The organism is Methyloligella halotolerans (genome assembly GCF_001708935.1).
GTDB lineage: Bacteria > Pseudomonadota > Alphaproteobacteria > Rhizobiales > Methyloligellaceae > Methyloligella > Methyloligella halotolerans.
In genome coordinates this window covers 1-56,401 of record NZ_MASI01000008.1, presented here as the reverse complement: position 1 = coordinate 56,401, position 56,401 = coordinate 1, and the positions used below count along the sequence as shown (strand labels likewise).

The window sequence follows — 56,401 nt, the reverse complement described above, 5'->3', positions numbered from 1 at the left end:
CCCGACGACCGGTTGGCGATATAGCGGACCGGATCGATGGGCTCATGGGTCGGGCCAGCGGTGATCAGCACGTGCCTGCCGGAGAGCGGGCCCTTCGAAGCTTCAGCGAAAACATTCTCGACGGCAGCCAGGATATGCGGCGTATCGGCGATGCGACCGAAGCCGTACTCGCCGCAAGCCATGTCGCCCTCCTGAGGACCGACGAAGCGGCAGCCATCTTCTTTGAGCTGGACGACGTTCCGCTGGGTGCCCTTATGCTCCCACATGCGGACATTCATGGCCGGCGCCACGAGCACCGGTGCCGTGGTGGCGAGCAGGACCGTGGTCGCCAGATCGTTGGCCTGACCTTGGGCCATCTTGGCTATGAGATCGGCGGTTGCGGGCACGACGAGCACCAGATCGGCCTCGCGGGCCAGGCTGATATGGCCGATCTCCGCCTCGTCGTTCAGATCGAACAGCTCGGTGAAGACCTTGTTGGCGGTGAGCGTCGCGAGAGAAAGCGGCGTGACGAACTCGGCGCCGGCCTTGGTCAGGATCGCGCGCGTCTCCGCGCCCCACTCGCGCAAACGGCGAACGAGGTCGAGGGTGCGATATGCGGCAATGCCGCCACCCACGATCAGAAGAACGCGTTTTCCTTGCAAGCTCTGCTCCATGGCTCGTTTCATACCATAGATGGGGTGCATTTCGCGTTACTGCGAGGGAGCCCTAAAACACCATCGCTGCGGCGATGACGGCGAGCGAAATCGCGCCGACCCATAGGGCAAGGCGGCCCATGCGGCCTTTGCGGGCTTGGGCATCGGCCATGCGCTCCACGGTATAGCTGTCGAGGCGGAGCCCCTCCTCCGCCATAGAGGAGAAGGCGTCGGCCGCGGCTTCGGCCTGGCCCAGTAGCCGGGGGATATGGCCGGCGAAGCGGCCGAGGCTCACGGCGCCTTCGGCGGCTTGCTCGATACGCCCTTCGGCGCCGAAATGGCTCTCCATCCATTCGCGCACGACAGGCTCGGAGACGGTCCAGATATTGAGCTCGGGGTCGAGCTGGCGGGCGACGCCTTCCACGACCACCATGGTCTTCTGGAGCAGCAGCAACTCGGGCCGGGTCTCCATGTCGAAGACTTCCGTATATTGCAGGAGCTGGCCCAGGAGCGCGGCCATGGAGATCTCGGTGGCGTTCTTGTCCATGATCGGCTCGCCGATGGCCCGTAGGGCTTGGGCGAACAGCTCGACGGAATGGCGGCGGGGCACGTAGCCCGCCTCGAAATGGACCTCGGAGACGCGCTGGTAATTCCGCGTGATGAAGCCGTAGAGGATCTCTGCGAGAAAGCGGCGCTCCTTGAGCCCCAAGCGTCCCATGATGCCGAAGTCGACGGCAACGATCCGGCCCTGATCGTCCACGAAGAGATTGCCGGGATGCATATCGGCGTGGAAGAAGCCGTCGCGCATGGCGTGAAGCAGGAAGATCTGGAGGAGCCGCTGGCCGATCTCTTTCGGATCGAAACCCGCCTTCTCGAGCGCTGCCTTGTCGGCGATGGGGATGCCGTCGATCCATTCCAGGGTCATGACGCGGCGGGCGCTGCGGGTCCAATCGACCTTGGGCACCCGGAAGCCATGATCGTCCTTGGAATTCTCCGCCACTTCGGAGATGGCGGCGGCCTCCATGCGGAGATCCATCTCGATGGTGACGGACTGGGCCAAGGTCTCGACCACGGCGACGGGGCGCAGGCGCCGGCTGGGGCCGTGCCAGGCTTCGATTGTCTGAGCTGCGAAGAGGAAACTTTCCAGGTCGCGGGTGAAGCGGCGCTCGATGCCGGGCCTCAGCACCTTTACGGCCACGGGCGTCTCGCTGCCGTCAGGCTTTCGCACCTTCGCCTTATGCACCTGGGCGATGGAGGCAGCAGCGACCGGCGTGCCCAACTCGGTATAGAGGTCTTCGACGGGTTGCCCGAGTTCCTGCTGGATCGTCCGCTTGGCCTCGGCCATGGGAAAGGGCGGAAGCTTGTCCTGTAGCGGCGCGAGATCGCGGGCGAGGTCGGGACCGACGATGTCGTCGCGGGTCGCGAGGAACTGGCCGAGCTTGATGTAGGAGGGGCCGAGCGAGGTCAGCGCGCGGGTCAGCCGCTCCTGATTGCTCTCCTGGCCTGGCTTCTTCTCCTTGCGCGCAAACATCTTGAGCGGCGCGGGGATATTGGCATCGGCCGGCACGACGCGGGCGCCATTCCAGAGAATGGTCCAGCCGGCACGCATGAGCCGGAATGAGTTGGTGATCGGATCCATCATCGGACTCAGATCCGCCAGCCGGAATGGATCGCGGCGATGCCGCCGGTGAGGTTCCGGTAGCGAACCTGCTCGAAGCCGGCCTCGCGGATCATCTCCGCGTAGGGCTCCTGGGTCGGAAATTTGCGGATACTCTCCACCAGATAGCGATAGGAGGCGGAATCCCCCGCCACGACCTGCCCCAGGGCCGGGATCGCCTTGAAGGAGAACAGGTCGTAGAGAGTGTCCAACATGGGCACTTCGACGGCCGAGAACTCCAGGCAAAGGAAGCGACCGCCAGGTTTCAGAACCCGGAAGGCTTCCTTCAGGGCGCGGTCGATATGGGTCACGTTCCGCATGCCGAAGGCGATGGTGTAGGCGTCGAAGCGGCCGTTTTCGTAGGGCAGCGCCTCGGCGTTGCCCTGCACGAATTCGACCCGGTCGAGCCCGGCATGGCGTTCGCGACCCGCCTCCAGCATCTCGGCGCTGATGTCGCAGATAATTGCCGTCGCGTTGGGGCCCGATGCCTTCAGGAAACGCTCGGCGATATCGCCCGTGCCGCCCGCCACATCGAGCAACGCGAAGGGCGTGGCGCTCCGAGGCGGGTTGAGCTGGGCGATCATGTCGTCCTTCCACAGCCGATGCATGCCGCCGGACATGAGGTCGTTCATAACGTCGTAGTTCTTGGCGACCTTTGCAAAGACGCCGTTCACGCGGTCCTGACGTGCGTTCTCGTCGACCTCTTCGAAGCCGAAACTGTATTTTTCGGATGCCGCCATGCTTACGCCCGGTTGGAATACTCTCGGCAGGCTCTATGGCCCGGGGAATGGCTGCGGACAATAGCCTAAGGGGTATGAACAGGCTATTGTTGCGGTGCAGCGACGATCGCCGTGTCGCTGCATGCCCGTCTCGGCATTCCGATACCGCGTTTCCGCAGTCGGGGTACAGCGCCCCGGACCTTCTATGCCCGAACTTCCCGAAGTCGAAACCGTGCGCTTGGGGCTCGCCCCTTTCATGGTCGGCAACACCATCGAAAGCGTGGAGCAACGCCGTGCGGATCTGCGCTTTCCGCTGCCGGCGAACTTCGCCGCGCGGCTTACGGGGCGGCGCATCGAGGCCATGGACCGGCGGGCTAAGTATATTCTTGCACGGCTGGACGATGGCGAGGTGCTGGTCATGCATCTCGGCATGACAGGGCGCTTCACGGTGGATGAGGCGAACGGCACTGCCGTGAAGCCCGGCGTGTTTGCCCATCCCGGGACAGATGCGCCCCGTCACGAGCATATCGTCTTCCATCTTAAGGACGGGGCGGCCATCCGCTACGCGGACGCGCGGCGCTTCGGCTACATGGCGCTGGTGCCGGAGGCCGGTATGGCGGACCACCCTCTCTTCAAGGGGCTGGGGCTTGAGCCGCTCGGCGACGACTTCACGCCCGAGGCCCTGGCGAGCGTTCTGGCAGGCGCCAAGACGCCGCTGAAAGCTGCCCTGCTCGATCAGCGCCGGATCGCTGGGCTCGGCAATATCTATGTGTGCGAAGCGCTCTATGGGGCGCGGCTTTCTCCGCTTCGGCTTGCTGGCACCATCGTGACCAAGGCCGGCAAGCCGACGGAACGCTGCACCCGGCTGGCCGATGCGATCGGCCGCGTCCTGACCGATGCGATCGCGGCCGGAGGCTCCTCTTTGCGGGATTACGCCCATGCGGACGGATCGCTCGGCCGCTTCCAGCATTCCTTCAAGGTGTATGGGCGCGAAGGAAAGCCCTGCCCTGATGCAGACTGTCAGGGCGTCGTGAAGCGCATCGTTCAGAGTGGACGCTCCACCTTCTATTGCCCGAGTTGCCAACGCTAACCCACCAACCAAGAGGCGGGACCAGATGAACGGAATCGAGACCGAGAAGACTTACGAGACCCTGCTGGTGGCCCAGGAGGGCGGCGTGGCCGTCATCACCTTGAACCGGCCCGACGCCATGAACGCCCTGAACGCGAAGCTGGTGGGCGAGCTGAACACCGTGCTCGACAAATGCGACGCGGATCCTGCGATCGGCTGCGTGGTGCTGACGGGCGGCGAAAAGGCATTTGCTGCTGGCGCCGACATCAAGGAGATGAAGGACAAGAGCTTCGCCGATGCCTTCAATTCCGACTTCATCGCGCCATACGACGCCATCGCCGCCCATAAGAAGCCGCTGATCGCGGCCGTCTCCGGCTTCGCGCTTGGCGGCGGCATGGAGCTCGCCATGATCTGCGACATGATCATCGCCGCCGACAGCGCCCAATTCGGACAGCCGGAGATCCAGCTCGGGATCATGCCGGGCGCGGCGGGACCCAGCGCCTGACCCGTGCGGTGGGCAAGGCGAAAGCGATGGATATGTGTCTCACCGGACGGCGCATGGACGCCGAAGAGGCGGAACGCTCGGGTCTGGTAGCCCGCGTCTTTCCCGAAACGTCGCTGATGGAGGAGACCCTTAAGATCGCCGCCAAGATCGCGAGCTTCTCCCAGCCCGCGGCGGCCATGATCAAGCAGTCGATCAACACGAGCATGGCGACGCCCCTGCCCGAAGGCATACGCCAGGAGCGGCATCTGTTCTATTCGACCTTCGCCACGGAGGACCAGAAGGAGGGCATGGCCGCCTTCACGGAGAAGCGGAAGCCCGACTTCAAGCATCGCTGAAAGAGCGCGGGGACGCCCCGGATGGCTGAGCCAAGCCTTCGCCTGGCCGATATGGAGGCGGCACGAGAGGCGGCTGACCGGCTTTTCGCCGCGACCGCCAGCAGGCTGAAACAGCTCCTTTCGGATCAGGCGGAGATCCTTCATATCGGCGCGACGGCCATACCGGGCTGCCTCACCAAGGGCGATCTCGACATTGTCGTGCGGGTGGCGCCTGACGATTTTGCGGCCGCCGATCAGGCTTTGAGCGCCCACTATGCGCGCAATTCCGGCTCGGTCAGGACCGGCGGCTTCTCAGCATTCGAGCAGCCGGGCAGCAGCCCGCCCCTCGGTATCCAGCTCACGGCACTCGGCGGCGAGTATGACGTCTTCCATCTCTTTGCGGAGCGGATGAGGGAGGATCCGGATCTGGTCGTTCGCTACAATGCCTTGAAGCGTCGGTTCGACGGCCAGCCCATGGAGGCCTACAGGGAGGCGAAGTCCTACTTTATCCGGGCGGTTCTTGGGTGGGGCGGAGGGAGCATCCCTCGCTTCACGGCCCACGGTGGCCTCAGCCCGGTTGACGGGTTGCGCCGCGCCCGTTATAGAGCGCGGTCAATTCTCCTTTCAGGATTTTGTTGCGCGGAGAGCCGCCGAATGGATCGGCGTGACACGCGCTTTGGGAACGACATATGGCGAATACGAAATCGGCAAAGAAGGCCGTCCGGCAGCTGCACAAGCGGACCGCCGTGAACACCGCCCGCAAGAGCCGCATGCGGAGCTTCATCCGCAAGGTCGAAGAGGCGATCGCCTCGGGCAAGAAGGACGAGGCTCAGGCAGCCCTCCGGGCAGCCCAGCCGATCATCGCCCGGAACGGCCAGCTGAGCGTGCTGCACGAGCGGACCGCCTCGCGGAAGATCTCCCGCCTGTCCAAGCGCGTCGGCGCGATGGAATCGGCGTAGACCGCTTCGTCTAATCCTCAAGATCGCTAGCGATCCAATAAGCGCGTAAGGAATGCTCCTTGCGCGCTTTTTGCGCGTGGCCCGTCGGTCCCTTCCGGCAGGCCCTTGGCGGCCAGCTCTGTGCGCGCCGAACGGGCAATTACAGGGCGGGATTGCTCGCCTTCAGGGCATGCCGGCGCCGGACTCGGCGGGGCCCTTTCTTGCAACATAAAAATTTTACGCCGAGGCCAAAAAAGTCACTCTGTTGCGGAGGTGACACGAAATTTTTGGGTGAGTTCGGGGATTTTCGAGGCGCCCTTTCATGTCGATTTCGTGAATATTTCAATTGTTTGACGGCGCGAGCCGGTCCGAAAACCGAAGCTGGAGCGCCGTGCGGTAACCCTTTTTTAGCAAAATTTTTTAGCCGCGATTCAGGGCGCCGAGGAGGTTGAATCCCGCTACCGGCAGGGTCCGGCCGGATCGAATCAAGCTTGCAGCACAGTGAGTTGGCGGCGAGGATTGAGGGCGGCCGGGAAGGGTGCCGAGGGACGGCAGGCCGCGGGGCGGTTGCTTGATCGGCCGAAACCGCCCGTGTATAGTTCACTCATCCGAACGGGGTAGCCCCCTCCATCACAATACAGTTTTCAAGCCTGGCTAGTGTCGGGACGGGAAAGTTTTGTCTAATGCGATGATGGTGCGGGGAAAGTTTGAAGTTTTTAGTCGTAGGCGACGTAGAGTGCGGCGTTTGTAGCAGAAGAACTACTAGGTATAGTGGCTTTCGAGCTGATTTGTACTTGGGTTGACCGCTCGATACCTAGGTTTTTCAAAGAGGGGATCTGCTGCTTGAGCGCAGAAATGGGCGATAGCGAAGTCGATAACGTGGACGTGGAGACGGCCTGGAAGGCGCTCTCGTCCAGTGGCGGCGCGCAGCTCGTCGATGTGCGGACGAGAGCTGAGTGGACGTATGTCGGGATTCCGGATCTCGGAGGCCTCGGTAAGCGTCCTGTTCTCGTCGAATGGCAGACGTTTCCCGACCAAACGGTCGATCCGCGTTTCGCCGAACGTCTGGCCGGAGAGCTGAAAGCTCTCGGCGTTTCGCCAGACGACGACCTTTTCTTCATCTGCCGTTCGGGCAGCCGGAGCCTGGCAGCTGCCGAGGCAATGGCGACGATGGGGTTTCGTGCTTGTCACAATGTCGCCGGCGGTTTTGAGGGGCCGCTGGACGACGATAGGCATCGGGGCGCCATCGGTGGCTGGAAGGCGGCAGGTCTCCCCTGGCTTCAAAGCTAGGCAAACGACCAGCCGTATGGACAAGAGGCTGTCCGTGTCAGGGGGGTGCTGCTCTGTCTGGAGTAAGCGGTGCGTGCCTGCGCGGGGTAGACGAACGGGTGGCACAAAAAGTGACAGAGAAAAACGACAACGCGGCTCGCGCCGCGTGGGAGAGGGTCAAGTCACGTCTGCAAGCTGAGTTGGGTGAGGACGTCTATTCGAGCTGGTTTCGAGGCGTCGAGCTTGACAGGGTCGAGGAAGGTACAGCCCATTTGACGGTGGCCACGCGCTTTTTGAAAAGCTGGCTCCGGTCCCACTACTACGATTTCGTGATCCAGCTCAGCCGCCAGGAGTGGAGCGATCTGGAGCGGCTGGATTTCCAGGTGCGGCAGCCGCATTTCAAACACGCGGCGGCGGCCCGGAAAGCCGCAGAGGCGGCGCCGGCACCGCGGGTCGCGGTGGCCGAGGCGGCGGAGGTCACGCTGCCCTTGCGCACGGGCTATGGCGGGTTCGACGGCTCGCCGCTGGACCCGAAGCTCACCTTCGATACGTTCGTGGTCGGAGCATCGAACCAGCTTGCCAATGCGGCGGCGAACCAGGTGTCCGGAAACGGCGCCGGGTCCCAGTTCAATCCGCTCTTCCTGCATGGCAATGTCGGGCTGGGTAAGACCCATCTGCTGCACGCGATCGCCTGGCAGTTCACCAAGGCGAAGCCCGAGGGCGAGGTGCTCTACCTTACGGCGGAGCGGTTCATGTCTGGCTTCGTCCAGGCGCTGCGGGCCAAGGATGCGCTGGCCTTCAAGGAAAGCCTGCGCCGGATCGATCTCCTGATCATCGACGACATGGAGTTCCTCCAGGGGCCCACCATCCAGCAGGAGTTCTGCCATACGCTGAATTCGCTGATCGATGGCGGACGCCAGGTGGTGGTCGCAGCCGATCGGGCGCCGAACCATCTCGACCGTCTCGATATGCGGATGCGGTCGCGGCTCGGTGGCGGCCTTGTGGCGGAGATCGCGCCCATGGACCGGGACCTGCGGCACAAGATCCTGAGCAAGCGGGCGAGCGATGCCTGCAAGGACACCCCTGGGCTCGAGATTTCCGATACGGTGCTGAGCTATCTTGCCGACCGGCTCACCGAAAGCGGCCGGGAACTCGAAGGCGCAGTACATCGCCTGCGGGCGGCCTATCAGCTGACGGATCAGCCGGTGACCCTCGAGATCGCCGAGCAGATCGTACGGGAGCTGATGCGCGGCACGGAGCCCAAGCGGGTGCGGATCGACGACATCCAGCGGACGGTTTCCAAGCATTACGGGGTGAACCGGGGGGACCTGCTTTCCGGGCGCCGCAACCGCTCCATCGTCCGTCCGCGCCAGATCGGCATGTATCTCTGCAAGCAGCTCACGTCGCGCTCGCTACCGGAGATCGGGCGCCGGTTCGGCAATCGGGACCACACCACGGTGCTGCACGCGATCCGCAAGATTGAGCAGCTGATGTCGGACGACACCCAAATGCGCGAGGAAATCGAGCTTTTGCAGCGTCTCCTGCGGGATTAACGCGCTTCACGGAGGCCATGGCGGGGTTTCGGCGAGGAGCCGGAATCCCGCCCTTTCGCTTGCAAATCGGCGCCTCTCGCGGCAAGTTCTGGACGCGCGTTCTACGAATTTTTTCACGCACGCCTCGCCCGTAGGGACGGAAGCCTAACGGCTAACCGATAGCGGCTTCGACGCCGCCGGCGGGAGACCGGGCGAGAACGCGGCAGGCATTTCGACAAGCATTCAGGAGTCGAGCGGGATCATGGAGCTGACCATTGAAAAAGCGGGGCTGGTGAAGGCCCTGGCCCATGTGGCGAGCGTGGTCGAAAGGCGGAACACGATCCCGATCCTCTCCAACGTCCGGATCGAGACGAAGGCCGGGGAGATGGGGCTGACGGCGACGGATCTCGACATGGAGATCGTCGAGACCGTGCCGTGCCAGACCAAGACGGAAGGCACCACCACGGTGCCGGCCCATATGTTCCACGACGTGGTGCGGAAGCTTCCCGACGGGACGGATATCGTGCTGTCCCTCGACGGCGAGGCGGCCCGCTTGAATATCTCCTGCGGACCTGCGCGGTTTTCGCTGCAGACCCTGTCGGCGGAGGATTTCCCGGCGCTGAGCGTGGAGGACCTTTCGCATTCCTTCTCGGTTCCGGCGAAGGATCTGCGGAAGCTGATCGAGAAGACGCGCTTTGCGATCTCCACGGAAGAGACGCGCTACTATCTGAACGGCATCTATCTTCATGCGGTGGAGAACGAGGGCGCCGGCACCCTGCGGGCCGTAGCGACTGACGGCCATCGGCTGGCGCAGATGGAGCTGCCCTTGCCTTCCGGCGCCAGCGGGATGCCCGGGGTGATCGTGCCACGCAAGGCGGTGGCGGATCTGCACCGGCTGACCGAGGATGCCGACGGTGAGGTCAAGATCGAGCTGTCCTCCTCCAAGATCCGGGCGACCACCAAGACCTCTGTCCTGACCTCCAAGCTGATCGACGGGACGTTCCCCGATTACGAGCGGGTGATCCCGCAAGGCAACGACAAGGAGATGGAGGTCGACAATATCGCGTTCGCCAAGGCGGTTGACCGCGTCTCGACGCTCTCCAGCGACAAGGGCCGGGCGGTGAAGCTCGCCATCGCGCCCAACAAGCTGGTGCTTTCGGTGAACAATCCCGATAGCGGCAGCGCGACGGAAGAGCTGCCCATCGATTACGACTCCGACAGCCTGGAGATCGGCTTCAACGCGCGCTATCTGCTCGATATCGCAGAGCAGCTGGAGAGCGGCACGGCGGAATATATCTTCGCCGATCCGGGTTCGCCGACGGTGGTGAGGGACGGCGACGACCCCTCTCTGCTCTATGTGCTGATGCCGATGCGGGTATGACCGCGAGACCGATAGCGAACGAGCATCCCCCCACAAGCGGGTCTCCGAACGGCGGCTCCGACCATAATCGCGCGCAACGGCTGTTCGTCGAGCAGCTGACCCTGACGGATTTCAGGAATTTCGCATCCGCCCGCCTCAATCTGGATGGGCGGCCCGTCGTGCTGGTGGGCGATAACGGCGCCGGCAAGACGAGCCTGCTGGAAGCGGTTTCGCTTTTGGGCGCCGGCCAGGGCCTGCGCAGCCGTCCCTATAAGGAGCTTGCCCGCCATGGAGGGCGCGGCGGCTGGGCCATCGCCGGAAAGGTGGCAAGCGGCGGCGAGACGGTGCCACTGGGCACGGGCTTCGGCCTTGCGGGTGACGAGGACCGCGCCTCGCGCAACGTACGGATCGCCGGTAAGGAGTCATCCTCCAACGCGCTCGCCAATCACGTGAAGGTGGTCTGGCTGATCCCGGCCATGGACGGACTCTTCACCGGCCCAGCTTCCGAGCGCCGACGCTTTCTCGACCGCCTGATGCTGGCCGTGGACCCGAAGATGCGCACGCCCCGGGCCCGGTTCGAACGGGCCATGCGGCAGCGGAACCGCCTATTCCAGCTGCATGAAGGCTCGCCATCCCTGTTTGCAGGGCTCGAGGAGCAGATGGCGGAGACGGGCACGGCGATCGCCGCCGCCCGTCTGGATGCGGTCTCGCGGCTCGCGGCTCTGATCGAGGCGTCGAAGGAAAGTCTGATGCAGGGGCTCTTCCCCTGGGCATCGCTGGCCCTCGCCGGCACCTTGGAGGCCGATCTGATGGACGGCTCGGCCGTCGAGGTGGAGGACGCCTACAGGGAGCGCCTGGCCGTCACCCGAGAGCGGGATCGCGCGGCACAGCGGACCCTTGAAGGGCCCCATAGGAGCGATTTAGTGGTCTCTCACGGGCCTTCGGAGCGGCCGGCGGAGATTTGCTCATCCGGAGAGCAGAAGGCCCTGCTGCTGGGCCTGATCCTGTCTCAGGCGGCCCTCATCACCGAACTCGACGGCGCCGCGCCGTTGATCCTTCTGGACGAGGTAGCGGCCCATCTCGACGCAACCCGCCGGGAAGCGCTTTTTTCGGAGATTTTCAGGCTTGGAGCCCAGGCTTGGATGACCGGAACGGAAGCCTCCGTTTTCGCTTCGATGACACCGAAAGCGCAGATTTTTGGCGTGAACTGCGGTACAATATCGGACTGAACAACCAGGGATTCGACGACCCCGCCCTGGCACGCTTCCAATCCTCACAACGAACCCAGGTTCCGAATGGATAAATCCACCGACGAGACCCCCCCGATTCCCGAATACGGCGCCCAATCGATCAAGGTGCTGAAGGGGCTGGATGCCGTGCGCAAACGGCCGGGCATGTATATCGGCGACACCGATGACGGCTCGGGCCTGCACCACATGGTCTACGAGGTGGTCGACAACGCCATCGACGAGGCGTTGGCGGGATATTGCGACGAAATCCACGTCACCCTGAACCCGGAAGGGTCGGTGACCGTGGAGGATAACGGGCGCGGCATCCCGACGGAGATGCATGGCGAGGGCACCTCGGCGGCCGAGGTCATCATGACCCAGCTTCACGCGGGCGGTAAGTTCGACCAGAATTCCTACAAGGTGTCCGGCGGTCTCCACGGGGTGGGCGTCTCCGTGGTGAACGCCCTGTCGTCGGAGCTGGAGCTCACCATCTGGCGGGACGGCAAGGAGCACTTCATGCGCTTCGCCCATGGCGACGCACAGCAGCCCCTTGAAGCGGTTGGCCCGTCGGAGGGCAAGACAGGCACGCGGATCACCTTCACCCCGTCCCAAGACACCTTCACCATGGTGGATTTCGATTACGCCACCTTGGAGCATCGCCTGCGGGAGCTCGCCTTCCTGAACTCCGGGGTGCGGATCGTGCTGTCCGATCATCGGGGCGTGGAGCCGAAGACGGAAGAGATGAACTACGAGGGCGGCCTGGCTGCCTTCGTGAAGTTCCTCGACCGCACGAAGCATCCACTTCTCTCGGAGCCGCTGATGGTCTCCAAAGAGCAGGACATGATGTCGGTGGAAGCCTCGCTCTGGTGGAACGACAGCTATCACGAGAACGTGCTGTGCTTCACCAACAACATCCCGCAGCGGGATGGCGGCACCCATCTGGCCGGCTTCCGCGCCGCGTTGACCCGGACCGTGAACACCTACGCGGCCGAGTCCGGCATCGCGAAGAAGGAGAAGGTTTCGCTGACCGGCGACGATGCCCGCGAGGGGCTGACCTGCGTGCTGTCGGTGAAGGTGCCGGATCCGAAATTCTCAAGCCAGACCAAAGACAAGCTCGTCTCCTCGGAGGTCCGCCCCGTGGTGGAGAGCGTGGTCGCCGACGCTCTGTCGCAATGGTTCGAGGAGAACCCGAGCGAGGCGAAGGTGATCGTGCAGAAGATCGTGGAAGCGGCAGCGGCGCGCGAAGCGGCTCGCAAGGCCCGCGACCTCACCCGGCGCAAGGGCGCGCTCGACATCGCTTCGCTTCCGGGCAAGCTGGCGGATTGCCAGGAGCGCGACCCCGCAAAGTCGGAGCTGTTCCTGGTGGAGGGCGACTCCGCCGGCGGCAGCGCCAAGCAGGCGCGCGACCGGGCGTTCCAGGCCGTGCTTCCCCTGCGGGGCAAGATCCTCAACGTGGAGCGCGCGCGCTTCGACCGGATGCTTTCCAGCCAGGAGATCGGAACCCTGATCACGGCGCTCGGCACCGGCATCGGGCGGGACGACTTCAACGTCGAGAAGCTGCGCTACCACAAGATCATCATCATGACGGACGCCGACGTGGACGGCGCCCATATCCGCACCCTGCTGCTGACCTTCTTCTACCGGCAGATGCGGGAGCTCGTTGAGAACGGGCATCTCTATATCGCCCAGCCGCCGCTCTATAAGGTGAAGCGCGGCCAGTCGGAGCACTATCTCAAGGACGAGGCGGCGCTCACCGACTATCTGATCAATCAGGGTCTGGACGAGACGGTGCTGGTGACAGGCGAAGGCGCGGAACACGCCGGCGCCGATCTGCGCGATATCGTCGAGAAGGCGCGCAGCGTCACCAATCTGCTCGCCGGGCTGCATAGCCGCTATCCCCGCTTCATCATCGAGCAGGCGGCGATCGCCGGGGCGCTGTCGCCAGGCGTGCTGAAGGATCAGGCCCAAGCCCAAGATGCGGCAGCCTATGTCGCCAAGCGGCTGGATACGCTGGCCGAGGAGACCGAGCGCGGCTGGGAGGGTGAGGCGCTGCCGGAAGGCGGCTTGCGGTTCTGGCGCGAACTGCGCGGCGTGATGGAGTCCCATCTCATCGACGGGCCGTTCATCGCCTCGGCCGATGCGCGCCGGCTCGATCAATACGCGCCGCATCTCCAGGAGATCTACAGCCGGCCGGGCACGCTGCGCCGGAAGGATTCGAGCCTGGCCGTGCACGGACCGAGCGAGCTTCTGGATTCCGTGATGACCACGGGCCGGAAAGGTCTGTCCTTGCAGCGCTACAAGGGTCTGGGCGAGATGAACCCGGAGCAGCTCTGGGAGACGACCCTCGATCTCGATAGCCGCACCATGCTTCAGGTGAAGCTCGGAGAGCTGGACGAGGCGGACGAGATCTTCTCCCGGCTCATGGGCGACGTCGTGGAGCCGCGGCGCGAGTTCATCCAGGAGAACGCACTCCAGGTGGCGAACCTGGATATCTAGGGCTATCCGTCTATCGAGCCCCCGCTGCGATTTTTCGTGGAGACGTTGGCTACTGGATCCCTGCATTCGCAGGGATGACGGCCCAGTTTTCGACGAGCGCCCTGCCTTAAAAACCCGTCTCGGGCACCAAGGTCGTGCCGTCCACCATGCGCGAAAAGCGGAAGGGGTACGGGTCCACGATGGGCTCCTCGCCGAGCGCGATATCGCCGATCAAGTGACCGGCGGCGGGGCCCGTGCCAAAGCCGTGACCGCTGGAGCCGGCCGCGAGGTAGAAGCCGGGGATGGCATCCACGTCGGAGATGACGGGAATCGCGTCGGGCGAAGCATCGATCAACCCGGCCCAGCTTTCAGCCATCTCGATGCCGGAGAGCTCCGGATAGGCGTCGCGCAAATTTTGAATCGCCAGACGGAGGGGTTCGGGATCCGGGTCGGGGTCGGTGACCCGAACGCTTTCCGTCTCGAAGGGCGACGGCCGGTCGAGAGGCCAATCCTTGGGCCGGGCCCAGGCTTCGAAGAAGGCGCGGCCGAAGCGGATCTTCATCTTGCTGCCCTCCTTCAGGAAGGCGGGCCAGAAGGCTGCCATATGGCGGAAGGCTTCGGGGGTCAGGTCGAACCGCAACGGGCTGCGCTTCGCCAGGGTGTAGCCGCCATCGGTACGGCGGCGGATGCAGAACGGCGCGGTGCCGATCATGCCCTGGGTAACCTCCGGGGCTTCCTTGGTGCGCATGGCCGTGGCCCGCACGCCGAGGATCGGGACCTTCAGTCCGTGGCGGCGGCAGAACAAGGCTGCCCATGCCCCGCCGGCACAGATCACCTTTTCCGTCTTCACGGTGCCCTTCTCGGTGACAAGGCCGGCCACCCGGCCCCGCTCCAGCTGAAGGCCGCGGGCGGCGCAGCGCTGCAGGATGACAGCGCCTTTCTCCCGCGCCAACTCGGCAATCGCCGGTGCTGCAAGCGCCGGCTCGGCGCGGCCATCATTCTCCGTATAGAGCCCGCCGATCCATGGAATCGTGCAGCCCGGTGTCAGCTCACGGGCGGAGTCCGCGTCAAGCATCCGGCTCTCGATCTGATATTTACGGGCGGTCTGCTGCCATTTGCGCCACCGCTCCATGTCGTCTTCGGTCTCGGTGACGTAGAGGACGCCTGCGGGGCGGAAGCCGAGATCCTTGGGGCTCTCTTCCTGAAGCTCGCCCCACAGACGCAAGGATTCCCGGGAAAGCGCCATCTCCGCCTCGGCCCGCCCCTGCTGGCGGACCCAACCCCAGTTGCGGCTCGATTGCTCGCCGGCGACATGCCCCTTCTCCACCAGCACGACCGAGAGCCCCCGACGCGCAAGGTAGTAGGCGGCGGAGCAGCCGATGATGCCGCCGCCAATGATGGCGATATCGGCGCGCTCGGGCAGCTGGTCTTCGGTGACGATGCGGGAAACGGGCGGTGACATGAGTTCAGCTTCGTTTGGAGGATTGCGGTTTCGATTCGGCTCCCAATGGCTCCCGACCTTAACCCGATAGCAACGCGCCAAACCTATGGTTAAGGCGAATTTGCGGGCGGTTTGAAGCAGCCATTGGCGGGGCGTGATTTATGAGCAACGGGCGCAAGCGACGGCCCGCAGGTAGAGCTGCGAGCGACGGACGCATCGAACCCTCCTTCGAGGGGCGGCGCAAGAGCCCAAAACGGGGTACCTCGCCGCGGCGCAAGGGCAGCGGCGGGCGCCGTCGCAAACAGCAGAAAACGCCGGTGCTGGGCCGGGTTTTCCGCTTCACCATGCTCGCGGGCGTGGTGGCCGCGATCGCCTTCGGCCTCTACGCCATCCACCTCACCTCCAAGTTGCCCGACCCGGTCCTGCTCACCCTTGACGACCGGCCGCCGAATGTTCAGGTGCTCGCCTCCGACGGGACGAGAATGGCCGAGCGTGGCCTTCGCCGCGGCCATGTCCGTGTCGAGGATCTGCCGCCCCATCTGATCGAAGCCGTGATCGCCACGGAAGACAGGCGCTTCTACAGCCATTTCGGGGTGGACCCGCTCGGTCTGATGCGCGCGGCCGTGGTGGACATCATGGCGGGCGCCTTCGTCGAGGGCGGCTCGACCATTACCCAGCAGCTCGCAAAGAACCTATTCTTGAAGCCGGACCGGACCATCGAACGCAAGATCGAGGAGATGGTCTACGCGATCTGGCTGGAGCGCCGGTTCGACAAGAACCAGATCATGGAGCTCTATCTGAACCGGGTCTATTTCGGTGGCGGCGCCTATGGCGTGGAAGCGGCCTCGCGACGCTATTTCGGCAAGTCCGCGACGGATCTCGACCTGCCCGAATCGGCCATGCTCGCCGGGCTCCTAAAGGCTCCGTCCACGTATTCCCCGACGCGCAGCCGGAAGCTGGCGAACTCTCGTCTGGAGGTCGTTCTCGACAACATGGTCGCGGCCGGCTTCATCACGGAAGGCGAAGCCAAGCGCGCCGCGAGCCAGCCGCTCGGCCTGCGCGCCCAGGGCGACCAGACGGGCTATCCCTATATCGTCGATTGGGTTGCTGAGCTGCTGCCGGAGTTCGTGGGCGAAAAGCACGGCGATCTGATCGTCACCACGAGCATCGAGCCGGCGGTCCAGAAATCGGCTCAGCAGACCCTGCAGAAGCGGCTGGATGCCGAAGGCGGCGAAGGCGGAGCTCATGAAGGCGCCGTTGTCGTGCTCGGAACCGATGGCGCGGTCAAGGCGCTGGTCGGCGGCCGCTCCTATCAGACGAGCCCCTATAACCGTGCCGTGAAGGCGAAACGCCAGCCGGGCTCTTCATTCAAGCCCTTCGTCTATCTCGCGGCCATGGAGGCGGGCTATACGCCGGATTCCGTCGCCATCGACTCGCCGGTCTCCCTGGCTGGCTGGAACCCCAAGAACTACCACTCCAAGTATTATGGGGAGGTCACGCTGCGGACCGGGCTCGAGAAGTCCCTCAACTCGGTCGCGGTGAAGCTGATCCGGCAAGTCGGCCCGGCGCGGGTCATTCAGACCGCGCAGCGGATGGGCATCGAATCCAAGCTCGGCAACGAAATGTCCCTGGCGCTCGGCACCTCGGAAGTAAGCCTTCTCGAGCTCACGTCGGCCTATGCCCCCTTCGCCAATGGCGGTATGCGGGCCCAGACCCATGTGATCGAGGAGATCCGTGACGCCGACGGACAGGTGCTCTATCGCTGGCAGGCTTCACCCGCAGCACCGGCCATCGGACGGCGTCAGCTCGGCGCCATGAACGATATGATGAATGCGGTCGTGGTGAGCGGCACGGGCCGCAGGGCGGGCATTCCCCAGCATGTGGCCGGCGGCAAGACCGGCACCACCCAGGGCTCGAAGGATGCCTGGTTCGTGGGCTACACGGCCCATTACGTGGCGGGGGTCTGGATCGGCAACGACGACAACACGCCCATGAAGAAGGTCACCGGCGGGACGATCCCGGCCGAGGTCTGGCACGATGTGATGCTGGCGGCCCATGCGGACAAACATCCCTACAGCCTGCCCGGCACCTATTCGCCCGGAATCACCGCCTCGACGAGCCCGATCGAGATGGGCAAGCGCGCCGCGGACCAAGGCTCGGCCTGGCTGAAGCGGATGCTCGGAATGTTCGGCGGTTAGAGCCGCCTATTCGATGCTGCCTTTGGGGGATTGGCCTGCGCCGCCGGCGATCATGTCGTCCGCGCCGTAGCGATGCAGGCTCGCGCCATGCTCGCGGAGCCATTTCTGTGCCCGCTCGTAATCCGGCATGGTCTTCTCCACCAGCTTCCAGAAGCGCGGCCCGTGGTTCATATGGGCGAGATGGGCGACCTCGTGGACCACGAGATATTCCAGCACGAAGCCCGGCGCCAGGATGAGGCGCCATGAGAAGGAGAGTGCGCCGGAGGTCGAGCAGGAGCCCCAACGAGTGGTCTGATCGCGCACGAAGATGCGCTTGGGCTCAAGACCCATGCGTTCGGCCTGATAGCCCACCTCATCCTTGAGATCATGCTGGGCCTGGCGCTTCAGCCAGTCCAGGAGGCGGCGCGGAGCGTGCTCTGGCTCGCCCGAAACGCAAAGCTTCGGGAGATTCTCCGCACTTTGGGCGGCGGCTTCGGGCCAGGCCGGCAGATCGATGCTGTCCTCGGCATCGATCCAGGCCACGCCGCGACGGCGCACGGGGCCGGCGAAACGGATCTGATGCGCGTAGCCGCGCAAGGGCACGACCGCACCGTCGGTGAAGGGAACCGGCTCCGAAAGGCCCGCCAGACGCTCCTTCAACCAGTCCAGATGGCGGGACAGAAATTCGTCGGCGTCGGCGAAGGAGGAATAGGCAGGGACGGTGAGCACAGCGCCGCGCTTGGCTTCGGAAACCTGCAAGCTGAACCGGCGCGCGCGGGGGCTGCGCCGCATCAGGATCGGAACGCCCAACCCCTTGATATTCAGCTCGATTGTTTCCTTTCGGCCAGGCTTCAGCCGCTTGAGCATAGGCAGACTCCCTACACAAACCGCCTCGAATCGGGCGGCTATCCCCCTAGAATACCACAGCCCGATGACGGCTTATTCGGATTGTCGGCTCAGCCGATCAGATTGCCGAAAGCGCGCGAAAATCGGTTCTCGCCGCGATTATGCATGGCGATAAAATCGGTAATTCGCGGCACGATTTCGTCACGATAGCGGGAGCCGTTGAAGACGCCGTAATGTCCCACCCCCAGCTGGAGGTAATGCTCGCGCATGTTCTCCGGCAGCTTGGAGGCGAGCTTGTGGGCCGCCGAGGTCTGCCCGATGCCGGCGATATCGTCCTTTTCGCCCTCAACGGTCATCAGGGCCACGCGCTCGATCTTGCTGGGATCGACAGCGACGCCGTCATGGGTCATCTGCCCCTGAGGCAGGGTGTGGCGGAGGAAGACCTCGTCGATGGTCTGCAGATAGAACTCCGCCGTCAGATCCATCACCGCAAGGAACTCGTCGTAGAAGTCACGATGCTTCTCGGCCGAATCCCCGTCGCCCTGGACGAGATGCTGGAAGAGGTCCTGATGGGCGGTGATATGGCGGTCCAGATTCATGCCCATGAAGCCGGAAAGCTGCAGAAATCCGGGATAAACTAAGCGCATCATGCCCGGATGAGGCCAGGGAACCTGGGTGATCACGTTACGGCGGAACCACTCGAGCCCCCGGTCGAGCGCGAAGCAGTTGACCGCGGTGGGGCTCTCGCGCGCATCGATCGGTCCGGCCATCAGGATCATCGAATGGGGCACGGCGCGTTCGCGCGACTGCTCCATAAGGGAGATGGCGGCGAAGACCGGAACGACGGGCTGGCAGACCGCCATCAGATGGACGTCGCCAGCGAAAAAGCGGCAAAATTCAATGATGTAGTCGATATAGTCGTCGAGATCGAACGCGCCCGCCGCGAGGGGGACGTTGCGCGCATCCTGCCACTCGGTGACGTAGACGTCGTGATCGGCCAGCATGGCCTTGACGGTGCCCCGCAGGAGGGTCGGGAAATGCCCGGCCATCGGCGCGACGATCAGCACCTTCGGATCGCGCCGGCGCATGCCTGACAGATCCCGCTCGAAATGGACGAGATTGCAGAACGGCTTGGAAATCAGGGTGCGCTCACGCACGGGAACCTGCTTGCCATCGACGGTCACCTCGTCGAGGCCCCAGGCCGGCTTGCGGTATCGGCGGGTCGTACGCTCAAACAGCTCCAGGCTGGCCGCCGCCGTGCGGCCGAGGGGGGTATGAGAGGCCGGGTTCAGCGGATGCTTGAACAGCAATCGGAACCCGTCGGCCAGGGCACGTGCCGGGCTCAACGCCGCATGATTGAGTTCGTAGAGATGATAGAGCATCGTGACCTCAGGATTTATGCCGCACCGCACAATGGAAATGGGGTGGCTACGCTGCATTGCAACATTAAATCGTGGCGGCGGAGGGGTTTGCCAGCGCGGCTAAAGGTAGCGTTTCAGTCCTTCGGCCATCTTGTCGGGGGCGGTTCCGTAGCTGAAATGGTCGACATAGCTTCCGTCCGGCCCCATCAGATAGACGATGGCGCTGTGGTCGACGTTGTAATTCTCGTCGTCAGGCTTTTCCTTATGGACCTGATAGGTCACTCGATATTCCTTCGCCACCTTGGCGATCTCCTTATCCGATCCCGTCAGCCCGACGAACCGGTCTCCGAAGTTCGACAGATATTCCTTTAGGGCCTCGGGGGTATCGCGCGCCGGGTCGACGGTGACGAAGACCGGGACGACCTCTTCCGCCTTATCGCCCAGGTCGTCCAGCGCTTCAGCAATGACCTGGAGCTCCGCCGGGCAGATGTCCGGGCAGTGGGTGAAGCCGAAAAAGACCAACATGTGCTTGCCACGGAAATCCTTCTCCGTGACCTGCTTCCCATCCTGATTGGTCAGGGTGAACGGGCCGCCGATCAATGCGGTACCGGAGGTCTCGGTGCGCGGACCGCTCGGTTGGGTGGCGATGAGGACGCCCAGGCCGATGACGGCTCCGAGGCAGAAAGCGATGACGACGACGGTGATGAGGCGGCGCATGGCGAACCATATAGTTTGGCGTTTCGCGGGGAGATAGGGGACTGCGACATCGGCGCGGCCCCGAACTCGGAGCGCCCTTTTAGCAGGGAGAAACGGTTACGCTAAGGGGGGCTTAGGCTTGCGGCGCGGCGCGGGCCGAATTATGCCCAAGTCACCATGACCGTCACGGAAGATCAAATTCCCACAGAGCCACGCCCCAGCGTGCCCGAATGGCTGCAGCGGGGACAGACGCGCCTGCGTCTCCAGACGATGGTGCGGCTGCGCTGGCTCGCGGTCATGGGGCAGAGCTTCACGGTGATCGGGAGCTACTGGGTCCTCGGACTGGACCTGCCCATCGTGCCTGCGCTCATCGCCATCGCGGCGTCCGCCTGGCTCAACGTCATGCTCCGGCTGCGCTATCCGGCAAGCCAGCGGCTGCCGAGCTTCTTCGCCCTGCTCATGCTGGGGTTCGATATCCTGCAGCTGGCGGTCCTGCTCTACCTGACCGGCGGCATGGAGAATCCGTTCGCCTTCCTGCTGGTGGCGCCGGTGACCGTCTCGGCAGCCACCCAGCCCCCCCGGGTAACGCTCAGCCTCGGCCTTCTCGCCGTGGTCCTGGCGACGGTGCTGATCTGGGTGCACTATCCGCTGCCGTGGTTCGCCGGTTCGGTGCTGGCGCTGCCCTTCTTCTATGTGTTGGGGATCTGGGCGACGGTGGTCTCCGGCCTGCTGTTCATCGGCTTCTATTCCTGGCGGACCGCCGAGGAAGGGCGGCGTATGGCCGAGGCGCTCGCCGCCGCGGAGATGGTGCTGGCGCGCGAGCAGCGGCTTTCGGCCCTGGACGGGCTGGCCGCCGCCGCAGCCCACGGCCTCGGAACGCCGCTGGCGACGATCTCCGTGGTCACCAAGGAGTTGCTGCGGGACGCATCAGCGGAAAATCCCCATTACGAGGATCTGCAGCTGCTGCGCGACCAGGCCGAGCGCTGCCGGGAGATCCTGGGGCAGTTGGCTGCCAAGGCCGAACAGAACGATCTCATCGTCTCGCGGATGACGGTGAGCCACCTGATGGAAGATGTGGTTGAGCCGCACCGCCTGGTCTCCGTGCCGATCGACGTGACGACCGGGCCAGCCGCCGGTCTAGACCCCGGCAGCCGCGCCATGCAGGAGCCGGTTATGCAGCGCAATCCCGGCGTGCTTTATGGACTCGGCAATCTCATCGAGAACGCTATCGATTTCGCCGCGAACCGTGTCGAGGCGACGGCGACCTGGAACGAAAACGAGGTGCGTATCGTCATCGCCGATGACGGCACCGGCTTCCCGCCCGATGTGCTTGAGCAGCTGGGCGAGCCCTTCGTGACGACGCGGCCCAGCCAGAGCTGGGGCGAGGAAGCGCCGGACGAGCATATCGGCATGGGGCTTGGCTTCTTCATCGCCAAGACGCTGCTGGAGCGATCGGGCGCGCGGCTCGAGCTCGCCAACCGCTCGGCCTCCCCCGGCGGCGCCGTGGTGACCGTGGTATGGCCGCGGGACCGGTTCGAGCGTGTCTGGTCGAGCTTCGACTAGGCTCTCGCGGCGCACCCAAGGCTGCTCACACACAACCGGCGTTAACCATTGGGATTTGGATTCTAGCGCTCGGGAGCCTATTTTAAGTGCATATCTAGAGCGATTTACGGATGCGGTGGATGCTCAGCCTCTCGAGGGGCCGTTTTACCTTATAAGGGTTTTAAAGTGGAGCATGACCGGCCCGGCCGATAGAAAGTTAGGATCATGGATGCTCAACCTATCGACGTCTCGTTGCCGCAGAGTGGGCAGCAGGACAAAACGCTCCTGATCGTCGATGACGATCGGGCGTTTCTCGCGCGCCTGGCGCGCGCCATGGAGACTCGCGGCTTCGAGGTGGAGATTGCTCCGACCGTCGAAGAGGGGCTGACCGCCCTGCGCAAGCGTCCCCCGGCCTTTGCCGTGGTGGACATGCGCCTGGACGATGGAAACGGCCTGGACGTGATCGCCGCCCTCGCCGATATCCGGCCGGGAGCACGGGCCGTGGTTTTGACCGGCTACGGCAATATCGCCACCGCCGTGAACGCGGTGAAGCTGGGCGCGGTGGACTATCTCGCCAAGCCGGCCGATGCGGACGATGTCTACAATGCATTGATCGCCAAGGATGCGAAAGCACCGCCGCCGGAGAACCCGATGTCTGCGGACCGGGTGCGCTGGGAGCACATCCAGCGGGTCTACGAGCTTTGCAACCGCAATGTCTCGGAGACGGCGCGCAGGCTCAACATGCACCGCCGGACGTTGCAGCGGATCCTGGCCAAGCGCGCGCCCAAATAGGTTTGCGCCATCATTGCGGCGCGTCCGGTCCGCCGGACGCGCGATCTATTCTCCGCAAAACGGATCGATGGCTCTTTGAAGCCTGAGCGCGGCTGCGCGCGCGAAGCACAGGGTCATGGCCTTGCGCCGTGAAGCGGTGAGCCGAATCTCGCCCGGCTCCCGCATGATCTCCGCACCGAACCGGTCGGCGAGGATAAGACCGGCATGGTCCGGAATGATCTCGTGGGGGAAGTCGGGCGCCACGGCGAAATAGAGACGGTCGCAGTGGTCGTGATACTCCTCCCATTTGCCGTCGGCTTGGTAGTCGGCGAGGCAGGACTTGATCTCGACGATCCAGATATCGCCCGACGGCGATAGCCCCACCACATCGGCACGCCGCCCTCCCGACAGCGTCAACTCGGTAACGACCGAGTGACCGTAGGCGCGCAAGGTGCGGCAGACTCCGCGTTGAAGCGCCGCCGCGGCCGGTGACTGGCGCCCGTCCGGGCACAGGACGGGATCGTCATCCTCCTGTGCTGGAACATCCTTTTGCTGTGCCAGAGAGTCCTTCAGCATCTCGCCGATCCAACCTCACGCAGGTGTGATTCCCATGTTAGCGGCACCGTCCCAATATTCGGACAAGCAATGCGGGAACGATACCGCGGCGCACAACATTTCTTGGAGATGTGCGCCTGCCCTTGTTAGGCTTTTCGACGGGGGATGGGCAAGGAGGCAAGATTGAGCATCAGCGAAGCGGTTCCGGCCGGACCCCAGACCCAGGCCAAAGATCAAACCACCCCCGAAAACGATCAGCTCTTCCGCCGGTTGATGGAGACCAGACGGGTGTCTCTCGACCTGGCCGCGCCGTTGAGCGACGAGGATCAGGTCGTCCAGGCGAACCCGGATGCGAGCCCGACCAAGTGGCATCTCGCCCATATCACCTGGTTCTTCGAAGCCTTCGTGCTGCGCTCGTTCCTGCCCGGCTATCGCGTCTATGACGAAAAGTTCGAATACTGTTTCAATTCCTACTACGACACGGTGGGCGAGCGGCAACCGCGGGATAAGCGCGGGCTGATGACACGACCTTCGGCCGCCGAAGTCCGCAGCTATCGCGCCTACGTGGACGAGGCGCTGGAGCGGATGTTCACCGACGTGGATCTGTCGGACGAGGCCCTCGCGCTCGTCGAGCTCGGCATCAATCACGAGCAGCAGCATCAGGAGCTGCTGCTGACGGATATCCTGGCGCTGTTCTCGGACGAGCCGCTGAAGCCGGCCTATCGCGAGGCCAAGATGGGCGTCGCGGCCGATGCGCCGGGCGAGCTGACATGGACGTCTTTCGACGGCGGCATCCACGAATTCGGTCACGGCGGTGACGGGTTCTTCTACGACAACGAAGGGCCGCGCCACGAAGAGCTGATCCGTCCCTTCAAGCTGGCCAATCGCTGCATCACCAACAAGGAGTGGATCGCCTTCATAGAGGATGGCGGCTACGAGACCTCGACGCTCTGGCTGTCCGACGGCTGGTCCCGTGTGAGCCGCAAGGGCTGGAAGGGACCGCTCTACTGGGACGAGGCTGAAGGCGGCTTCATGCAGATGACGCTGCTCGGCTACCGCCCGGTCGATCCTGCCGCGCCTGTAACCCATATCAGCTTCTTCGAAGCGGACGCCTTCGCCCGCTGGGCGGGCAAGCGCCTGCCGAGCGAGTTCGAATGGGAGCTCGCCGCTGAAGACCTGCCCGTGAAGGGCCGGACGCTCGGCGCCGATCACCTGCGGCCGATGCCTGCCGATCCGAAGGCGAACGGCCTGCAGCAGATGTATGGCGATGTCTGGGAATGGACGGCGAGCGCCTATCTGCCTTATCCGGGCTTCAAACCCGCCGTCGGCGCGGTCGGCGAATATAACGGCAAGTTCATGTGCAATCAGTTCGTCCTGAAAGGCGGGTCCTGTGCGACGCCGGAAGGCCATATCCGCAAGACCTACCGAAACTTCTTCTATCCCTTCCAACGCTGGCAGTTCACCGGCCTCCGGCTTGCGGCAGACATCTAATGAACAGCTATTCGAAAGAAGCGACCGCCAAGACCTCCACAGGGAAGACGCGGCGCGACCGGCTCGCGAGCGGCGGCCTGCCGCCGGAGCTGACGGAGTTCGCCGAGGCCGTGCTCGAGGGGCTCTCCCTGGAGGACAAGGCCATTCCTTCGCGCTTTCTCTACGACGCGCGAGGCTCTGAGCTGTTCGAGGAAATCACCGATCTCGACGAGTACTATCCGACCCGCACCGAGATCGCGATCCTGGAGCGGTACGGTGAGGATATGTCGGAGCAGATCGGGCGTGCGGAAGCGCTCGTGGAGTTCGGCTCCGGATCGAGCCGCAAGACGGTGCTGTTGATCGAGGCGCTCGACGCTCTGAAGACCTACGTGCCGATGGATATCGAGGCGACCTGTCTCGCTCAGGCAAAAGAGGCGCTGGACGTGCAGTTTCCTGGACTGAAGATCCAGCCGCTGGTGGCCGACTTCACCAGGCCGGTGGATCTGCCTGAAAGCCTGTCCGGGACGTTCAAGCTGGGCTTTTTCTCGGGCTCGACCATCGGCAATCTGACCAAGCCGGAAGCGCGAAAGTTCCTGGCCAACGCGGCGAAATCCCTCGGTCCGGGTTCGGCATTCCTGATCGGGGTCGATCTGAAGAAGCCACTGGATATCCTGCTGCCGGCCTATAACGACGCGAAGGGCGTGACGGCGGAATTCAATCTCAATCTCTTGAAGCGGATCAACCGTGAGTTGGAGGGGACTTTCGATCTCGATCAGTTCGAGCACGATGCCGTCTTCAATTCAGAGCACGGCCGGGTGGAGATGCATCTCGTCAGCCAGGCCCGGCAGCGGGTCAGCGTGCTGGGCGAGCGGTTCGACTTCGAAGCCGGCGAGCGGCTCCACACCGAGAACTCTCACAAATATACCCTGCCCGAATTCCGCCTGCTGGCAACCGATGCGGGCTGGCGGCATGCGGCGCTCTGGGTGGACGACGGGGCGCTGTTCAGCCTGCACCTGCTGCGCCTGCCGGGGTAGTGCCAGGGCAGAAGCTCCGGGCCTCTCGTCGAGATACGAGATTCGCTCGCCCTTTCCATGAGGGTGCACGTTGAGGCCTGCCTCCACTTCCGTCCTGCCAGCACGCGCCCATCACCTTGGCGCAACTCCTCGTCCTGAGGGGCGCGGGAGCGCGCCGTCTCGAAGGACGAGGCAACAACCGCCGCGACCGTCTTGCCTCCCGCGCTCCTGCCGGGCATTGTCTCGGCTCTTTTGGACCTTGCGGATGCACGGGGGATTTTCGTGGCGGACCTGATTTCCGGAAATGCGGCGATCGGCCAGTCGGGCGGACCGACGGCGGTGATCAATCAATCCTTGGTCGGCGTGATCGAGGGGCTGAAAGCCGGCCTCGTCGGCTCAGGCCAAGTGAAGAAGATCCTCGGCATGCGCCACGGCGTGCGAGGGCTGATCGCCGAAGGGGATGACGGGCTGGTCGACCTCTCCGCCATGGATCAGGCCAAGCTGGAGGCGATCGCGCGGGCGCCCTCCTCCGCGCTGGGCTCGACCCGGGACAAGCCGGACGAGGCCTATTGCGAGCGCATCCTGGAAGGCTGCAAGCGCCACGACATCCGCTACTTCTTCTATATCGGCGGCAACGATTCCGCCGATACGTGCCGCATCGTGAGCGAGAAAGCCGCCGAGGCCGGCTACGAGATGCGTTGCTTCCACGTGCCGAAAACCATCGACAACGATCTGAAGGAGAACGACCACACGCCGGGATTCCCGTCGGCGGCGCGGTTCGTGACCATGGCGTTCATGGGCGATTCCATGGACAACGCCAGCCTCGATGGGATCAAGATCAATGTCATCATGGGGCGCCACGCGGGATTCCTGACCGCTGCCGCGGCGCTGGCCCGCGGCGAGAGCCGCGAAGCAGAGGAGCCGTCGCGCTATCATGCCGCTCATCTGATCTACCTGCCCGAGGTCCCCTTCTCCACGGAGCGCTTCCTGGCCGATGTCGATGCGGTCTATTCCCGGCTCGGCCGCTGCCAGATCGCGGTGAGCGAGGGCATCTGCAACGAGAAGGGCGAGGAGATTGGACCGCAGCTCGCCGCCAACGCCGAGCGCGACGCCCACGGCAATATCCAGCTTTCGGGCACGGGTGCGCTGGGCGACGGTCTTTCGGATCTGGTGAAGAAGGGGCTGACGCCGGAGGGCGGAAAGGCGCCGCGGGTGAGGGCCGACACGTTCGGCTATCTGCAGCGCTGCTGGCCCGTGCCGTCTACGGTCGATGCGGAAGAGGCGCGCGCCGTCGGGCGCCACGCGGCGGAGCTTGCGGCAAAGGGCGAGAGCCACGCCTCGGTGATCCTGGTCAGAAGCGGCAACGGAACGGGCTATCGCAGCGCCTGCTCCCAGACCAATCTCTCCAACGTCGCGCGCCATACGCGCCACATGCCGGCGGAGTTCATCTCCGGCAGCAACGACGTGACCGAAGCCTTCTACGACTATTGCGAACCGCTCGTGGGCGAGCTTCCGCGCTTCGGCAGGCTCTAGGCAGAGTTCGACGTACCGCTCGTGGCGTCATGCCGGCGAAAGCCGGCATCCAGCCCGCAGCTCTTAGCCGTTTGTTGGATCCCGGCTTGCGCCGGGATGACGGGCGTTGTGTTTTGCGGCCCGCGCTGCAGGCCTACTGTTCGGCGCTGATGGTCTGGCCCGGCTGGGCGGGAAGCTTGTTGCTGACCGCCGGGCGGACCTGCTTGCCCCGCGCATTCCAATAGGTCGCCCGATAGTTCTCGCCGCGCGCCTTGAGATAGGTCCAGAGCTCCTCGCCGGCATAGTAGGAGACCTCCCAGCGACCGACGGTATCCTCCGGCACTTCCCGGAACTCGATGGTGATCTCGGTGCCCGGCTTCACGTCGCCCTTCTTCACCTCCAGCACCTTCGCTTTCGCATAGTAGAACTGCAGGGCCTGGCGGGTTTGCATGTCGGGGAGCGCGCCCACGGAGGTGACGGAAAGCACCTCGATCAAGGCAACGAGGTCGCTTTTCTCGGTCAGTTCCTCTTCGCTGAGAGGCGTCGGCAGCGCGAAGGCCGGAGCCGCAATCAGCAACACTGCGAGAAAACCGAAGATCCTGGGCATCGAGGGCTTGAGCATACGCGGGGTCTCCACCGGGTTGAGCCGGAGAAGACTAGCACGCGGCAGCCGCAATAGGCGCTTCTTACGCGTCGATCAGATCCCGCACATAGCCTGGCAGGGCGAAGGCCGCGGTGTGGACCTCGGGATTATAATAGAGCGTATTCAGCCCGGCTTCCTGATAGCGGGTGGCAATGACGTCCCGGCTCAGGCGCCGCAGCGCGAGATTGTCCGTGGCCCAGCCATAGGACATGGGTCCGCCGATATAGGTGGGCGTCGAGGCGAGATAGGCCGAGGCATCGCGAAACAGACGCCGGAACGCCTTAACGCTGCCGGTGAGCTCCGGCCCCTGCATGAACGGCACGCCATTCTGAGTCACCAGAATGCCGCCATCGGTCAGGCAGCGCTTGCAGCCGGCGTAGAACTCCGGCGTGAAGAGCACGGCGCCTGGCCCGATCGGATCGGTGGAATCGACGATGATGACGTCGAAGCGCCGGTCGGTCTCGGCAACGAATTTCGTGCCGTCGGCGATGACGATCTCGGCGCGGGGATCGTCGAAGGCGCCGTCGGAGACCTTCGGGAAATATTCGCTGCAGAGATCGATGACCCCGCGATCGATCTCGCAAAGCGTGACCTTCTGCAGGGCGCGGTGCTTCAGGGTCTCGCGCAAGGCGCCCCCGTCGCCGCCGCCGATGATGAGCACATTCTCCGCCCGGCCATGGGCCAGCAGCGGCAGATGGGTGATCATCTCGTGATAGACGAACTCGTCGGCCGTGGTGAGCTGGACGACGCCGTCCAAGGTCATCACTGTGCCGAACCGGCCATGCTCGAAAATGACGAGATGCTGGTGGTCGGTCCGGCTGTCGAAGACGATCCGCTCGGCCTTCAGGCCGAAACGGACGCCGGGATGGAGGGTTTCTTCGACCCATTCGTCCATCGGAACATTTCCTTACCGCGCAAAATCTCGTTCACGATCACCTGCTCCGGCGAGAAGGCGAAGCGGAGCACGTCGACGGCACGGTGGGGATCGGTGGCCCCGCACATGAAGACGTCGAGCGCCGCATAGCCGTATTCGGGCCAGCTGTGGATCGAAATATGGGATTCCGCCAGCACGGCCACGCCGGAGATGCCGCCATTCGGTGTGAAATGGTGCAGATGGATGTGCAGAAGCGTCGCTCTCGCGGCCTCGACACAATGGCGCAGCGTGTCTTCGACATGCTGCAGATCGTCGATCCGCTCCGCACCGATCAGATCGACGATCAGGTGGGTGCCCGCGAAGCGCACGCCATCCTGTTCGCAGAAAAAGTCTCTCGCTTCCTGCGCCGAGTCGACGGCGCAAGGCGTATGCATTTCTTCCGTTTGGGCGGTGCTTGAACGAGGATCCAAGTCCATCCCCAATTGGAAGAGGGCGTCATCAGACGGGTTGCCCGACAAGGCGTCCTCCCCAACCAGCAGATGTCCATAATCAGACAGGAGCGCGCTCTTCGCAGATCGCCCAGGGCGTTGCAAGTGAATTTTGGATCACCCCGGTCCGGAGTTTTCGGACGCCCAGGATATAGGTTCTGCGCGGCTTATTCCGAGCATAGGGACGGATGAAAATCGGCACTCGTGGATTTCGGTTTACCCCTTGTTTGCCAACGGAGAATAGACAGGGATTCCCGGGGCGTGCCGCCCGAATTTCGGCAGATTTCTGCCTCTTTTATGCTCGCAAGGGGCCTGCGGCGGCAGGCCGCGCGGTTGAAATCATCCGGCGGCTTGAGTATCTAATGCCCAACACTTGAAACGGATGCTTTGTTAATTCTGGCGTTTGCATATTTGGGAGAGGAATCATCAGCGATTTCAGATCGGTGGATGCTGGCCGCGCGGATGACGGTCGCACAGAGAGGGACGCCTCCTCCAAGGGGGAGATCCAGTTCCGCACACCGCGCCCGGAAGATGGGCCTGACGTCACTGATCTGATCGCCAACTGCCCGCCGCTGGACACAAATTCCGCATATTGCAACCTCCTCCAATGCAGCCATTTCGCCGACACCTGCGTGGTCGCGGAACGAGACGGTGAGTTGGTGGGTTGGATTTCCGGATACAGGCCCCCGAGCAATCCGGATCAGATCTTCGTCTGGCAAGTTGCGGTTTCCAAAACCGCACGCGGCGAAGGTCTTGGGGGCCGGATGCTGAGCGAACTCGTTTCGCGCCCCGCCGTACGCGGCTGCACCGCGCTGATCACGACGGTCACAGAGGACAACGATGCCTCCTGGGGCATGTTCGGCGGCTTCGCCAAGAGGCACGGCATGACCTTGACCAAGGATCCGCTCTTCGAGCGCGAGAAGCATTTCGCCGGAAAGCACGATACCGAATGGCAGGCTACGATCGGCCCGCTGAAGACTTAAGCGACGAGGCAAAGGACCACCGCGATGACCGACACACCGACCCCCAGCCCCGACAAACCCGATACCGAGATTTACGAGCGCCGCGAATCTATCGTTCGCAGCTATTCGCGCGCCATCCCGCGCGAATTCGACAAGGCGCAGGACGTCTGGATGTATGACGAGCAGGGTGGCCGCTATTTGGACTTCCTGGCAGGCTGCTCTTCGCTGAACTACGGCCATAACCATCCGGTGCTGAAGAAGGCGCTGCTCGAATATATCGAGCGCGACGGCGTGGCTCACGCCATGGACCTCCACACCAAGGCCAAGGCCGAGTTTTTGACGACGTTCGAGAAGACGATCCTCAAGCCGCGCGACATGGATTACCGCGTGATGTTCACCGGCCCGACCGGCACCAATGCGGTCGAGGCTGCGATCAAGTTGGCGCGCAAGGTCACCGAGCGCACCCAGATCATCGCTTTCACCAACGGCTTCCACGGCATGACCCTCGGCGCACTCGCCGCGACGGGCAACGTGAAGAAGCGCGCCGGCGCCGGCGTATCGCTGAGCGACGTGTCGCACGAGCCGTATGACGGTTATTTCGGTCCCGACGTCGACACGGCCGACCAGCTCGATCAACGGCTGTCCGATCCGTCCAGCGGGCTCGACAAACCCGCCGCCATCATCCTGGAGACGGTGCAGGGCGAAGGCGGGCTGAACGCCTGCTCCAACGCGTGGCTGCGCAAGATCGCGGACATCGCCAAGAAGCACGGCGCGCTCTTGATCCTGGACGACATCCAGGCCGGCTGCGGCCGTATGGGCACCTTCTTCAGCTTCGAGGAAGCCGGCATCAAGCCCGATATCGTCACTCAGGCGAAGTCGCTTTCCGGCTACGGCCTGCCCTTCGCGGTGGCGTTGATCAAGCCGGAGCTCGATATCTGGTCGCCGGCGGAGCACAACGGCACGTTCCGCGGCAACAACCATGCCTTCGTCACGGCAACGGCCGCGCTCAAGGAATTTTGGAGCGACGACAAGCTGGCCAAGGACGTTCAGCGCCGGGACAAGATCATGAAGGACCGTATGGAGCGATCGCCAAAAAGCACGGTCTGGAGACCCGGGGCCGCGGCATGATGCGCGGCGTCGCCATGGAGAACGGCGAGATCGCAGGCGCTGTGACGCAGAAATGCTTCGAGCGTGGGCTGATCATCGAGACGAGCGGCGCCGACAGCGAGGTGGTCAAGATCCTCGTGGCGCTGGTGATCGACGACGACAATCTGAAGACCGGCCTCGACATCATCGAGGAGAGCGTCGACGAGGTGCTCGGCGGTCCGGTCAAGGTCGCAGCAGAGTAAAGAGGGTTATTTATGTTAGTTCGTAAGCTTGCCGACATTCGCGCATCCGACGCCAATGTGAAGAGCGACGGGTGGGAGAGCGCCCGGATGCAGCTGAAGAAGGACGGCATGGGCTTCTCCTTCCACATCACGACCCTCTATGCAGGCGCCGAGCTCAACCTGCACTACACCAACCATCTGGAGACGGTTTACGTGATCGAGGGGACGGGCACGATCGAGGATCTCGGCACGGGCGAGACCCACAAGCTCGAGCCCGGCACGATGTACGCGCTGAACAACCACGACGATCACATCCTGCGGCCCGAGACCGACATCATCTGTGCATGCGTCTTCAACCCGCCGGTTTCCGGGCGGGAAGTGCATGACGAGAACGGCGCCTATCCCGCCGATCTCGACGAAGAGGAGGCAACCGCCTCTTAAGGCTTCCTTGAAAGCCTGACTCGCCGATCAATCTCAACCATCCACTGCACAAAGGGAGAAGTGTCATGAGAGACAATTACCGATCCCGCTGCGCGGCGGAACCTGCGGTGCTGCCGCGCGTCGATCCCGTTCTGCACGGCGAATGGGATGCATCTGCTCCACTGACAGAGGAGCAGGCGACAAATTTCGATCGTGACGGCTATCTCGTCCTGAAGAATTGGTTCTCGGCGGACGAGGTGGCGCTACTGCAGGCGGAGATGGATCGGGTGCTCGCCAATCCCGATCATCTCGCTCGTGAAACCGTAGTCACGGAAGCGAACCGCCATGAGGTCCGTTCGATTTTCGATATCCATGCCCAGAACCCGGTCATGGGCCGGCTCGCGGCCGACGAGCGGCTCGCTGGTATCGCTCAGTTCCTGCTGGACGACCAGGTGTATGTGCACCAGTCGCGGCTGAACTATAAGCCTGGCTTCGAGGGCAAGGAGTTCTACTGGCACTCCGATTTCGAGACATGGCACGCCGAGGACGGCATGCCGCGCATGCGCGCGCTGTCCATGTCCGTGCTGCTTGCGGAGAACGGTCCGCAGAACGGACCATTGATGCTGATCCCGGGCTCCCAGCGGATTTTCATCTCCTGCGTCGGCGAGACGCCGGAGGATCACCACAAATCTTCCCTCAAAAGCCAGCATGTGGGCGTGCCCGACAAACCGACTTTGATCCAGCTGGCTGATGAGAACGGCATCGACGCGCCGACCGGCGGCCCCGGTACGGTCGTCATATTCGATTGCAACACGATGCACGGGTCCAACGGCAATATTACGCCCTACCCTCGGGCAAATGCGTTCTTCGTGTATAATGCGGTCTCAAACCAACTCGTCGAACCGTTTGCCGCCAGCCGTACCCGGCCGGGCTATCTGGCTGCGCGCGAGGTTCACCCTATTTACCCCATCGCGGGTCGACTAACGGAGCAGGCTGCATGACAGGACAGCATAGCGTCGAGAAAATCGGCGGGACTTCCATTTCCGCCACCCAGACGGTCTTCGACAATGTGCTGATCGCAGGTCGAAAGGGTCAGGATCTGTACAACAGGATCTTCGTCGTATCGGCATATGCCGGCATGACGAACCTTCTTCTGAAGAACAAGAAAACCGGCGAGCCGGGGGTTCATTCAGCATTCGCGAAGAACGACCGGGAGCATCCCTGGCGGGAAGCCCTGGAGAATGTCCGCAATGCCATGCACGCCCGGAACGCCGAAATGTTCGCAAGACCCGAGCGGCTGATCGAGGCGGACCGCTTCGTCAACGAGCGGATCGACGGGGCCAGAGCCTGTCTCGACGATCTCGACAGGCTCCGTTCCCATGGCCGCTTCCGGCTGACCGAGCAGCTCAACACTATGCAGGAGATGCTGGCCGGCATCGGCGAGGCCCATAGCGCCTACTGCACAGCTCTGCTGCTCCGGGACCGCGACGTGAACGCGGTTTTCGTGGACCTGACGGGCTGGCATGACAGGGAGGCCCTGACCCTGGACCAGCGCATCCTGAAATCGCTGGATGACATCGATCTCACCACACAGCTTCCCATCGTCACCGGTTATGCCGGATGCGAAGGCGGCATGGTCAGCCGGTACGCCCGGGGCTATTCGGAGATGACATTCTCCCGCGTCGCTGTGCTCACGGATGCGCGCGAAGCGATCATCCATAAGGAATTCCATCTTTCCAGCGCAGACCCGAAGCTGGTGGGCGAAGACAAGGCCCAGAAGATCGGCCGCACCAATTACGATGTCGCCGATCAGCTCGCCAATCTCGGCATGGAGGCGATCCATCCCCGCGCGGGACGCGGCCTTCGCCAGGCCGATATCCCCTTGCGGGTGCAGAACACCTTCGACCGCGAGGACGAGGGCACCCTCATCCAGGGCGACTACGTTTCGGATAAGCCAAAGGTGGAAATCATCGCCGGCGTCCGCTCGATGCTGGCGCTGCAGTTCTTCGAGCAAGACATGGTCGGCGAGAAGGGCTACGACGCGGCGATCCTGGAGGAGCTGACCCGCCACAAGGCCTGGATTGTCAGCAAATGCTCCAACGCCAACACGATCACCCACTATCTCTCCACAGACAACGCGACGGTCAACCGCGTGATCTCCGATTTGGAGGAGCGCTATCCCGGCGCGGCCATCACCTCGCAGCCGATCTGCATGGTCTCGGTGATCGGTAGCGATCTCGGCGGGCCCGGCCTGGTGCCGCGCGCCCTGGACGTGCTTCTCAAGGCCGATATCGACGTGATGGCGCTGCAGTATCAGATCCGGAACGTGGACGTGCAGTTCATCCTCGATCCTGCCGACTACGACGGCGCCGTGCGCACCCTGCACAATGCCTTGATCGAAGAAGGCGATATCGGCGGGAAGCAGGAAGCGGCCTAGGACCCTCGCGACCACTCTTTTCGCGATCTTCGTGCGGGCGTCCCGACGCCGCTCATCCCCCCGATTTGCGCTCGCCCCCTCCTGGCGTCCATGCTGGGCGCAATGAGACATCGGCGGGCTGTGAGCCGGAAGGCGAATAACAGCGACCGGCAACAAAGGGGAAGCCAATGAGCACGAGCGAGCGCCATCCGCATCCGGGAACCGAGGAAGCCGCACCGCCGGGCGTCTTGCGGCGGGCCATCGCCGCGTCGGCCATCGGTAATGCGACCGAGTGGTTCGACTACGGCATCTACGCCTATGGCGTGACCTATATCTCCACGGCGATCTTTCCGGGCGACACCCAGGAAGCGACGCTGTTCGCTCTGGCGACCTTTGCCATCTCGTTCCTGGTCCGTCCCTTCGGCGGCTTCTTCTGGGGGCCGCTCGGCGACACGCTGGGACGAAAGCAGATCCTCGCCCTCACCATCCTGATGATGTCGGGCTGCACGTTCCTCATCGGGCTCGTGCCGTCCTATGACACGATCGGCATTTGGGCGCCGGTGCTGCTGATCGCACTCCGGATGCTGCAGGGATTTTCCACCGGTGGCGAATACGGCGGTGCGGCCACCTTCATGGCGGAATACGCGCCGGACGATAAGCGGGGGCTGTGCGGCAGCTTCCTTGAGTTCGGCACACTTGGCGGGTTTTCGGCCGGCGCGTTGCTGATGCTCGGCTTCTCTCTGCTGCTCGGCACCGAGGCCATGCATGATTGGGGCTGGCGGCTGCCGTTTCTCGTCGCCGCGCCGCTCGGCTTCATTGGCCTTTATCTTCGTTCGAAGATGGAGGACACGCCGGTCTTCGAGGAAATCGAGGAGCAGGGCGAGCAGGAAAAGAACGTCCTCGCGGAGCTGCGGGACCTGATCTCCGAGTACTGGCCCATCCTTCTCACCATGGGCGGCATGGTGACCGCCCTCAACGTGGTCCACTACACCCTGCTCAGCTACATGCCTACCTATCTGGGCAAAGAGCTGGGTCTTTCGACGGACGAAGCCCTGCTGGTGCCGATTCTCGGCATGCTGTTCATGATGGTGTTCCTGCCCTTCTTCGGACACCTGTCGGATAAGATCGGCCGCAAGCCGCTCTGGTGGTTCTCCCTGATCGGGCTTTTCGTCGCGGTGATCCCGCTCTACCAGCTCATGGCGACGACGCTGATTGGCGCAATCGTTGGGTTTGCCGTGCTCGGCATACTTTTCGTGCCGCAGCTCTCCACCATCTCGGCCACATTTCCGGCGATGTTTCCCACTCAGGTGCGCTTCGCCGGGTTCGCGATTTCCTATAACGTCGCGACCTCGCTGTTCGGCGGCACGGCTCCGGCGGTCAACGAATGGCTGATCGACGAAACCGGCAACTTCCTGGTACCCGCCTATCTGATGATGGGTGCGTGCGCGGTCGGCGCCTTCTCTCTGCTTTTCCTGGTGGAGACGGCGGGCCAATCGCTGCGCGGAACGGAAATCCCGGGGACCGACGCCTCGAAACGCGAGGTGCGGAGTATGGATAGAGACGAGGCGGCGGGCAGCGCCGAAGCGACAACCTGATACTGACTGCAAACGCTTAATGTTCACAGCAATCCTGCCGGTGCGCACATTGCTGCTCGCCATCTTCATGTTGATGGCCGGCACCGGCTTTCTCTCCACGCTGCTCAGCGTGCGGCTCGAGCGCGAGGGCGTGTCCTCCCTGCTCATCGGCCTGGTGGCGACGTGCTTCTTCGCCGGGCTGACCCTCGGCTCCTTGCGGGTCTCTCGAGTGATCCAGCGGGTCGGGCATATCCGCGCCTTTGCGAGCTTCGTGTCGATCTTCTCGGCGAGCACCCTGGGCTACGCTATCCATCAGGACGTGCCGCTCTGGGCCTTCCTTCGTTTCGTCGACGGCTTCTGTCTGGCCGGCGTCTATATCTGCCTCGAGAGCTGGCTGAACGAAAAGGCGACCATGACCACCCGAGGCGCGATCCTCGCCGGCTACACGGTGGCGCTTTATTCGGGCCAGGGCTTCGGTCAGTTCCTGCTCAATCTGAGCGACCGGCTTCCCTCCCTGCCTTTCATGGCAGCGGCGGTGATCCTTTCGCTCGCCGTGCTTCCCGTCGCCCTCACCCGCATCCCGCAACCCGACATCACGTATCAGCCGCGCTCGACGATCCGCCGGCTCTATTCCATCTCGCCTCTCGGTTTGGTAGGCGCGACGCTGGCCGGCATGATGCTCGGCGCGTTCTTCGGGCTTGGCGCGGTCTATGCGGCGAGGCTGGGGCTGACGCTGACGGCGACGGCCTTCTTCATGAGCATGGTGATCCTGGGTGGTGTGGTGATGCAGTGGCCGCTCGGCTGGCTGTCGGACCGATACGACCGCCGCATGGTGATCGTCGGCTGCTTCACGGCGGTGTTCTTCGTCTCGCTTGGCGTCACCTTCGTCGCGGTGCCCGATGTCGCTCTCCTGCTGCTCGGCATGATGTTCGGCGGCACGAGCTTCGCGCTCTATCCGCTTTGCGCCTCCCACGTGAACGACCAGGTGTCGCTCGATGAACGTGTGGGAGCCAGCGGCGGGCTGGTGCTCGTCTATTCCGCCGGCTCTGCCGTGGGTCCGATGATCGCCGCGGCCGCCATGAGCCTGATGGGGGCCGGCGGACTGTTCCTCTTCATCGCGATCTGCTCCGGCGCCGCCGCTTTGTTCGGCTTCTGGCGGTCGCAGACCGGCGAGGCGATCCCGGAGGACGAGCAGGGTGCATTCATGACCTACGCGTCCACCACGCCGATGTCGGCGACCCTCGATCCCGAGATCCCGGAAGACTACGTGCCGGCGGATTATCCCGCTGACGCCGAGGTCAGCCGATAAGCGGAAGCTCCGGCCTGGCGATCATCAGCCAGTAGATCGCCAGCACCGCGACGAAGGCCGGGATTCCGAAGGCGAACCAGGTGCGAAACAGGCGGTGATAGCGTGGCGGCAAGGGAGTGCCCTCCCCGGCGGCGCGCTCCGCCAGATCGCGCATCTGAAGCTGCATCCACACCACGGGGAGCCAGAAGGCGCCAACCACAAGATAAAGCAGGACCGAAAAAGCGATCCATCCCTGGTGGAGCGAATAGCCTGCGGCGAGGGCCAGGGCGACGCCGGTAACAGGCTGGGCGATCACCGCCGTGGCGGTGAAGACGAAATCGGCGATGACGACCATGCGCGCGACCGCAGCGACAGTCGTCGGATTGCCCGTGCGATGGGCCAGCAGCATGAAGAACGCGATCCCCGCGCCCGTACCGAGCAGCACGGCCGCCCCCAGCACATGCAGATATTTCAGGACGAGGTAGGCCATCACCGGTCTTTCAGAAGCGCGAGCACGACGAGGTTCAACGCCATGATCGGCACGACCTTGGTGAAGATGCCGAGGGGCGTCGCCCACATCTGTGGCGCGACGATCGTTCCGATCGCGAGATAGAAGATGCAAAGGACGAAGGCTGCGATCAGAGCGGCGCGCGCGGTCGGCCGATAGAGCATGGCAAGGCCGAGGACGATATCGGCGACCGCCCCGAACACGGTGGTCACTTCGGCATAGGCACCGAACCCGGCGGCTTGCAGGATGCGCACGCCTTCGTCGTAGCCCGGGCCGAGCGCGATCAGGCCGCTGATGAGCCAGAAGGCGGCGAAGACGATAAGCGTCAGCGGCTTCAGGAAGAACAGCTTGGCGAACCACCGCTCCTGAACGGAAGGAGGTGTGGCGTCGAGCATTTGTTGCAAGGAGCGCGGCGTCATGCCGGTCGCTTCCATCCAGGGACGCGGGTCGCCGGTGGAGCCGCGCCGGAGCTCTTTCTGTGCGGTGCTGCGGACCGGCGCGCGCCAGCCCAGGAGCCCGGCGAAATCGCCGAGCTTGAAGAGCAAGGTCCCGATCCAGTCGGGCAGGCGCAACCGGCGGGCGGGAGGCCAGCGGAGCCAGTTACGATAGGCGGCAACGACCTCCTCGAAACGCAACCTTTCCGGGCCGGTCAGCTCAAGGACGATCCGGCTCGGCGCGCTTTCCTTCAGGAAGTAGGCGGTCGTTTTCACCACGTCGTCCAAGGTCACGATCTGCAGAGGACCGGACTCCATGAGGACGGGCAAGACCGGCAACGCCGCGAGACCGCGGATGAGGGCGCTGCCGCCATAGGCCGCGCGGCCCAGCACCACCGACGGGCGGAGGATGACCCAATCGAGATCTCGCGCCATCAGCGCCTCGTCTCCCCGGTGCTTGCTCCGGGCGAATTCGGTCGGCGCATCCTCGGCGACCGCGAGGGCGGAGATGCTCACGATGCGGCGAATGCCCGCCGCTTCGCAGGAGGCGAATAAGGCATCGACGCCCGCGATATGGAGATCGGATGGGGTGCCGCCCTCCCCGGCCTGCAGCAGACCGGCGCAGTTCACGACGGCGTCGATGTCTTGCAGATGCGACGCCCATTCTCTCGCGGAGCCGGGGCGCGCCATGTCGACCAAGACTTGACCGGCGAGGCCTTGCGGCAGAGGCGATCCGCCGGGGCGCCCGACACCGACGACGGCGTGTCCCTCCGCTATCAGCTTCGCGCAGATCGCCGAACCGATGAGCCCGCTCGCGCCGGTCACGAGAATTCGCACGCCCTTCCCTCTTCCTGTCACAGCCCGTGTCTATGGTTCCCAGCGCTCGCGCTTTCTGCCCCTCTCATTTTCGTGCAGACTGGCGCAAAAGACCACGCTTGAGGGAGGCCGATCAGATTTCATGACGAATCCCGTTCTTTGGTTTGAAGAGGTGGGCCGCGACGATGTCGAGACCGTCGGCGGCAAGAATGCATCGCTCGGAGAGATGGTCTCCAATCTGGCGAGCCGGGGCGTGCCGGTGCCGCCAGGCTTCGCCACGACGTCGGATGCATACCGGCGCTTCGTGGAATTCAATGGCCTGGACCAGGAAATCGAGAGGCGGCTCGCTGACTATCAGGACGGGAAGGCGTCTCTCGCCGAGACCGGCTCCGCCATCCGGGGCGCATTCCTGGCGGCCGATTGGCCCGAGGAGATCGCCGATGCGATCTGCGGGGCCTACGAAGAGCTTTCCAAGCGCATGGGCCAGAGAAGCGGCGATGTCGCCGTGCGTTCCAGCGCCACGGCCGAGGATCTCCCCGATGCCAGCTTCGCCGGTCAGCAAGAAACGTTCCTCAATATCCGCGGGACGCGGAAGCTGCTGGCCGCCTGCCGACGCTGCTACGCCTCGCTCTTCACCGACCGCGCCATCAGCTACCGCGAGACCAAGGGCTTCGATCACCTGAAGGTCGCCCTGTCCATCGGCGTGCAGCAGATGGTGCGCTCCGACCTGGCCGGCGCCGGCGTGATGTTCTCCATCGATCCGGAGACCGGCTTCGACAAGCTCGTGGTGGTGGATGCGTCCTGGGGGCTCGGCGAGACGGTGGTGCAAGGCGCCGTCGATCCCGACGCCTATCAGGTGTTCAAGCCGCTTTTGGAGAACCACGACCTCTCGCCGATCATCCATAAGGGCCGGGGATCCAAGCTCGAGAAGATGATCTACGCCCGGGAAGGCGAAAACCCGACCCGTGTGGTGCCGACGTCCCGCGCCGAGCAGCTCAGCTTCGTCCTCACCGACAATGAGATCCTGAAGCTGGCGCGCTGGGCGGTGGAGATCGAAAGCCATTACGGCTGTCCGATGGACATGGAGTGGGCGAAGGACGGCCGAACCGGCGAGATGTTCATCGTGCAGGCTCGCCCCGAGACCGTGCAGTCGCAACGGGATACGGGTTCCTTCAAGCAGTACCGGATCACCGAGAAGGGACGCCAGCTCACCACTGGGCTTGCGATCGGAAACAAGGTGGTCTCCGCGCCGGTATGCCTGATCCGCGACCCGGCCGATATCGAACGCTTCGTCGAGGGCTCGGTGCTGGTGACGGAGACGACGGATCCCGACTGGGTGCCGATCATGAAGCGTGCGGCGGCAGTGGTCACCGACCGGGGCGGCCGCACCTCCCATGCCGCCATCGTGAGTCGGGAGCTCGGGCTGCCCGCGATCGTGGGAACAGGCGACGCGACGGAAGTGCTGCACGACGAGCAGGACATCACCGTCTCCTGCGCCGAAGGCGAGGACGGCTTCGTCTATGAAGGGGATGCGGAATTCGAGGAAGAGACCCTCAACTTCGCCGATATCCCGCAGACCAGAACCAAGGTGATGCTCAATCTCGCCAACCCGGCGGCCGCTATGCGCTGGTGGCAGCTCCCCGCCGACGGGGTGGGTCTGGCGCGCATGGAGTTCGTCATCTCCAACCACGTGAAGGTGCATCCGATGGCGCTGGTGGAGTTCGATACGCTGGAAGACGAGGCGGCGAAGCGGGAGATCGCGAAGATGACTCGCGGCTACGAGAGTAAGCCGCAATATTTCGTGCAGCAGCTCGCCCGCGGCCTCGCGCGGATCGCCGCCACGGTCTATCCCAATCCGGTGATCGTCCGGATGAGCGACTTCAAGACCAACGAATACGCCAACCTTCTGGGCGGCAGCGGATTCGAGCCCGAGGAGGCAAACCCGATGATCGGGTTCCGCGGGGCGTCCCGCTACTACTCGCCAAACTACGCGCCGGGCTTCGCGCTGGAATGCCAGGCGATCCGCCGGCTCCGCGACGAGATGGGCTTCAAGAACATCCTTGTGATGATTCCCTTCTGCCGCTCGACGAAGGAGGCGGACAAGGTTCTGGAGGTGATGGCGGAGAACGGCCTCAACCGCGGTGAGGACGGGCTCGAGGTCTACGTGATGTGCGAGCTGCCCTCCAACGTGGTGCGGGCAAAAGCCTTCGCCGAGCGCTTCGACGGCTTCTCCATCGGCTCCAACGACCTCACCCAGCTTACCCTCGGCGTGGACCGGGACTCAGAAGATCTGATCGAACTGTTCGACGAGCAGGACCCGGCGGTGAAATGGATGATCTCCACGGTGATCGCCTCGGCCCATGAGGCCGGCGCGAAGGTGGGGCTCTGTGGACAAGCGCCGAGCGACCATCCGGAATTCGCGGATTTCCTGGTCGAGTGCGGGATCGATTCCATCTCGGTAACACCGGACAGCTTCATGAGCGTGAAGCAGCACGTGGCCGATGCGGAAGCGGGAAAGACGCCGTCGGATTGATCGGAAGCGTGTCGCGCTTCTATTCGGGACGCTTGTAGCCGTTGAACATCGCGCGGATGAGGTTCTCGCGATAGGCGTAGCTTGCGTAGAGCACGGCGGTGATATGCACTGCCACCAGCGCCAGGGTGAGGTTGGCGGCAAGCTCATGGGTCTCGTGCACGAGGCCGAGCAGCGCATTGTGCTCGCCCTTCGGCACTTGGGCGATGAAGTAGCTCAGTGGCCCTGCACCATCTTCCATGGCGTAGTGCACGAGGCCACTGGCGCATGTTACGGCAAGTCCGATCAGGAGAGCGACGATCATGGCTCCGCCCGCGGGGCTATGACCGAGATGCCTCTCGGACCTGCGCCGGAGCAGCGCGTAGAAGTAGCGCAGCACGGTCGAGGGCTTGTAGATGAAGTCCGAGAAGCGCGCACGGCGGGGACCGACGAAGCCCCAGATCACACGTATGGTGACGAGAAGCGCGATGCCGTAGCCGGCCCAGACGTGGACGCCCATGATCTCGTCGCCGGTGAGATAGGCCACGGCGAAGAGAACCACAACGCTCCAATGGAAGATCCGCACGAACGGATCCCAGACATAAACCCAGCTCGGCGCAGATTTGGATTGGAGATTCATTGCTTCAGTCTTGTCGGCACGCAATCAGGAGTCCGGGAAGCCGAGCCAGGGCTCCAGGGCCTCGAAGGTTTCATCCATGGCGTAGCTGGCGAGGAAGGGAATCGGCCAATGGCCGAAGACAGGAGTAAGCTGAGCCTCGGCGCGGATCTCGCCCTGCTTCGCCACGGCGGCGATGTAGAGGGCTGCGGCGAGGCCCGAGCGATCGGCGCCCGAATAGCAGTGGATGAGGAGGGGCTTCGGGGCCTTCTCCATCATGGCGATCAGCGTGGCGGCCTGCTCCTGGGTCAGCTCACGCTTGGACGACATCCGGAAATCGAGATGCTCGATACCGAGTTTCTTGGAGGCCTCGACCTCGGCGTCGTACCATGAGCGTCCGACATTCTTGCCGCGCAGATTGATGATGGTCTTGATGCCGTGGGACCTCTGGTAGCGGGCGATATCGTCAGGCGTCGGCTGACCGGACCGGTAGAACTCGCCCGGCACGACGCCCCGAAAATTGCCCGACAGCTCGAGCATTCCGGCATACGCCCCGAGCAGCCCGATCAGGACAAGGCCCGCAATCGAGAGGCGCCTTACCCGGAGGCGAAACTCTGACGTCGACTTCTTCGCCTGCTCCATCGTGCACTCTCCTCCAGCGTGGTCGGCCCCATTCCTATCCGTCCGGACGCGGTGAATGAATGCGGCAACAAATTCATACTCTTAGAAGCAGAATTTTCCCCCTCTACGCCCGGAAAGAATGCCATAGGCGCCGGGCGAACGCCTAGCAATTCTCACAAGGGAGTACGCGAAGGCTTTGCAGAGACAGAGCAAGAGCCCAAACTGTCCGGCGTTTTAAAATGTCGCCGATTTTTCAAACAGGGAGATTTCGATGCACCGCTTTTGGCTCGCGACCGTGGCCCTCCTCGCCCTTGGTGCCTTGTCTCATCCGGCCTATGCCGAGGGCCGGGCCGGACTCTGGGAGCAGACGACGACCATGACGTTCGGCGGAGAAGGGATGCCGAAAATGCCCGCCATTCCGGCCGACAAGATGGCGCAGCTGAAGGCCATGGGTATTCAGATCCCCGACCTCTCCAAGCCTCAGACCACCACCATCAAGACCTGCTTGACCGAGGAGGAAATCGCCAACCGGAAGCTGCCGAAGCCGGAGGACATGGGAGATTGCACCATGGAGAACCGGCAGTTGAGCGAAGACCGGATGAGCGCAGATCTCGTGTGCCGCGGCGAGATCCAGGGCACGGGCCACTTGGAATACGTGTTCGACAGCGAAACCCACTATACGGGCAGCATGACGTTCAAGGGTGCGCGGGGCGGTCGGCCCATCGAGATGTCGCACAGTTCCGAAGGCACCTGGCTCGCTGAGGATTGCGGTGACGTGGAATAAAGCTAGGCTTTATCGATCCGCGTGGCTGTTGCGCACGCTTCATCGCCGTAATAAACGGCTCTGCCGGTCAGGTTTAGATTTAGCTTTTTTGGGGGCTCGCCGTGGGTAACGAAACGCTTGAAGATGAGTTTTCGCGTGAGAAATGGTTTCACGCGATCAATTTTGGCGATTTCGCCACAAGCGGACGTTTTCCGCCTGGGAAGCCTCAGAACGCCACGCTGTTCGGCGCCATGGATCTGCTCAAGGACATCGATCTGTCCGGTCAGACGGTTCTCGATATCGGCGCGGTGGACGGTCTCGCCAGCTTCGGCATGAAAGCACTTGGCGCCGCCGAGGTTCACGCAACAGAGTCTCACCGGAAGAAAACCTTCTTGCGCGGAAGGGAGGTTCTCGACCTCGAAATCGACTACCATCCCCACCTGCAGATCAAAGACTTGGCCGAGCATTTCGGGGCCGGACGGTTCGACCTGATCCTTTGCGCGGGCGTATTTATCACATGCTCAATCCGGTCTCCGCCTTCCTCGAGTGCCGCAAGATCATCAAGGACGGCGGGCTATTGATCATGGAGACGGCCTACGATCCGAAGGAAGAGCGGGCCGCCATCTTCGTAAATACCGAAACCGAAATGGTGCCGGAGGCGTACACATACTCCGTTCCGACCAAAACGGCCGTCATCGGCCTCATGAAGCTTGCAGGCTTCGACGTTCTCGCGGTTCGGCCTCTGAGCAGTCCATCCCGGATTACCGTACTCGGCCGGGCCGTTCCCGTGGACGAAGTCCGCGACAGGACGGACCTCTTGAAGCGGATCCACGAGGTCGATTTCTGCGACTTCGAGTTCAAGCTTAAAGATCATCTTCCGCCGCCGGCGAGCTCCTCGATCCGCTTCACCGGGCCGGAGGGCGAGAAGATCATCGAGGCCGACAAGTACGAGCCGGACTTTCCCTACCATCCGAGGAAGTCCGCGCGTTCTGTCGGCTCCACAATCTGGTCGACCGTGACCGGAAACCGCTAGTCCGTCGGCGCGCCGCAAGCCCAGCGGGATTACGCTGCCTCGAGCCTTTGCGTTTATCCCATCCGGACGCGGCAGCGGCTTACGGCGACGCCGGCGGGTTTACACCTTCCCCAGCCTGCCGCAGTCTTGGAAGGTCGGAACACGAGCTGGGGCAAGAAGAACCATGTTCAAATCTTTGGAAGGCCGCACGGCGATCGTCACGGGTGGCAGCAAGGGCATCGGACGCGGAATCGCAAAGCGGTTCGGAGAGGTGGGGATCAATGTGCTGGTCGTCTCCCGCAACCTGGCGGAGGCGGAAGCGGTGGCGAAGGAAATCGGCGATAACGCCTCCGGCTTTCAGGCAGACGTGAGCGACCCGGATGCCTGCGAGGCCATGGCGAAGGCGGCCGCGGACCGTTACGGCGGCATCGACATTCTCTGCGCGAATGCCGGCATTTTTCCGTCGGCTAAGCTCGGCGAGATGACGCCGCAGGATTTCGATTTCGTGATGGACACCAACCTGAAGAGCACCTTCCTGTGCGTCTCCGCCGTCCTGCCCTATCTCAAGCAGAAGAAGAGCGGACGCATCGTGATCACCTCGTCGATCACCGGACCGATCACAGGCTTTCCCGGCTGGTCCCATTACGGGGCAAGCAAGGCCGGTCAGCTCGGCTTCATGAAGACGGCGGCCATCGAGCTCGCGCCCAACAAGATCACGGTGAACGCCGTGCTCCCAGGCAACATCATGACGGAAGGGCTCGCCGGCACGGGCGAGGAGTATCTCAACGGCATGAAGGCCGCGATCCCTCTGCATGAGCTGGGCGACGTGACGGATATCGCGAACGCCGCGCTCTACTTCGCATCCGACGAGGCGTCCTACGTGACCGGCCAGACCATTGTGGTCGATGGGGGCCAGGTGCTGCCGGAATCGCCGGAAGCTCTCGACGAGATGAACAGCTAAAGCTTCCCGAGCCGATCTGGGCCTGCCTGTCGTCAGGCAGGCCGCAGCCCCTCTCTCCGGCGCGCCGTGGGTTCGCCTATTGCGCGCGCTGCTTCATGGCCTCGGCGAGCTCGCCGAGATCCGCCACGACGAAGTCCGGCGGGATGGCGAGCGGATAGAGGGCCTTGCCCGGGCGGGCGACGAACACGCCCTGCATGCCTGCCGCCTTGATGCCGGCGATGTCCCAGCCATGGGCCGCCACCATCATGGCCTCTTCCGGTTCGACGCCCATCCGGTCGAGCGCCCATTCGTAGACGGCGAGGTTGGGCTTATAGATCTTGGTATCCTCGACAGTCAGCATGCGATCGAAAAGATCGGCTAGACCCGCATTCTCAAGCTGGGCCTTCACGCCCGCGTTCGACGAGTTGGTGAGGCTGACCAGGGTGTAGCCCTGCTCCTTCAGCGCTTCGAGCCCAGGGCGCACGTCCGGGTGGGGCGGCAGGCTCTTCAGCGGCTCCAGGATCGCCGTCTTCGCATCTTCCTCGGTGAGTTCGACGCCGTTCGTCTCCGCGACCATCATCAACGCGGCCACGCCGACTTCTCCGAAGGGATGGAACCGGCCGGTCGCCGTCTCGACCAGGGAGTGGTGGAGCATGGTGGAGAACCAGAGCGGCAGAAGATCCTCGCGGCCGCCGAGCGCCTCCGCCACGGAGCTGCGCACCCCCTCCAGATTGAGAAGGGTCTCGTTGACGTCGAAGAAGATGACCTTCGGCTTCATCGCTTCCTCCTTGAGACGATCGCCTTGCTCGGCCTGGGCGGCGGTTGCGCCAAAGAGCGCAACAGCCGAAAGCGCGAGCGCTGTCAGCACTCCATACCTCATGATCTGTCCTCGCGGTGTGGGGAGGCGCCGTCCGACCGGGGCTTGCCCTTAGAGATCGGACAGGACCTCGAACAGTGTTTCCAGGAAGAAGTCGACATGCTCCTGTTCCAGACAGAGCGGCGGGCGAAGCTTCAGGATGTTGCCGTCAGCGCCGGCTGCCCCGATCAGCACGCCTTCATCCTTCATAGCATTGATCACGGATACCGCCGTGGCCGGATCGGGATCCGTGGTGCCGGGCTTGCTGAACTCGATGCCGATAAAGAGCCCGGCGCTGCGCACATCGCCGATGCAGGGATTGAGCTGTTGCATGGCGTCGAGCGCTTGGCGGAAATAGCCGCCCATCCGCTCGGCATTCTCGAGCAAGCCCTCGTCCTCCAGGACATCGAGGACGGCGAGGCCTGCGGCCGCCGCGACCGGGTTGCCGCCGAAGGTGTTGAAGTAGCCGGTCTCCTCGGCGAAGGGCTCCAAGATTTCCGGGCGCGTCACCACGCCGGCAAGGGGGAAGCCATTCCCCATGGGCTTGCCCATGGTGACGATATCGGGCGTTACCCCGTGACGCTGGAAGCCCCACATATGAGAGCCGGTACGGCCGAAGCCTGGCTGCACCTCGTCGCCGATGAAGAGCCCGCCGGCGTTGTGCACGGCCTCGATGGCGGGCTCCAGAAAGCCGGGCGGATCGGCGTAGATGCCATCGCTTGAAAAGATGGAATCGGCAATGAATCCGGCGAAGGGAATGCCTTCCTCCTCGAGCTCGCCGATGGCCTCTTCGATCTCGGACGCGAAGCGTTCCCCCAGATCGTCGGTGGGCCGGCGATAGGAGTCGGGAGCCGGCACAGCACGGATATGGGCCGGCAGAGCGCGGCCCTTGAAGGAGGCCGGCGAGACCTCCGACACCGCGGCCGTGTTGCCGTGATAGGCGGTCTCGGTGACCACGAAGCCCTGGCCGCCAGTGAACAGCTTGGCGAGGCGGAGCGCGATGTCGTTCGCTTCGCTTCCCGTACAGGTGAACACGATGTTCGACAGGGAGGCCGGATAGGTCTCCAGCAGCCTCTCGGCGTAATCGTGGATGTTGTCGTAGAGATAGCGGGTGTTGGTGTTCAAGGTCGCCGCCTGCTTGGCGATCGCCTCGACGACATGGGGATGGCAGTGGCCGACCTGAACCACGTTGTTATAGGTGTCGAGATAGCGCTTGCCGTCGGCGTCGTACATGAAGACGCCCTCGGCGCGGACGATATGCAGCGGCTCCCGGTAGAACAGCACAGAAGACGCGCCGAATGTCGTCTCGCGCCGCTCGACGAGATCGGCGATGGCCGGATCGAGAGCTCCCCCCTCCTTGGCCTCAAAGCGATTGAGAGCGAGGATCTGCTTCGTATCGGGCATGGTCTTTCCAGCCACCGTCAGCGCCTCAGCCGTGCTCGGCGAGATAGGACTCGCCCAGGGTTACGGTCCCTTCCGTGTACGGCTCGCCCATGGATTGCGCGGTCTCCGTCTCGCCATGAGAGGCGATCCAGGCGGTGAGCTGCATGCGGCGGAGCATGACGAACATGGGAAGGGCGGCAGCCACCTCTTGGGAAAGAGGGGCCTGTTTCCGATAGCCCTCGACCCAGGCGGCCATCACGTCGGGGAGATAGGGTTCGTGCTCCAGGAAGCTGACCGCAGCGGCGAAGTCGTAGGCGTACCAGGAGAAGCCGCAATCGTCGAAGTCGATCACGCCGAGCCGGTCGCCGTCGACCAGGAGATTGGCCGGGCGCATGTCGCAGTGGATCAGGCCGAAGCGGTCTTCGCCGGTCCCGAATGCATCGGTCTGCTGGCGCAGGAGGTCTGCCGTCTTTTCCAGGATCGCATGCCCCTCTTTCGTGAGACCTGGGGCGGCGGACCATTCGCCCCACAGGGCGCCGTTACCGATGATGGTGTCGAAATTCCAGGTCTTGCGGGTGAAGCCCTCGGGCCGCTGCCAGTCCCGTGCATGGCCATGGAGGCGCGCGTTGATCTCGCCCAGCTCGCCGTACCACTTCACCAGGTCATCGTCGGCATCCGGCTCCTTGCCGGCCATGAAGGAGAATGCAGCGATGTGGCGGGTCGCCTCTCCATCGGAGAAGGATGCCAGAGGCGCGCCGTCCTCGGTGGGAATGGTCTCCGGCGTCTCGACCACGCCGTCTTCGCGCAGCGCCGCCACCCAAGCCAGCTCGGAGCGGATTTCCCGTTCGGTGTGATAGTCCGGCCGGTGAACGCGGAAGATCATTTTGCTGCCGTCGGCGCGCTCTACCAAATAGGTCGCGTTCTCCGAGACGGTCAGCAGCTTCACCTTGGGATCCTTGCCCAGCCCCCATTTGGGCAGGGCGGTGCGCAGGCCGGCTTCGAGCCTCTCCAAAAGAGCGTCTTCATAAAGCATGGGGCGGGCCGTCGGCTTTTCTTCGGGTGCCATCAGCATCGCCGAACGGGCGGGCAATGTAAAAGCCCAGACGCCCAATCCATCGACATTTCAGCTGCCGATTTTTTGGGCAGATTTCCAGCTTCTGCGCGGCTTTCGACGGGTGCGACATTCCGTACCCCCTTCGGGTTACCCCCAGAAGAGGATTGTTCCGATCAGCCAGATTCTGAGACTCGGACCGGTGAGCGAAAATGTCGCGCTGCGCTGTCCGGCGATCCGAATTCCGCCGCGTCTTCGCAGGCATTCGGCATCTAGTCGGCAGTCAGCGTGTTCAAGCCACTTAGCGCTTGCGGGACAGAGAAGCAAGAGCCGCGCGGCCGTACGACCGCCGGGTTCGCCAAGACCGACCGCAGTGCCGTGCAGTGAGATGGGGCGCCGGCCTTCCGGCCCAAACAAAGCGATGCGCTCCGGGTCCGATAGGGAGGGATCAAGGTGACAAAACTCAGCAAGGGCGGCATGGATCGCCGTCAATTTCTGTCCACCACGGCCGCGGCAGCTCTTTTAGCCAGCGTCTCAATGCCGAAGATCGCCTTCGGCGCGGAGAAAACCGTGAAGATCGGCTTTCTCGCGCCGTTGACCGGCGAGGTGGCCGCCTGGGGCAAGCCCGGGCTCGACGGCTGTCATATCTGGGCGGACTGGATCAACGCCGACGGCGGTGTGAAGGTCGGCGACGAGATGTTGAAGGTCGAGTTCGTCCCGTATGACGACGAATACGATCCCAGCAAGGCGCGCGCCGGCGCGGTGAAGCTGATCAAGGAAGAAGATGTCAAATTCATCATGATGCTCGGCGGCGACCCCTGGCCCGGTGCCTCCCAGGTCGCGGAGCGGGAAGAGATGCTCGTCTCCACCCTGCTGCCGAGCGATCTGACGCCCGACACGGAGATGCTTCTCGCCCCTTGCGAGGTGCATCCGATCTACAACGTCACCGGTGTCGAGTGGCTGGCAGAGAATAAGCCGGACCTGAAGACCGCGGTGATCTGCGCCCAGGACGACGCTCTCGGCAAACCTTCCGTGGCGACCTATCTGGCGGCCTTCGAGGCGGCGGGCATCGAAGTTCTGGACGAGCCGATCTTCTTCGATCCGGCGACGACGGACTTCGCGCCGATCATGTCGAAGATGCTGGCGCTGAAGCCGGATATCATCTGCCTAGACACCTGCTACGCCGACTATGTGCACCCGCTGACCGAGCAAGCCTTCCAGCAGGGCTACAAGGGTCAGATGATCTCCTGCACCGCCGACTTCTACCAAAAGATGGTGGAGAAGACCTCCAAGGAGTTCATGGAAGGCTTCATCTTCCAGTTCCCGGATTTCGACGATCCGAAGCTGAACGAGCCCCATGTGAACTTCAAGAAGCCCAACGATTTCTACCAGGAATATCTGAAGCGCTACGGCGCGGGCGAATGGAGCGCGGTGTCCTGGGAATATGCGTCCATCATGGACCTGTGGGCCGACGCGGCAACCAAGGCCGGCACCACGGAGCCGACCGACGTGCTCGCCGCCATGAAGGAAGGCGGCGTTGGCAAGCACGCCTTCGGCGAGGCCGACTGGTGGGGCGAGAAGCTGTTCGGCATCAACAACGCGCTGGTGGGTCTCTGGCCGGTGGTCGCCATCCAGGACGGCAAGGCCAAGATCCAGGACTTCAAGTCGATCCCCGATTGGTGGGACCAGCATAGCGACCTCCTGATCAAGCACATGAAGGCGCTTGGTCAGATGTACTATCAGCGCACATAGCGCTGATCGAAGCGGGCCTCTCCCGCTCATCCGGCGCACAGCCGAACCGCGGCTTCCGCGGTTCGGGATGCGGGAGAGGCCCCACTTCTCGACCGACATTTCTTGCCAGCCGCCGGGCCGCTCTCCTGCCGGTCCGGTGCAATACGGAGCTTCTCGATGACAGCCGAGCTCTTCCTTCAGACCGTGGTGAACGCGACCTACGCGGCGAGCTATATGGCGCTCATCGCGGTAGGATTCGTGCTCATCTTCGGCGTCATGGGTGTGATCAACTTCGCCCACGGCGAACTCTACATGGCGGGCGCCTATACGGTGGTGGCGCTCTACGCCGATATGGGCTTCCCCTTCTTCCTCGCCGTGGTTGTCGGGCTCATCTTCGTCGGCTGCCTCGGCCTGGTCATGGAGGTCGGGCTATTCAGACCCTTACGGGACAATCCGCTCGGCGGGCTCATCGCATCCATCGGGTTCCTGCTTATCCTCCAGACCGTCGCCATGATGGGCTTCGGCGTGCGCATGGAGAACGTTCCCCCTTCCACCCAGGACAAGATCGTCTTCCTCGACGGCGCGGTGCTGACCTATCAGCGGCTCTACGTGATCCTCGCCGCGGTCGGCCTCCTGAGCGCATTGTGGATCTTCCTGCGCAAGAGCAAGTTCGGCTGGTCACTGCGGGCCTGCGCCCAGGACCGGGAGGCGGCCGTGCTGCAAGGGATCTCGATCAATCAGACCGCGCGGATCGCCATGTTCATCGGCGCCGGGCTTGCGGGGGTGGCGGGCGCGCTGACGGCGCCGCTGGTCTCGCCCACGCCATTCATGGGCCATTCGGTCATCGTCACGGCCTTCATCATCATCATCGTCGGGGGCATTGGGTCGCTCGAGGGGGCCGTGCTCGTCGCCATCCTTTACGGCTTCGTGCACACCTTCGTGACCACGATGTATGACGGGACGCTCGCCAATATCGTCGGGCTGCTGCTGATGCTCGCCGTCCTGATCGTCAAGCCAACCGGACTGTTTGGAGCCAAAGAACGTGCATAAGCCCGAAACGAAAACGGCGGGCTTCGGCTGGCTCATCGGCTTCGCCCTGCTCGCAATCCTGCTGATCGTCCTGCCGCATCTGCTCTCCTTCTCGCAGCAGGAGATCCTGGTGATGCTGGTGATCGACGTCCTTCTGGTGTGCAGCTATCGGCTGCTGACGCTCACCGGCGAATGGTCTCTTGCCCATGCGGTCATCATGGGCGTCGGCGCCTATGCCTCGGCGCTTGCGGCCAAGGAGTTGGCCGTCCCCGTCCCGCTGGCCATGTTGGTGGGCGCGAGCGTCTCGGCGTTCCTGGCGTTCCTGCTGAGCTTCCCGCTGTTCCGCATGAAGGGGTTCTACTTCCTGATCGGTTCCTTTGCGGCCGGCGAGGTGATCCGCCTGATGTGGAAGTGGAGCGATCTCACCTTCCTGTTCGGCGGGCCTAAGGGCATCAAGCGCATCCCATCGATGCCGGATCTGTTCGGCATCGATTTCTTCGAACCGGTGAACTACTACTATCTCTGCCTGATCGTGGTGGCGGTCTCGCTGCTGATCCTCTACCGGGTCGAGCGCTCGCGCATCGGACTGACCTTCCATGCGATCCACTGGCAGGACAAGCTGGCGGAATCCGTCGGCGTGAATACGTTCCGCTACCGGATGCTGGCCTTCGTGATCTCGGCCTTCTTCGCCGGGCTCGCCGGCGCCCTCTACGCCCATTATGTGGGAGCGGTCGCACCCAACCGGTTCGACGTGGAGGAGATGGTCTACATCCTCATCTGGGCCATCGTCGGCGGCACCGCGACCTTCTACGGACCCATTATCGGCGTGGTGACCCTGACGATCATCAACGAGGTGATCCTGCGCGCCCTCGGGGTGGATGAGATGCGGCCAATGCTCTATGGCGCGCTGCTGATCGTCTCCATCCTGTTCCTGCCCGATGGGCTGGAGAGCCTGGTCCCCAAGACCAAGGCGTGGCTCGCCTCCCGCAAGGAACGGCGTGAGAATATGCGCACTGAAGAGGTGCCTGCGGAGTAGGTGACGGCGGGCCGACCAAGGCCACCTCCCCTTTCGGCTGTCATCCTCGGGCGCGCAAAGCGCGACCCGGGGATCCAGTCATTAGCGAGTCATTCTTTGTCCGAAGCAGGAGTTACTGGATTGCCCGGTCAAGCCGGCAATGACGCCAAGCTCAGGATGACATGATGAAAGCTCAGTATGTCCTGACGGAAACGCGAGGATAACGCGACGCGCTGACGTCGGATGACGCGGTCGTCGCTGGGCTCTCTCAGGATTGATTAGCTCATCAAACGAGCAGGAGGAGGCGCGCGGCGAGCAGCTTGCGGGTGTCGTTGAGCATGGCGGGCCGCTCGCGCCGCCAGGTGGCGAGCATCGTCCCGGCCGGGGCATCGAGGTCCGGACTGTCGCCGGACCCGAGCGTATCGGTCACGGCCTGCAGGCGCGCAATCGCTTCCTCGGCAATTTCCTGCCAGCGCTGACGCCAGCGGGCGCGATAGGTCTCCCGGTGGAGGGCTTCCATGCGCAGATGAAACATCGAGCTGCGCGCCGAGCGCGGCGCGGTGAGCTTGGCGATCCAGGGTGGCGATGCGCGCCAGGTCTGCAAGGCGTTCTGCACCAGGGGCTGAAGGTCATTGCCATCGCCGGCGAGCGCGAGGGCGACGCCGTAATTGGCGAGGCTGGTGCCGAGGCGCGGATCAATGGGCTCGAAGTTCTCGCGGGCGAGGCGCAGCGCCTTGCCGAACTCGTCCTTCGCCCCGGCAATGTCGTCCCGGCCGAGGGCGTCGAGAGCAAGAACTGTCGTCCGCTCCCAATCGAGATCCGCCTCCTGCCAGCCGGCGTTGAGGATCTCCTGGATGCTCCAGTCTTCGCCGGGATCGGCGGCTTTGGACGCCTCAGGCTCCGAGATAGGCACGGCGGACATGTTCATTGTCGTGCAGCTCCTGGGCAGGACCTTCGAGCGCGATGTTACCGGTCTCCAGAACGTAGGCGAAGCGGGCGAGCTTGAGGGCCAGCTCCGCGTTCTGCTCCACGAGGATGACCGGGACGCCCCTTTCCATGATGTCCCGGATGATGCTGGCCATCTCGTCGACCATGACGGGTGAAAGCCCCATGGAGGGTTCGTCGAGGATCAGCATCTTCGGGCGGGACATGAGCGCCCGGCCGATTGCGAGCATCTGCTGCTCGCCGCCGGACAGCGAACGCCCCCACTGGGTGCGGCGCTCCTTGAGGCGCGGAAAGCGCCTGAAGACGTCTTCAAGGTCGGCATCGATGGCGGAAGAATCCTTCCGCAGAAACGCGCCGGTGCGGAGATTCTCCTCGACCGTGAGATCGGGAAAGATGCGCCGTCCCTCCGGCACGTGGGCGATGCCGAGGGCAACGATCTTCTCCGGCGCGAGCTTGTCGATGCGCTGGCCGTCGAAGACGATCTCGCCCTTGCTGATACGGGTCAGACCGGAGATAGCGCGGAGCGTGGTGCTCTTGCCCGCTCCGTTGGCGCCGATGATCGTGACCATGCCCTTGTCGGGAATGCCCATGTCGATGCCCTTCAGGGCGGCGACCTTGTTGTAATGGACGTGGACGTCGCGGAGCTCCAAGAGCATCAGGCTGCGCTCCCTAGATAGGCTTCGATGACTTGGGGATTGGACCGCACCTCCTTCGGGGTGCCGCTGGCCAGCAGCGTGCCGAAATTCATCACGGTGATGAAATCGCAGAGGCCCATCACGGCCTGCATGTCGTGCTCGATCAGCACCACGGTGACGCCCTGCTCGTCGCGCACCCGCTGTACCAGCTCGGCCATGCGCTTGGTCTCCTCCGGGTTCATGCCGGTGAAGGGCTCGTCCAGCAACATGATCCTGGGCTCGGCGGCCAGGGCCACCGCGAGGCCCAGGGCGCGCTGATGGCCGTGTGAGAGATTGGCGGTGAGCTCTTCGGAAAGGTGGTCCATTCCGAGGAAGGCGAGGATGCCGTGGGCCTTCTCGTCGGCCTTCTCCTCGACGGCGCGATCCGTGCCGAGCACCCTTGAGAAGAAATTGGCTTTGGCGCTCCGGTGACAGCCGAGGCGGACATTGTCCAGCACGCTCAGCTCGTGGAACAGGGTCGTGCCCTGGAAGGTGCGGATCAGACCGAGATCGGCGAGGGCCGCCGTCGAGCGGCCGGAGATATCCTCGCCGGCATAGACGATCTTGCCGCGCGAGGGCGGATAGTAGCCGCTGATCACGTTGAAGGTGGTGGTTTTGCCGGCGCCGTTGGGGCCGATCAGCCCGTGGATGGCCCCCCGCTTCACCTCCAGACTGAAATCGTCGACGGCAACGATACCGCCGAAATTCCGGCCCAGATTGCGCACTTCAAGGATCGGTTGCTCGGTTGTGGTCATCCGTCTGCTCGTCCCTCATGCGAAAGATCGATCAATACCATGGCCCCCATGGCGGAGGGCATTCATCGAAGTTCGTACCTCTTTGGGGTTAGCCACCATTCCCGCCCGCATTTCCAATGGCGGAGCGGCCCCAAGCCGTTGCATCCCGATTGCCGTCTCGGGCGCACCGTTATCGCGAGCGCAGGCGCAAGGGATCGTAGAAGGGGATCTGCACCACCATGCGTCCACCTCCCCGGCCCCGTCGGCGACCGTAAGCTTGGTGCCCAGAGCGGCGTGATCCGGCTTCAGATGCACCAGGGCGAGGGACTGCATCAGATAGCGGCTGAAGACGGCGCTGGTGACGATGCCGACCTCCTCTCCGTCGCGGCAGATCCTCGCGCCGGGCTCGACGGCGCGGCCGGTCCTGCAGGCAATGCCCGCCTGTTTCACGCGCTCCTTGCCGCAGGCGCTTCGGATCCCCCGCTTTCCCACGTGCCTGGCCCTCTTGTCGCCATCGATCGCCCAGCCTAGGCCGATCTCCCAGGGTGTCGTGTCGCCTTCGGGCATGTCGAAGGGAAAGAAGAGCAGACCCGCCTCCACCCGGAGGATGTCGAGAGCCGTCCAGGAGACCGCCATGACGCCCCTGCCGCGGCCCCGGTCCAGGATGGCATCCCAAAGATGCACAGCGTCGGCGGCGGCGGCGTAGATTTCGTAGCCGTGCTCGCCGCAATAGCCCGCCCGCGCGATGACGACCGGCGTGCCGAACAACTCGGTCTCGGCGTGATGGAAATATTCCAGCGCTTCGAGATCGAGGGGCGTGTGCGGATCCAGGATCGACAATGCGGCGGGCCCCTGGAGGGAGAGGATGTGGGTGTCCCGATCGACCTGGATATCGACATCCTTCCCTTCGGCCGCATCTGCGAGCTGTTGAGGCGTCGCGCCGCTGCCGTGGGTGATGCGGAAGCGGTCTCTTCCGTCGCGGATGATCATGATGTCGTCGATGACGGCACCCTTCTCGTCGGCCTCCACGGCGAGCCTGGCCGTGCCGGGCTTCAGCTTGGGCACCTCGATCGCGACGAAGCTGTCCAGCACCGCAGCCGCGTCGGGTCCGGCAACGCGAATGAGATTGATGGCGGACATGTCGATCAGACCGGCGCGGGTCCTGACCGCAACGACCTCGTCGTCGGGATCGGTCGCATAGCTCCACGGCACGGCCATATCGCACCAGGTGTCGCCGTCGAGCTTTGAGCCCAGCGCCTTATGCCGGTCGTTCAACGCCGAATTTCTCTGGGTCATCGGATGCCCGCCCCGCTTCGTCCTGGTCCGTTGCGATTGCCCTCAACCATCTTCAATGGGTGCGGTGGGAGGCAATCACTCTGGCGGGGTAGGCGGCTGTGAATTTGGGCCTACATCGCTTCGGCGGCAGGGGTGCAGGGACTATCCCCAAAGGGATAACCCCCCATGGCAATTGGCAATGGGCTGAAAATCTCAAGACTCGACCCGAAGGATCGCGATGGTTGCGGTCCCCCATCGAATTCCACTGAGGGAGTGGTCGCCGGAGATCGCAGGAAACCGTGGGAAACACGGAAGCGGCGCCGGCTACGGCATCGGAAAGCAAGCTGACAAGACAGCGATGAGGAGCGGAAGGGTATGAGCGAACGGGTATGCGTTATCGGCGCTGGTCCGAG

General features: G+C 63.7%; 52 protein-coding genes and 1 pseudogene (1 of these 53 cut by a window edge). 30 read left to right on the top strand and 23 right to left on the bottom strand.

Annotation, left to right across the window (positions count from 1 at the left end; all coding sequences use genetic code 11):
- The 3 genes in view from coaBC to ubiE are tightly spaced (at most 52 nt apart) and all read right to left on the bottom strand, a layout consistent with a single transcriptional unit that may run on beyond the window.
- Nucleotides 1–653 carry the 5' portion of a bifunctional phosphopantothenoylcysteine decarboxylase/phosphopantothenate--cysteine ligase CoaBC gene (gene coaBC / locus A7A08_RS13025; protein ID WP_069095911.1) on the bottom strand. The gene continues 583 nt to the left of window position 1, outside the view, so only the first 653 of its 1,236 coding nucleotides appear in the window; it begins with the start codon at nt 651–653; its stop codon lies beyond the left edge, outside the window.
- Between the two features lie 52 nt (nt 654–705).
- On the bottom strand, nt 706–2,274 hold the full coding sequence (gene ubiB, locus A7A08_RS13020) for a 2-polyprenylphenol 6-hydroxylase (protein WP_069095910.1): 1,569 nt from the start codon (nt 2,272–2,274) through the stop codon (nt 706–708).
- 5 nt (nt 2,275–2,279) lie between these two features.
- A complete protein-coding gene (gene ubiE, locus A7A08_RS13015; protein ID WP_069095909.1) occupies nt 2,280–3,029 on the bottom strand; it encodes a bifunctional demethylmenaquinone methyltransferase/2-methoxy-6-polyprenyl-1,4-benzoquinol methylase UbiE in 750 nt (249 codons plus the stop codon).
- Between the two features lie 184 nt (nt 3,030–3,213).
- Between ubiE and mutM the strand changes: the two genes are divergently transcribed.
- The 9 genes and pseudogenes from mutM to gyrB all read left to right on the top strand — a co-directional run bounded on the left by mutM (nt 3,214) and on the right by gyrB (nt 13,720).
- Complete coding sequence (mutM, locus tag A7A08_RS13010) at nt 3,214–4,098, top strand: bifunctional DNA-formamidopyrimidine glycosylase/DNA-(apurinic or apyrimidinic site) lyase (protein WP_069095908.1); 885 nt, start codon at nt 3,214–3,216, stop codon at nt 4,096–4,098.
- 25 nt (nt 4,099–4,123) lie between these two features.
- Nucleotides 4,124–4,917 (top strand): annotated as a pseudogene (locus tag A7A08_RS13005) (enoyl-CoA hydratase).
- A gap of 21 nt (nt 4,918–4,938) precedes the next feature.
- A complete protein-coding gene (locus A7A08_RS13000; RefSeq protein WP_069095907.1) occupies nt 4,939–5,646 on the top strand; it encodes a GrpB family protein in 708 nt (235 codons plus the stop codon).
- Nucleotides 5,586–5,855 carry a 30S ribosomal protein S20 gene (gene rpsT / locus A7A08_RS12995; protein WP_069095906.1) on the top strand — a complete coding sequence of 90 codons (270 nt, stop codon included), beginning with the start codon at nt 5,586–5,588 and terminating at the stop codon, nt 5,853–5,855. Before A7A08_RS13000 ends, rpsT begins: the two co-directional genes overlap by 61 nt.
- 750 nt (nt 5,856–6,605) lie before the next feature.
- Nucleotides 6,606–7,124 carry a rhodanese-like domain-containing protein gene (locus tag A7A08_RS12990; RefSeq protein WP_342586690.1) on the top strand — a complete coding sequence of 173 codons (519 nt, stop codon included), beginning with the start codon at nt 6,606–6,608 and terminating at the stop codon, nt 7,122–7,124.
- A gap of 110 nt (nt 7,125–7,234) precedes the next feature.
- Nucleotides 7,235–8,656, top strand: a complete 1,422-nt coding sequence (gene dnaA / locus A7A08_RS12985) for a chromosomal replication initiator protein DnaA (protein ID WP_069095904.1) — start codon at nt 7,235–7,237, stop codon at nt 8,654–8,656.
- A gap of 241 nt (nt 8,657–8,897) precedes the next feature.
- The gene (dnaN, locus tag A7A08_RS12980) at nt 8,898–10,016 is read left to right on the top strand and encodes a DNA polymerase III subunit beta (RefSeq protein WP_069095903.1); all 1,119 of its coding nucleotides are present in this window, start codon (nt 8,898–8,900) and stop codon (nt 10,014–10,016) included.
- On the top strand, nt 10,013–11,224 hold the full coding sequence (gene recF / locus A7A08_RS12975) for a DNA replication/repair protein RecF (protein WP_083226773.1): 1,212 nt from the start codon (nt 10,013–10,015) through the stop codon (nt 11,222–11,224). The genes dnaN and recF overlap by 4 nt, the downstream gene beginning before the upstream one ends.
- A 66-nt stretch (nt 11,225–11,290) precedes the next feature.
- Entirely contained in the window at nt 11,291–13,720 is a 2,430-nt protein-coding gene (gene gyrB / locus A7A08_RS12970) for a DNA topoisomerase (ATP-hydrolyzing) subunit B (RefSeq protein ID WP_069095902.1), read from the top strand.
- A 106-nt stretch (nt 13,721–13,826) separates the two neighbouring features.
- Here gyrB and A7A08_RS12965 read toward each other — a convergent pair whose 3' ends face one another.
- Complete coding sequence (locus tag A7A08_RS12965) at nt 13,827–15,161, bottom strand: NAD(P)/FAD-dependent oxidoreductase (protein ID WP_069095901.1); 1,335 nt, start codon at nt 15,159–15,161, stop codon at nt 13,827–13,829.
- A 296-nt stretch (nt 15,162–15,457) separates the two neighbouring features.
- On the opposite strand from A7A08_RS12965, the gene A7A08_RS12960 reads away from it, so the two are divergent.
- Nucleotides 15,458–17,338: a transglycosylase domain-containing protein gene (locus tag A7A08_RS12960; protein WP_069095900.1), complete on the top strand. Its 1,881-nt coding sequence runs from the start codon at nt 15,458–15,460 to the stop codon at nt 17,336–17,338.
- 6 nt (nt 17,339–17,344) lie between these two features.
- Here the strand turns inward: A7A08_RS12960 and A7A08_RS12955 are convergent, their stop codons facing one another.
- From A7A08_RS12955 to A7A08_RS12945, 3 genes are all read right to left on the bottom strand, one after another.
- Nucleotides 17,345–18,184, bottom strand: a complete 840-nt coding sequence (locus A7A08_RS12955) for a M48 family metallopeptidase (protein WP_069095899.1) — start codon at nt 18,182–18,184, stop codon at nt 17,345–17,347.
- A gap of 89 nt (nt 18,185–18,273) precedes the next feature.
- Nucleotides 18,274–19,545: a polyhydroxyalkanoate depolymerase gene (locus A7A08_RS12950; RefSeq protein ID WP_069095898.1), complete on the bottom strand. Its 1,272-nt coding sequence runs from the start codon at nt 19,543–19,545 to the stop codon at nt 18,274–18,276.
- Nucleotides 19,546–19,644: 99 nt separating this feature from the next.
- Nucleotides 19,645–20,241 (bottom strand): SCO family protein, encoded by a 597-nt coding sequence (locus tag A7A08_RS12945; protein ID WP_069095897.1) that lies wholly within the window; start codon nt 20,239–20,241, stop codon nt 19,645–19,647.
- A gap of 156 nt (nt 20,242–20,397) precedes the next feature.
- Here A7A08_RS12945 and A7A08_RS12940 point away from each other — a divergent pair, with 156 nt between their 5' ends.
- Nucleotides 20,398–21,783, top strand: a complete 1,386-nt coding sequence (locus tag A7A08_RS12940; protein WP_083226771.1) for an ActS/PrrB/RegB family redox-sensitive histidine kinase — start codon at nt 20,398–20,400, stop codon at nt 21,781–21,783.
- 204 nt (nt 21,784–21,987) lie between these two features.
- Nucleotides 21,988–22,554 carry an ActR/PrrA/RegA family redox response regulator transcription factor gene (locus A7A08_RS12935; protein ID WP_069095896.1) on the top strand — a complete coding sequence of 189 codons (567 nt, stop codon included), beginning with the start codon at nt 21,988–21,990 and terminating at the stop codon, nt 22,552–22,554.
- A gap of 45 nt (nt 22,555–22,599) precedes the next feature.
- Here the strand turns inward: A7A08_RS12935 and A7A08_RS12930 are convergent, their stop codons facing one another.
- Nucleotides 22,600–23,109 (bottom strand): MmcB family DNA repair protein, encoded by a 510-nt coding sequence (locus A7A08_RS12930; RefSeq protein WP_069095895.1) that lies wholly within the window; start codon nt 23,107–23,109, stop codon nt 22,600–22,602.
- A 162-nt stretch (nt 23,110–23,271) separates the two neighbouring features.
- On the opposite strand from A7A08_RS12930, the gene egtB reads away from it, so the two are divergent.
- The 3 genes from egtB to A7A08_RS12915 all read left to right on the top strand — a co-directional run bounded on the left by egtB (nt 23,272) and on the right by A7A08_RS12915 (nt 27,104).
- Nucleotides 23,272–24,579, top strand: a complete 1,308-nt coding sequence (gene egtB / locus A7A08_RS12925) for an ergothioneine biosynthesis protein EgtB (protein WP_342586689.1) — start codon at nt 23,272–23,274, stop codon at nt 24,577–24,579.
- Nucleotides 24,579–25,592, top strand: coding sequence for an L-histidine N(alpha)-methyltransferase (gene egtD / locus A7A08_RS12920; RefSeq protein ID WP_083226770.1), 1,014 nt, complete (start codon nt 24,579–24,581; stop codon nt 25,590–25,592). The genes egtB and egtD overlap by 1 nt, the downstream gene beginning before the upstream one ends.
- A 261-nt stretch (nt 25,593–25,853) precedes the next feature.
- Nucleotides 25,854–27,104: a 6-phosphofructokinase gene (locus A7A08_RS12915; protein ID WP_208430638.1), complete on the top strand. Its 1,251-nt coding sequence runs from the start codon at nt 25,854–25,856 to the stop codon at nt 27,102–27,104.
- Nucleotides 27,105–27,237: 133 nt separating this feature from the next.
- Here the strand turns inward: A7A08_RS12915 and A7A08_RS12910 are convergent, their stop codons facing one another.
- The 3 genes from A7A08_RS12910 to speD form a co-directional block, all read right to left on the bottom strand.
- Nucleotides 27,238–27,705 (bottom strand): hypothetical protein, encoded by a 468-nt coding sequence (locus tag A7A08_RS12910; protein ID WP_069095893.1) that lies wholly within the window; start codon nt 27,703–27,705, stop codon nt 27,238–27,240.
- A gap of 64 nt (nt 27,706–27,769) precedes the next feature.
- Nucleotides 27,770–28,621, bottom strand: a complete 852-nt coding sequence (gene speE / locus A7A08_RS12905; protein WP_069095892.1) for a polyamine aminopropyltransferase — start codon at nt 28,619–28,621, stop codon at nt 27,770–27,772.
- Nucleotides 28,570–29,034: an adenosylmethionine decarboxylase gene (gene speD, locus A7A08_RS12900; protein WP_342586688.1), complete on the bottom strand. Its 465-nt coding sequence runs from the start codon at nt 29,032–29,034 to the stop codon at nt 28,570–28,572. The genes speE and speD overlap by 52 nt, the downstream gene beginning before the upstream one ends.
- 497 nt (nt 29,035–29,531) lie before the next feature.
- Here speD and ectA point away from each other — a divergent pair, with 497 nt between their 5' ends.
- From ectA to A7A08_RS12865, 8 genes are all read left to right on the top strand, one after another.
- Nucleotides 29,532–30,071, top strand: coding sequence for a diaminobutyrate acetyltransferase (gene ectA / locus A7A08_RS12895; RefSeq protein WP_083226769.1), 540 nt, complete (start codon nt 29,532–29,534; stop codon nt 30,069–30,071).
- A gap of 24 nt (nt 30,072–30,095) precedes the next feature.
- Nucleotides 30,096–31,178, top strand: coding sequence for an aspartate aminotransferase family protein (locus tag A7A08_RS12890; protein ID WP_342586687.1), 1,083 nt, complete (start codon nt 30,096–30,098; stop codon nt 31,176–31,178).
- Nucleotides 31,175–31,399 carry a hypothetical protein gene (locus tag A7A08_RS17440; RefSeq protein WP_342586686.1) on the top strand — a complete coding sequence of 75 codons (225 nt, stop codon included), beginning with the start codon at nt 31,175–31,177 and terminating at the stop codon, nt 31,397–31,399. The genes A7A08_RS12890 and A7A08_RS17440 overlap by 4 nt, the downstream gene beginning before the upstream one ends.
- Nucleotides 31,400–31,411: 12 nt before the next feature.
- Nucleotides 31,412–31,819, top strand: coding sequence for an ectoine synthase (locus A7A08_RS12885; RefSeq protein WP_069095890.1), 408 nt, complete (start codon nt 31,412–31,414; stop codon nt 31,817–31,819).
- A 107-nt stretch (nt 31,820–31,926) separates the two neighbouring features.
- On the top strand, nt 31,927–32,799 hold the full coding sequence (thpD, locus tag A7A08_RS12880) for an ectoine hydroxylase (RefSeq protein ID WP_280948820.1): 873 nt from the start codon (nt 31,927–31,929) through the stop codon (nt 32,797–32,799).
- Nucleotides 32,796–34,235, top strand: coding sequence for an aspartate kinase (locus tag A7A08_RS12875; protein ID WP_069095888.1), 1,440 nt, complete (start codon nt 32,796–32,798; stop codon nt 34,233–34,235). The genes thpD and A7A08_RS12875 overlap by 4 nt, the downstream gene beginning before the upstream one ends.
- A gap of 167 nt (nt 34,236–34,402) precedes the next feature.
- Nucleotides 34,403–35,809 (top strand): MFS transporter, encoded by a 1,407-nt coding sequence (locus tag A7A08_RS12870; protein ID WP_069095887.1) that lies wholly within the window; start codon nt 34,403–34,405, stop codon nt 35,807–35,809.
- Between the two features lie 19 nt (nt 35,810–35,828).
- A complete protein-coding gene (locus A7A08_RS12865) occupies nt 35,829–37,097 on the top strand; it encodes an MFS transporter (protein ID WP_069095886.1) in 1,269 nt (422 codons plus the stop codon).
- On the opposite strand, the gene A7A08_RS12860 is transcribed toward A7A08_RS12865, so the two are convergent.
- Nucleotides 37,087–37,566 (bottom strand): DUF2269 family protein, encoded by a 480-nt coding sequence (locus A7A08_RS12860; protein ID WP_069095885.1) that lies wholly within the window; start codon nt 37,564–37,566, stop codon nt 37,087–37,089. The genes A7A08_RS12865 and A7A08_RS12860 overlap by 11 nt on opposite strands.
- Nucleotides 37,566–38,855, bottom strand: coding sequence for an SDR family oxidoreductase (locus A7A08_RS12855; protein ID WP_069095884.1), 1,290 nt, complete (start codon nt 38,853–38,855; stop codon nt 37,566–37,568). The genes A7A08_RS12860 and A7A08_RS12855 overlap by 1 nt, the downstream gene beginning before the upstream one ends.
- 121 nt (nt 38,856–38,976) lie before the next feature.
- Here A7A08_RS12855 and ppsA point away from each other — a divergent pair, with 121 nt between their 5' ends.
- Nucleotides 38,977–41,367 (top strand): phosphoenolpyruvate synthase, encoded by a 2,391-nt coding sequence (gene ppsA, locus A7A08_RS12850; protein WP_069095883.1) that lies wholly within the window; start codon nt 38,977–38,979, stop codon nt 41,365–41,367.
- A 19-nt stretch (nt 41,368–41,386) separates the two neighbouring features.
- On the opposite strand, the gene A7A08_RS12845 is transcribed toward ppsA, so the two are convergent.
- Together A7A08_RS12845 and A7A08_RS12840 are read right to left on the bottom strand one after the other, a co-directional pair.
- Complete coding sequence (locus A7A08_RS12845; protein ID WP_069095882.1) at nt 41,387–41,983, bottom strand: cytochrome b/b6 domain-containing protein; 597 nt, start codon at nt 41,981–41,983, stop codon at nt 41,387–41,389.
- 24 nt (nt 41,984–42,007) lie between these two features.
- On the bottom strand, nt 42,008–42,601 hold the full coding sequence (locus A7A08_RS12840; RefSeq protein ID WP_069095881.1) for a fused DSP-PTPase phosphatase/NAD kinase-like protein: 594 nt from the start codon (nt 42,599–42,601) through the stop codon (nt 42,008–42,010).
- Nucleotides 42,602–42,851: 250 nt separating this feature from the next.
- On the opposite strand from A7A08_RS12840, the gene A7A08_RS12835 reads away from it, so the two are divergent.
- A complete protein-coding gene (locus A7A08_RS12835) occupies nt 42,852–43,364 on the top strand; it encodes a DUF3617 domain-containing protein (protein ID WP_069095880.1) in 513 nt (170 codons plus the stop codon).
- A 2-nt stretch (nt 43,365–43,366) separates the two neighbouring features.
- Here A7A08_RS12835 and A7A08_RS12830 read toward each other — a convergent pair whose 3' ends face one another.
- Complete coding sequence (locus A7A08_RS12830; RefSeq protein WP_069095879.1) at nt 43,367–43,810, bottom strand: hypothetical protein; 444 nt, start codon at nt 43,808–43,810, stop codon at nt 43,367–43,369.
- Between the two features lie 50 nt (nt 43,811–43,860).
- Between A7A08_RS12830 and A7A08_RS12825 the strand changes: the two genes are divergently transcribed.
- Together A7A08_RS12825 and fabG are read left to right on the top strand one after the other, a co-directional pair.
- Nucleotides 43,861–44,376 carry a hypothetical protein gene (locus A7A08_RS12825; protein ID WP_141693998.1) on the top strand — a complete coding sequence of 172 codons (516 nt, stop codon included), beginning with the start codon at nt 43,861–43,863 and terminating at the stop codon, nt 44,374–44,376.
- A 163-nt stretch (nt 44,377–44,539) separates the two neighbouring features.
- The gene (gene fabG / locus A7A08_RS12820; protein ID WP_069095877.1) at nt 44,540–45,316 is read left to right on the top strand and encodes a 3-oxoacyl-ACP reductase FabG; all 777 of its coding nucleotides are present in this window, start codon (nt 44,540–44,542) and stop codon (nt 45,314–45,316) included.
- Nucleotides 45,317–45,392: 76 nt separating this feature from the next.
- Here fabG and A7A08_RS12815 read toward each other — a convergent pair whose 3' ends face one another.
- From A7A08_RS12815 to A7A08_RS12805, 3 genes are read right to left on the bottom strand one after another with little or no spacing between them, the layout of a single operon-like run.
- A complete protein-coding gene (locus A7A08_RS12815) occupies nt 45,393–46,163 on the bottom strand; it encodes a haloacid dehalogenase type II (RefSeq protein WP_208430637.1) in 771 nt (256 codons plus the stop codon).
- Nucleotides 46,164–46,223: 60 nt separating this feature from the next.
- On the bottom strand, nt 46,224–47,570 hold the full coding sequence (locus tag A7A08_RS12810; protein ID WP_342586684.1) for an aspartate aminotransferase family protein: 1,347 nt from the start codon (nt 47,568–47,570) through the stop codon (nt 46,224–46,226).
- A gap of 10 nt (nt 47,571–47,580) precedes the next feature.
- Complete coding sequence (locus tag A7A08_RS12805) at nt 47,581–48,600, bottom strand: phosphotransferase enzyme family protein (RefSeq protein ID WP_245290938.1); 1,020 nt, start codon at nt 48,598–48,600, stop codon at nt 47,581–47,583.
- A gap of 438 nt (nt 48,601–49,038) precedes the next feature.
- Here A7A08_RS12805 and A7A08_RS12800 point away from each other — a divergent pair, with 438 nt between their 5' ends.
- The 3 genes from A7A08_RS12800 to A7A08_RS12790 all read left to right on the top strand — a co-directional run bounded on the left by A7A08_RS12800 (nt 49,039) and on the right by A7A08_RS12790 (nt 52,381).
- Complete coding sequence (locus A7A08_RS12800; RefSeq protein WP_245290937.1) at nt 49,039–50,337, top strand: ABC transporter substrate-binding protein; 1,299 nt, start codon at nt 49,039–49,041, stop codon at nt 50,335–50,337.
- A 156-nt stretch (nt 50,338–50,493) separates the two neighbouring features.
- Nucleotides 50,494–51,366 carry a branched-chain amino acid ABC transporter permease gene (locus tag A7A08_RS12795; protein WP_069095874.1) on the top strand — a complete coding sequence of 291 codons (873 nt, stop codon included), beginning with the start codon at nt 50,494–50,496 and terminating at the stop codon, nt 51,364–51,366.
- Nucleotides 51,359–52,381, top strand: a complete 1,023-nt coding sequence (locus tag A7A08_RS12790) for a branched-chain amino acid ABC transporter permease (RefSeq protein ID WP_069095873.1) — start codon at nt 51,359–51,361, stop codon at nt 52,379–52,381. Before A7A08_RS12795 ends, A7A08_RS12790 begins: the two co-directional genes overlap by 8 nt.
- 265 nt (nt 52,382–52,646) lie before the next feature.
- Here A7A08_RS12790 and A7A08_RS12785 read toward each other — a convergent pair whose 3' ends face one another.
- Genes A7A08_RS12785 through A7A08_RS12770 form a run of 4 tightly spaced genes read right to left on the bottom strand, consistent with a single transcriptional unit; the run spans nt 52,647 to nt 56,009 of the window.
- Entirely contained in the window at nt 52,647–53,282 is a 636-nt protein-coding gene (locus A7A08_RS12785) for a hypothetical protein (RefSeq protein WP_069095872.1), read from the bottom strand.
- Complete coding sequence (locus A7A08_RS12780; RefSeq protein ID WP_425349031.1) at nt 53,254–53,964, bottom strand: ABC transporter ATP-binding protein; 711 nt, start codon at nt 53,962–53,964, stop codon at nt 53,254–53,256. The genes A7A08_RS12785 and A7A08_RS12780 overlap by 29 nt, the downstream gene beginning before the upstream one ends.
- A complete protein-coding gene (locus A7A08_RS12775) occupies nt 53,961–54,734 on the bottom strand; it encodes an ABC transporter ATP-binding protein (protein ID WP_069095870.1) in 774 nt (257 codons plus the stop codon). The genes A7A08_RS12780 and A7A08_RS12775 overlap by 4 nt, the downstream gene beginning before the upstream one ends.
- Before the next feature lie 15 nt (nt 54,735–54,749).
- Nucleotides 54,750–56,009 carry an aminomethyl transferase family protein gene (locus A7A08_RS12770; protein WP_342586683.1) on the bottom strand — a complete coding sequence of 420 codons (1,260 nt, stop codon included), beginning with the start codon at nt 56,007–56,009 and terminating at the stop codon, nt 54,750–54,752.
- Nucleotides 56,010–56,401: the final 392 nt, after the last annotated feature.

What these genes read in the sequence shown, in the direction of transcription:
- ubiB (WP_069095910.1), bottom strand. Translation starts at nt 2,274, where the DNA reads ATGATGGATCCGATCACCAACTCATTCCGGCTCATGCGTGCCGGCTGG.
- ubiE (WP_069095909.1), bottom strand. Translation starts at nt 3,029, where the DNA reads ATGGCGGCATCCGAAAAATACAGTTTCGGCTTCGAAGAGGTCGACGAG.
- mutM (WP_069095908.1), top strand. Translation starts at nt 3,214, where the DNA reads ATGCCCGAACTTCCCGAAGTCGAAACCGTGCGCTTGGGGCTCGCCCCT.
- A7A08_RS13000 (WP_069095907.1), top strand. Translation starts at nt 4,939, where the DNA reads ATGGCTGAGCCAAGCCTTCGCCTGGCCGATATGGAGGCGGCACGAGAG.
- rpsT (WP_069095906.1), top strand. Translation starts at nt 5,586, where the DNA reads ATGGCGAATACGAAATCGGCAAAGAAGGCCGTCCGGCAGCTGCACAAG.
- dnaN (WP_069095903.1), top strand. Translation starts at nt 8,898, where the DNA reads ATGGAGCTGACCATTGAAAAAGCGGGGCTGGTGAAGGCCCTGGCCCAT.
- recF (WP_083226773.1), top strand. Translation starts at nt 10,013, where the DNA reads ATGACCGCGAGACCGATAGCGAACGAGCATCCCCCCACAAGCGGGTCT.
- gyrB (WP_069095902.1), top strand. Translation starts at nt 11,291, where the DNA reads ATGGATAAATCCACCGACGAGACCCCCCCGATTCCCGAATACGGCGCC.
- A7A08_RS12965 (WP_069095901.1), bottom strand. Translation starts at nt 15,161, where the DNA reads ATGTCACCGCCCGTTTCCCGCATCGTCACCGAAGACCAGCTGCCCGAG.
- A7A08_RS12955 (WP_069095899.1), bottom strand. Translation starts at nt 18,184, where the DNA reads ATGCTCAAGCGGCTGAAGCCTGGCCGAAAGGAAACAATCGAGCTGAAT.
- A7A08_RS12950 (WP_069095898.1), bottom strand. Translation starts at nt 19,545, where the DNA reads ATGCTCTATCATCTCTACGAACTCAATCATGCGGCGTTGAGCCCGGCA.
- A7A08_RS12945 (WP_069095897.1), bottom strand. Translation starts at nt 20,241, where the DNA reads ATGCGCCGCCTCATCACCGTCGTCGTCATCGCTTTCTGCCTCGGAGCC.
- A7A08_RS12940 (WP_083226771.1), top strand. Translation starts at nt 20,398, where the DNA reads ATGACCGTCACGGAAGATCAAATTCCCACAGAGCCACGCCCCAGCGTG.
- A7A08_RS12935 (WP_069095896.1), top strand. Translation starts at nt 21,988, where the DNA reads ATGGATGCTCAACCTATCGACGTCTCGTTGCCGCAGAGTGGGCAGCAG.
- A7A08_RS12930 (WP_069095895.1), bottom strand. Translation starts at nt 23,109, where the DNA reads ATGCTGAAGGACTCTCTGGCACAGCAAAAGGATGTTCCAGCACAGGAG.
- egtD (WP_083226770.1), top strand. Translation starts at nt 24,579, where the DNA reads ATGAACAGCTATTCGAAAGAAGCGACCGCCAAGACCTCCACAGGGAAG.
- A7A08_RS12910 (WP_069095893.1), bottom strand. Translation starts at nt 27,705, where the DNA reads ATGCTCAAGCCCTCGATGCCCAGGATCTTCGGTTTTCTCGCAGTGTTG.
- speE (WP_069095892.1), bottom strand. Translation starts at nt 28,621, where the DNA reads ATGGACGAATGGGTCGAAGAAACCCTCCATCCCGGCGTCCGTTTCGGC.
- speD (WP_342586688.1), bottom strand. Translation starts at nt 29,034, where the DNA reads ATGCATACGCCTTGCGCCGTCGACTCGGCGCAGGAAGCGAGAGACTTT.
- A7A08_RS12890 (WP_342586687.1), top strand. Translation starts at nt 30,096, where the DNA reads ATGACCGACACACCGACCCCCAGCCCCGACAAACCCGATACCGAGATT.
- A7A08_RS17440 (WP_342586686.1), top strand. Translation starts at nt 31,175, where the DNA reads ATGATGCGCGGCGTCGCCATGGAGAACGGCGAGATCGCAGGCGCTGTG.
- A7A08_RS12885 (WP_069095890.1), top strand. Translation starts at nt 31,412, where the DNA reads ATGTTAGTTCGTAAGCTTGCCGACATTCGCGCATCCGACGCCAATGTG.
- A7A08_RS12875 (WP_069095888.1), top strand. Translation starts at nt 32,796, where the DNA reads ATGACAGGACAGCATAGCGTCGAGAAAATCGGCGGGACTTCCATTTCC.
- A7A08_RS12870 (WP_069095887.1), top strand. Translation starts at nt 34,403, where the DNA reads ATGAGCACGAGCGAGCGCCATCCGCATCCGGGAACCGAGGAAGCCGCA.
- A7A08_RS12865 (WP_069095886.1), top strand. Translation starts at nt 35,829, where the DNA reads ATGTTCACAGCAATCCTGCCGGTGCGCACATTGCTGCTCGCCATCTTC.
- A7A08_RS12860 (WP_069095885.1), bottom strand. Translation starts at nt 37,566, where the DNA reads ATGGCCTACCTCGTCCTGAAATATCTGCATGTGCTGGGGGCGGCCGTG.
- ppsA (WP_069095883.1), top strand. Translation starts at nt 38,977, where the DNA reads ATGACGAATCCCGTTCTTTGGTTTGAAGAGGTGGGCCGCGACGATGTC.
- A7A08_RS12845 (WP_069095882.1), bottom strand. Translation starts at nt 41,983, where the DNA reads ATGAATCTCCAATCCAAATCTGCGCCGAGCTGGGTTTATGTCTGGGAT.
- A7A08_RS12840 (WP_069095881.1), bottom strand. Translation starts at nt 42,601, where the DNA reads ATGGAGCAGGCGAAGAAGTCGACGTCAGAGTTTCGCCTCCGGGTAAGG.
- A7A08_RS12835 (WP_069095880.1), top strand. Translation starts at nt 42,852, where the DNA reads ATGCACCGCTTTTGGCTCGCGACCGTGGCCCTCCTCGCCCTTGGTGCC.
- A7A08_RS12830 (WP_069095879.1), bottom strand. Translation starts at nt 43,810, where the DNA reads ATGCTCGGCCAAGTCTTTGATCTGCAGGTGGGGATGGTAGTCGATTTC.
- A7A08_RS12825 (WP_141693998.1), top strand. Translation starts at nt 43,861, where the DNA reads ATGCTCAATCCGGTCTCCGCCTTCCTCGAGTGCCGCAAGATCATCAAG.
- fabG (WP_069095877.1), top strand. Translation starts at nt 44,540, where the DNA reads ATGTTCAAATCTTTGGAAGGCCGCACGGCGATCGTCACGGGTGGCAGC.
- A7A08_RS12805 (WP_245290938.1), bottom strand. Translation starts at nt 48,600, where the DNA reads ATGGCACCCGAAGAAAAGCCGACGGCCCGCCCCATGCTTTATGAAGAC.
- A7A08_RS12795 (WP_069095874.1), top strand. Translation starts at nt 50,494, where the DNA reads ATGACAGCCGAGCTCTTCCTTCAGACCGTGGTGAACGCGACCTACGCG.
- A7A08_RS12785 (WP_069095872.1), bottom strand. Translation starts at nt 53,282, where the DNA reads ATGTCCGCCGTGCCTATCTCGGAGCCTGAGGCGTCCAAAGCCGCCGAT.
- A7A08_RS12775 (WP_069095870.1), bottom strand. Translation starts at nt 54,734, where the DNA reads ATGACCACAACCGAGCAACCGATCCTTGAAGTGCGCAATCTGGGCCGG.
- A7A08_RS12770 (WP_342586683.1), bottom strand. Translation starts at nt 56,009, where the DNA reads ATGACCCAGAGAAATTCGGCGTTGAACGACCGGCATAAGGCGCTGGGC.